Below are 42991 nucleotides of genomic sequence, written 5' to 3' on the forward strand. Positions count from 1 at the left end.
CTCGGGGATTCAATCCCCGTGTCGGAGGGTTACCGCCCGAGGGCAAAGGCGGCGAAAAAGTTCGTAAAAGACCGTTTTCTGGCCTTTTTCCGACCTTTTTGCCCGCCGGTATGGATTCTGCCCAGCGCTGTCGCAGAAGCTCGCAGTACTGTTTCACGGTATGGAGAATGATTCCATTTCCACTCAGGACCCGCCCGCCCATGCTACCCGGGCAGGTTCGCCTAGGCCGACTAGGCCGTCTGTGCCGTCTTTGCCGTCTGGGCCGTCTGGTCCGGCAGGCCTCTCGCCGCATTTCACCTCCGACCCACAACGTCTCTCCGGGTTACTGGAATTCCTCTCCGAAGCCCCCACTCCCCAAGAATTACTGCGTTTCCTCGTTCATGTCCCCGTCCTCGCACCAGGACCGAGGGCAGGTGCCATGGGAATGATCTCTGGTGAAGCCGAACTGGTCGAATTGGCCAGTTACGGCTTGACCAAACACCACGGCTTTGTCGAGCGACGTTCGGTGTGGCACCAAGTGCCACCATTTGTGGATTTTCACGATGTGTTGCCGGTACGACGCTCCGCCAACGACATGCGCCAGGCCGTGGCAAAGGCGGGAATCACCATTGAACCAGAAGGGTGGGTCAACAGCGTGTTGATCCAGCCGGTCCACGGTTTCCGTGGTGCGCCCATCGGCGCACTGGTCATGCTTTTCGAACAAGCAGTGACCGAACCCTTAGAGCCCCTAGTCAGTCCAAAAGACTTCCATTCCGCATTAGTCCTCGCCTTCAAATCCGAACCCTTCCGTCAAGCGCTGGAGGAATCGGATCCGCGCCTAAACGGTGACACTCCGTTGATGACCGACCGCGAAATCACCTGCCTGCGGCTAGCAGCCCGGGGATACACCAACAAAGAAATTGCCGGCCAACTCAAACTTTCGCTCAGCACCATAAAAACCACGATGGCCCGCTGTTACGACAAACTCGACGTCACCAAGCGCACCAAAGCCGTCGAAGCCGCCCAAGCACTCGGGCTGCTCTAACCCCCACTACCGGTCAACCGCCACCGGCCAACCACCAGCGCTGGTCACCCCCGGTTAGAACCTGACTGCCAAACTGCCCGAAAACCCCTGAATAGGGAGCCGCTGTGGTTAGTTTTCGGCCAGGTTATGGCCAACCCCACCCGCACGGTGTCTGCTGGTTTCTACCCTGCAAACACCACCACCACACTCCGACTACCCGGGGTGTGGTGAGCCGTGGACGTGTTGAGTGGGACTAGTGCGGCGTGGGAGACAGCGCTGGGTGGGGGCGCGAGTGGTCTCGTGAGGGGTCTCTTGGGTGGCGCTGACTGCGTGGGGTTTAGGCGATGAGTTGTAGTTCGCGCTTGAGCGTGTCGGCACTTTGGAAGGTGAAGCCCACGAGGGATATGTGTCGCCAGCTGACCAGACCGTCAGGGCCGATGATGAAAATGCTTCTGCGCACCGCCATGCCCATAAGCCCGACGCCGTAGGCGGCGACGACGTCACCTTTTTCGTCGGCGAGGAGGGGGAAGCCGAGGTTCTTGGTGCGCGCAAAACGTTCGTGGCTGTTCTGGTTCTGCCGGGAGATTCCCCAAATTTCTGCACCCAAATCCCGAAAGCTCGCCAACTCGTCCTGGTAACTACACAGTTGGGCGGTGCACCCGGGGGAGTTATCTGCCGGGTAGAAGGCGAGGACCACAGGGTGTCCGCGACGCTCACTCAAAGTGAAATGACGGGTGGTGGCTTCGCCGTCTTCGACGACGATGCCCGGGAGGGTGAAGTCGGGGGCCAGTTCGCCTACGTCGGGGGATGTCACGCAGTGGACGCTACTGGGTAAAACCGAGAAAATCTGGGAAGGCTCCCATAATCAGTGGGTAGCCCACGAAAGCGACGGCGTCGATCAGCGCGTGGGCGATGATCAGTGGTGCGAGCCTCTTGGTTTTCATAAACCACAGGGCAAAGACCACCCCCATGGCGATGTTGCCAAAAAACGGCCCGATGCCCTGGTAGAGGTGGTAAAAACCGCGCAGTAGCGCTTGGATGGCCACAATCGCCCACGGGGCAACACCCAGTTGCCCCAGCCGGTGGGTCATATACCCCACGGCGATGACTTCTTCGAGTATCCCGGCTTTGAGTGCGGCGAGCAGTAGAACGGGGATGGTCCACCAGTAGTCAGATAGGGCGCTTGGCACAATCTGCACGGTGATGCCCTGGTTGACCCCCACGATGTAGAGGGCGAGGCCGGGTATTCCAATGAGCGCGGCAAGGCCCACACCCCACGCACTATCTCTTGTGGGCTTGGTCGCATCCAAGCCGATAGCGCCCAGTCGCGGCCTGGTGTGCGACCAGACCAGGTAGAACACCAAGGCGACGGGGACTAGCCCACTGATAATGCCCAGTAGTTGGTAGATGACGTCAAAGATCTGTTCATCAGCTAACGAGCGGTTGAGTGTCGCGGTTTGCTGGGAGAGTTCCCGTTCATCGGCCAGGCGTCTCCAGAAACTCACCGTCGCATACAGTGCGCTCATCCCCAGGCTTAGCCCCAGAACGATGAGAATCTCGGCGCGAATGCGCCGGGGGTTAAGCGGTGTGGGACCCATTGCGGGGAATTTCACAGGACGGCGTGGAGCCAGGGAGGCGGTGTCGAAAACGCGCCACTAATCGGTAGCCCATATCGGCCACAACCGAAACCGGCCACGTATCCAGCAGGTGGCCCAGAAAACGCCACCCCCACTGCCGCTGGCCGCGAAGCAGGCCAGAAAACGCGGCAGCACCCGCCATGTGGCGGGTGGGGGTAATGAGCCACACATAGTCGCGAATATCGGTGGCGCTTAAGCCCAGTTCCTCAGTGTCGGCCTCAGCGGACGTGGTGACCCGGGGGAAGGTCTGGAGGGTGCGCTGGAGGCGACCCACCCAGAGGGCGCAAAAGGCACAGTCGCCGTCATAGACCAGGAGCGCATTGCTTAGTCCTCGTGTGGTCATGACCCCATGGTAGGTCGCCAAGCTGGAGGATATGTGGAGCGGGGCAGGGGCCTGGTTGGCGATAGCCTAGGAGGGATGAAGGTCGCACGTTTCGCCACAGACGGCGGTGAGCCCCAGTTCGGCATTGTTGATGACGAAGAACTGGTGGTCCTCGCCGGTGATCCGCTGTACCACGGGCTGGATACCACCGGTCAGCGCATTGCACTCGAATCGGTGCGACTGCTTGCCCCCGTCATCCCCCGCTCCAAAGTGATCTGTGTGGGCATGAACTATGCCGCGCACGCCCAAGAAATGGGCCACGAGGGCCCCGATAATCCGCTGGTGTTCCTCAAACCCAATACCGCCGTGGTGGGCCCAGGCGACCCCATCATTTTGCCTCCCGTGCACGGGCGCATCGTGCACGAAGGGGAACTGGCCGTCGTCATTGGCTCCGTGGCCAAACGGGTGAAACCCGAAGACTGGGAAAGCGTGGTCTTTGGCTACACCATCGCCAACGACGTATCCGCCAGGGACGTCATGTTCGCTGACGGTCAGTGGGCGAGGGCCAAAGGCTATGACACGTTTTGTCCTTTGGGGCCGTGGATCGAAACAGAGCTCGACCCGTCGAACCTGGACATCCACACCTCTGTCGATGGCGAAACCAGGCGGGCTGGCAATACGAAGGATCTGATCTATTCGATTCCCGAAATCATCGCCTTCTGCTCTGACGTGTGGACGCTGCTACCCGGTGATGTGATTTGTACGGGCACCCCTCCAGGCTTAGGGGGCTTTGTGAACGGCCAGCGCGTCGACATCACCATTGAAGGAATTGGCACCCTGTCGAATCCGGCAAAGAACCGTGATGATCGAACCGACGACTAACACCCTCGATCCAGAGAGTATCGACCGGTCCAGGCGGCGCATTCGCACCGTATTAATGTCCGGTCAAGTCCTCGCTGGGCTCGGAATGGGATCCACACTCTCCGTGGGAGCCATTTTGGCGACCGAACTCTCTGGCTCACCGGGGTGGTCCGGAATGGCCGCCACACTGGCCACACTCGGTGCGGCACTGGGTGCACTTCCCCTGGCGAACCTCGCAGCCCGTCACGGTCGCTCCTGGTCGCTTGCGACCGGAGCGTGGATTGCCGCTGTGGGGGCACTGCTGGCTGTGCTGTCGACCATTACCGGGGTGTTTGCTGTGCTCTTGGTTGCCCTGGTGCTGATCGGTGTGGGAACGGCTGTGAACCTGCAGGCACGCTTTGCCGCCACCGATGTCTCCACCGACGCCCACCGGGCGACTGATTTATCCCTGGTGGTGTGGGCGACCACAGTGGGCGCTGTGTCAGGGCCAAACCTCATCGGCCCAGGTGACGCTTTTGGCATCTGGTTGGGCTTGCCCTCCCTGGCGGGACCCTTCGTGTTGACCATGTTGGCCCAACTCTCCGCCGGAGTGCTCTACCGGGTCGGTCTTCGACCAGAGCCACTCGCATTGGCCAAACAGATTTCCGCCGAAGCAGCAGCCCACTCATCAATTGATGCTGTCGGTGCCGACCGCCCGGGCGATCGCCGCAGCGCGTTTATCGCCATCGCGCTCAGTCACGCCACCATGGTGGCGGTGATGGCGATGACGCCGGTGCACCTGGTCGACCACGGGGCAAGCCTCGTGATTGTGGGGTTCACCATTTCGTTGCACATTGCCGGAATGTATGCGCTCGCTCCCGTATTTGGCATCTTGGCCGACCGTTGGGGTCGAAAACAGACCATCCTGTCCGGCCAAGCGATGCTGGCGCTCAGTTTGCTGGCCACCGGCTTTGGCTCTGAATCCGAAGCGTGGGTCATTGTGGGGCTGATTTTGCTGGGCACCGGGTGGTCTGCTGCCACTGTTGCCGGATCAGCCCTGTTGACCGAATCGACCCCGGTGGCCCGGCGCACCAGAGTCCAAGGGCTCTCCGACGTGGTGATGAGTGCTGCGGGTGCCACCGGTGGCGCACTCTCCGGTGTGGTGTTAGTCCTCATCGGCTACAACGGGTTGTCGTTAGTGTCATTGGTGTTAGTGGCCACGGTCACACTGCGGGTGGTCCTCACCCGCCATTCGGGTGAAAGGACGTCTTCGTGAGCGAGTCAACAACTGAGGTGTCCACCACGGAGGCAACCGGTGGGGATATTCGGGTCCGGTTTTGTCCGTCCCCGACAGGCACCCCCCACGTGGGGTTGATTCGCACCGCGCTGTTTAACTGGGCGTATGCGCGCCACCACGGTGGCGCGTGTGTGTTCCGCATTGAAGACACTGATCAGGCGCGGGACAGTGAAGACAGCTACCACCAGTTGCTTGATGCGATGGGCTGGTTGGGTCTGAACTGGGATGAAGGCGTCGAAGTGGGCGGACCGCACGGACCCTACCGGCAGTCTGAACGCGGGGATATTTACCGCGACATCATTAACCGCCTCCTCGAGGCGGGACACCTCTATGAAAGTTTTGTCACCCCGGAAGAAATGGCGGCCAAAAACGTCGCCCAGGGCCGCGGTGAAAAGCAAGGCTATGACAACCACGAGCGCACCCTCACTGATGCTGAGCGCCAAGCCTTCATCGACGACGGTCGATCGCCGGCACTGCGGCTAAAGGTGCCAGATGGGGCGCTTGATTTTGTGGACTTGGTGCGCGGTCCGGTGAGTTTCCCCGCCGGCTCCACCACAGATTTTGTGCTGGTTCGCCCCAATGGCGCACCGCTGTATACGTTTGTGAACCCCGTCGATGATGCCCTGATGGGCATCACCCACGTGTTGCGCGGGGAAGATTTGCTCTCCTCCACACCCCGCCAAATTGCCCTCTATCACGCACTGATCGACATCGGTGTGGCCAGTGAGATTCCCCGTTTTGGTCACCTCCCCTACGTGATGGGCGAAAACAACAAGAAACTCTCCAAGCGTGACCCCGAATCAAACCTTTTCCTCCACCGCGAGCGGGGCTTCATCCCCGAAGGGCTCCTGAACTATTTGGCACTACTCGGCTGGTCGATTGCCCCCGATCGTGACGTGTTCACGCGGGAAGAAATGATTGCCGCATTCGATGTGGCAGATGTGAACCCCAATCCGGCGCGCTTTGATCAGAAAAAAGCCGAATCTATTAACGGCGACCACTTGCGCATGCTGGCGCCGGAGGATTTCTTAGCCAGATGCCTGCCCTACCTCCAAGACTCAGGGCTTATTGGTGCTGAGCCCACCGCTTCGCAACGCGAGGTCCTCACAGCCCTCCTGCCCCACGTGCAACCCCGGGTGGGGTTACTCGGGGAGGTCCCGGGCATGGTGGGCTTCGCCCTCACCGACGATGAGGGTCTAGAAATCACCGATGAGGGACGAAAGACCCTGCGCGAAGGCGCAGGCGATGTCCTCGACGCTTCGGTGTCGGCATTAGAAGGCCTCGAGTCGTGGACCACCGAGGCCCTGGAGGAAACGCTGCGTGAAGCCTTAGTCGAAGGGATGGAGCTTTCACCCCGACACGCGTTCACCCCGCTTCGGGTCGCAATCTCAGGGCGCAGGGTCAGCCCGCCACTGTTTGAGTCGATGGAAATCCTGGGAAAGGATTCGAGCCTCGCGAGGCTTCGCTCGCTCCGCCAGAGCCTCTAGAGGTGTACTAGGGTAGAAAGCCGGCGCCAGCCTGGTGGGGTGTGGTGTAATTGGCAACACGGCTGATTCTGGTTCAGTTGTTCTTGGTTCGAGTCCAGGCACCCCAGCCACATTCTTGTTAACGTTCTCAGTCGCCGCAGCGCGCCCCAAGCGCAGGCCTAGTAACCGCGGGCGAGTTGTGCCACGGCGCTGATGAGGTGGGTTTCTGGATTCCGGATTGCTTCTTCTGTGGACGGTGCAGAATCGACCAATCGGGAAATACTCCAACCCTTTAAGACCGTGTCATCTGAGGTGCCGACAATGAGTGCCCCACGGGTGTGGGTGGAAGACGACAGAGCATAGATATGCCCCACCACTTTGCCTCGAAGGCTCGTGTGGTCAAACTTTCCCTCCCCGGTAATCACCAGGTCAGCACTCTTCAGGGCTTCTGTAACACCAATCAGGTCAGCGACAAAAGCAGCGCCATCTTGGATCGTCGCACCCAAAAACGTCATCAAGCCCCAGGCGGTTGCACCTGCCGCGCCAGAGCCCGGAGTGAGATGTGTTGAGTGTTGCGGGCTGTGGGCGACGAGGCGGGAAAAAGCCTCCTCGAGTCCCCGAACATCATCCGGGGTCGCGCCTTTTTGGGGGCCAAACACTGACGGGGCGTCGAACATCACTGCCGTGGTGTCACTGATCAGAGTGATTCCTCTCACGGGCGGCTGGTGGAGGCCGCTGGTATCGACCCCAGTCACACCGATTGCCCCCGTGGGGTGAGCGTCGCTCCTGGAGAGTGTGGCCCCTAAGGCTTCCAGTGCCCCTAAGCCGGCATCGGTTGTGGCAGAGCCTCCCAATCCGATCATCACACCCGTTGCACCGCGGCTCATCGCGATGGCGATGAGTTCCCCCAGACCTCTTGTGGTGGCGACGAGGGGATCTGGCGCACTCATCAGGGGCAGCCCCGATGTTTGGGCCAGCTCAAGTACGGCGGTCTGGTCGGGCAGCATCAACCAGGACGCCTCGACGGGGGAGCCTTCTGGTCCGGTGACGCTGTCGTGGTGCCAAGTGGCCTGTGGGGTTGCATAGGCGATGGCGTCCAATGTCCCCTCGCCGCCGTCGGCCATCGGCAAGACACTCAAGTGGTCACTGGGGCGAACCGTTCGCCACCCTGTGGCGATGGCTTCAGCGACTTTGATTGCCGAGCGGGAGCCCTTAAAAGAATCGGGGGCGATCACCACGTTGGCCACGACTTCAGGTTACTGGCTCCGCGCCAGCTGCTTCGGTGGCAGGGTTTGTGTGCTGGCGTTTTCGTGCGATAATCGACTGTCTACGGCGCGGCCCCATCGTATAGCGGCCTAGTACGCCGCCCTCTCACGGCGGTAACGCGGGTTCGAATCCCGCTGGGGTCACCACGTCTCGATTCGGCACTTCGGTGCAGGCCCCCTCGGGCACGGGGTTAGGCTGGGGTCGTTCTTAGGGGAGTATCCCGACACTGCCGGTCGTCAACTCGGATGAGGTTCATCATCCCGGCCGGTAGCAGATGGTGACATCTGGGGAGAGACGTTCGAACACCGTATTGTCCGATGGAACAAAGGTGTGAGTGTGGAACTGTCTATCCCGTTGTGGTTCGAAGTGGGCTCGCTGATCGTGTTGAGCCTGATTTTGCTTCTCGATTTGTTGCGTGTGGTGTGGAAGCCCCACGTCCCCTCCACAAAGGAGTCGGCCCTGTGGGTCGGTTTTTATGTGGCGTTGGCGTTGGTGTTTGCCGGGGCAATGTTCGTCTTCTCGGGCGAAAAATACGGCTCAGAGTTCTTGGCCGGTTGGGTCACCGAATACAGCCTGTCGGTGGACAACCTGTTTGTGTTTGTGCTGATCATGGCGTCGTTTTCTGTGCCCAAGCGCTACCAGCAGGAAGTGTTGATGGTGGGAATTTTGTTGGCCATCGTCTTTCGGGGCATTTTTATCCTGCTGGGTGCGGCCCTCATTGCCAGCTTCAGTTGGATTTTCTACGTCTTCGGAGCCTTCTTGCTCGTGATCGCTATCCAACAACTCGCCAGTGGCCGCGAAGATGACGTGCAGAGGGAAAATGCGGTCATCCGTTTCCTTCGCACCCGCATCGACATGACCAACACCTACGACGGGATGAAATTTCGCATCATCGAAGACGGGAAAAAGCGTTGGACGCCGATTCTCGTCGTCCTCATCGCCATCGGCACCGCCGATGTCGTCTTCGCCGTGGATTCCATTCCCGCCATTTACGGCATCACCGAGAGTCCCTTCATTGTGTTCACCGCCAACGTGTTCGCCCTGATGGGGCTTCGGCAGTTGTATTTCCTCCTCGGTGACCTCATCGACAAATTGGCCTACCTGCACATCGGTATCGCCTTCATCCTCGGCTTCATCGGAGTGAAGTTGGTCTTCCACGCACTACACACCAACGAACTGCCCTTCATCAACGGTGGCCAACACGTCGACTGGGTGCCCGTGATCGGCACCTGGGAATCACTCATCGTCATCGTTGTGGCGATGACGATCGCCGTCGTGGCGAGCCTGATGAAACTGAAAAAAGACCGCGACAGCGGTGCAGTGACCCCGTCCGAGTCAGAAGACGTTGACCAGGCTCGGTCCAACCACTAGGCGCTAAACTGGTCGATACACCGCGTGGTCACGCGGCCACCCCGGTAGTGACAGACAGTGACGAGTCAGTGGACACAGTGTCACTAAAGCGTCGGTTACTGGCCCTGGGGACGAGAGGAAAAGGGAGGGATCATGGCGGCAGATACGCAATCACGCCCCGCTGCATCGACCTTGGCCGAAAAGGTGTGGGCTGACCACCTTGTCACAAAAGGCGAAAACGGCGAGCCTGACCTTCTCTACGTTGACCTCCACCTCGTGCACGAAGTGACCAGTCCGCAGGCTTTTGATGGTCTGCGTCAATCGGGGCGACCCGTGCGTCGACCAGACCTCACCATTGCCACTGAAGACCACAACACCCCCACCATCGACATCGATAAGCCCATCGCTGAGCCCAACTCGAGGCAACAGGTCGCGGCCCTTCGCACCAACGCCGAAGAGTTCGGTATTCGCCTGCACTCTTTGGGTGACGCCGAACAGGGCATCGTGCACGTCGTCGGGCCACAACTGGGCCTCACCATGCCGGGGATCACCGTCGTGTGTGGTGATTCACACACGTCCACCCACGGTGCTTTCGGAGCGATGGCGTTTGGTATTGGCACCAGCGAAGTCGAACACGTGTTGGCCACCCAAACACTGCCGCTGGCGCCGTTTAAGACCATGGCGGTCACCGTGGAAGGTTCCCTTCGCCCCGGTGTGACCGCGAAAGACATCATTTTGGCCGTCATTGCCCAAATCGGCACCCAGGGTGCCCAGGGCTATGTCATCGAATACCGCGGCAGTGCCATCCGGTCACTGTCGATGGATGGCCGGATGACCATTTGCAACATGTCCATTGAGGCCGGCGCCCGGGCGGGGATGGTCGCCCCCGACGAGACCACTTTCGCGTATTTGAAGAATCGCCCCCACGCCCCTCAAGGTGACGACTGGGACGCGGCGGTGGAGTATTGGAAAACTCTGCGCACCGACGATGACGCCGTATTCGATGCGGAAGTATTCCTCGACGCCAACACGTTGGAGCCTTTTGTGACCTGGGGGACAAACCCCGGTCAAGGTGTTCCCCTTAATGAGTCGGTGCCGGAACCCTCTTCTTTCACCCACGAGGTCGACCGTCACGCGGCTGAGCGCGCACTGGATTACATGGAGCTTGAACCGGGAACCCGGATGAAAGATATTCCCGTCGATGTGGTCTTCATGGGCTCCTGCACAAACTCACGCCTGGATGACCTTCGCGCTTTCGCCTCCATCATCAAAGGTCAGAAAAAAGCGGACGGTGTGCGCGTCATGGTCGTCCCGGGTTCTGCCAGGGTCCGGCTCGAAGCCGAAGCGGAAGGCCTCCACAAAGTCATTGAAGAGTTTGGCGCCGAATGGCGCTTCGCGGGCTGCTCGATGTGTTTGGGGATGAACCCCGACCAGTTGCAACCCGGTGAGCGTGCCGCGAGCACGTCCAACCGAAACTTTGAAGGCCGTCAAGGTCGCGGTGCGAGAACCCACCTGGTCTCCCCGCTGGTGGCAGCCGCCACAGCGATTCGAGGAACACTGTCTAGTCCCTCCGACCTGGGAATCGACATTCCCTCCTATTCGATTGCCGAGGTGGTCGCCTAATGGACACAGTCAGCCTGGTCGAAGGAGTGGGCGCCCCCCTTCGACGCTCCACCGTGGATACCGACCAAATCATTCCCGCAAAGTTTCTCAAGCGCATCACCAAAACCGGCTACGACGACGCGCTGTTTTATGAGTGGCGTCAGGACCCAGAGTTCATCTTGAACACCCCGCCCTACGACAACGCTCGAGTGTTAGTCGCAGGACCCGATTTTGGTACCGGCTCATCCAGAGAGCACGCCGTGTGGGCACTGCGTGATTTTGGTTTTGCCGCCGTGATCTCTTCGCGCTTTGGCGACATCTTCCGAGGAAACGCCGGAAAACAGGGTCTTGTGGTCGCCACCGTGCCCCAAGACATTGTGGAAGCCATTTGGGCCGAACTTGAGGCACACCCGGGGCTGGAGGTAGCCGTGGATGTGGCCAGCCGTGAGGTACGGTGTGGAGCGATAACGGCACCGTTTGAAATCGACGACTACACCCGTTGGCGACTGATGGAAGGACTTGATGACATTGGGCTTAGCCTCCGTCACGAAGACGCCATCGAACACTTTGAAACGACGAGAGCGTCGTGGCGTCCACGGACGCTCCCCGCTCTGGGGGGTTAAGTGAACCCGGTGTCGGCCACTCCGACAGCGAGTCCGGCGGTGGTGACACCAGAAGAGGCCGATGTGGTCGCCGTTCACGGCGGCAAACCCCTCATCGGTGAAGTGGGCGTGCGCGGGGCGAAAAACCTTGTCACCAAAGCCATGGTTGCGGCACTACTCGCCGATGAACCCAGTGTCCTCTCCAACGTTCCGGTCATTCGCGACGTCGCCGTGGTGCGGGGACTCTTGGAAGCCCACGCCGTGAGCGTCACCGACACTGCGCCGGGTGAACTGACCCTCGACCCCAGAGGGGTCAAGTCGGCGCATTTTGCCGAAATTGATGCCCACGCGGGCTCCAGTCGTATCCCGATCTTGTTTTGTGGACCACTTCTTCACCAACTGGGTGAAGCGTTCGTGCCCGACCTGGGCGGCTGTCACATCGGTGATCGCCCCATCAATTTCCACCTCGATGCGCTTCGTGCATTCGGTGCGGAAGTAGAAAAGTCACCCGAAGGTATCGCCCTTCGGGCACCCAAGCGCCTCACCGGGGCGAAAGTAGAACTGCCCTACCCCAGTGTGGGAGCCACCGAACAGGTGCTGCTCACCGCGGTGCGGGCGAAAGGCGTCACCGAACTGATCAACGCCGCAGTCGAGCCAGAAATTATGGACCTGATTCAGGTGCTGCAAAAAATGGGCGCCATTATTTCTGTCGAAACCAACCGAACCATCCTCATCGAGGGTGTGGATTCCCTAGGGCCCTACCAGCACAAAGCAATCTTCGATCGAAACGAGGCAGCCAGTTGGGCTGCCGCCGCGTTGGCCACTAAGGGTCGCATTTTTGTGCGCGGTGCCGAACAGCTCGATCTGATGACCTTTTTGAACGTGTATCGCAAAGTCGGTGGTGAGTTCACCGTGGGTACTGAAGGCATCGAGTTTCGACACCCCGGGGGTGAGCTTCACCCCGTGGTGATCGAAACCGACGTGCACCCGGGTTTTATGACCGACTGGCAGCAGCCCATGGTGGTCGCGCTCACCCAAGCACAGGGCCAATCCATCGTGCATGAAACCGTCTACGAGAAGCGCTTTGGGTTCACCGACGCACTCGTCGAGATGGGTGCGGACATTGAGGTCTACAAAGAAGGAATCGCCAGTATCACCCGGCGGGTCCCCCGCCGCCCGCTCGAGCAGGCGGCGGTCATCACCGGCCCCACGCCGCTCCACGGGGCAAATGTGCGGGTGCCAGACCTGCGCGGAGGTTTTAGTCACATCATTGCCGCGGTCACCGCGCAGGGCGAATCGGTGGTCAGTAACGTGGGGATTATTTCCCGCGGCTACGAGCACCTGTGGGAAAAGCTCGAAGGGCTGGGAGCGTCGTTCGAGCTGAGAGGCTGAGCCGGTGGCGTCAACACGCGGGCCCGGCTTTTGGTGGCGACTGATTGAAGCGCTCATCCTTCCCGTTTTCAAAGCTTTTGTGACGCTGAAGCTCACGAAGGACTCGGCGCTCCCTCGGACGGGGCCCTTCATTGTGGCGCCCAATCACCACAGCGAAATTGACCCCATCGTGATGGGGGTCGCGGTGTGGCGACTGGGTCGCACACCGCGGTTTTTAGCCAAAGCCTCGCTGTTTAACATTCCCGTTGCTGGGTTTTTGCTTCGAGCAACGGGGCAAATCCCCGTAGAACGAGGGGCCAGTTCCACCGGCGGGGCACTGCGTGCGGCCAACCAACTGATCAGTGAGGACCAGGGCCTGATTGTCTACCCCGAGGGGACGCTGACCAGGCAACCCGATTTGTGGCCGATGAAGGGAAAAACGGGGGCGATTCGGATGGCCCTCGAATCGGGAATACCGCTTTATCCGGCTGCCCACTGGGGCACCCAAGACTTGATGGCCCGCTACGGAAAATCGATTTCTGTCATTCCGCGACCCCGAATCACCGTGGTGGTCGGGGAGGAGATGAACCTGGAGGCTTTCCAGGGTCGGCCGATCACCAGGGAGCTACTCGATGAGGCGACGGACGCTCTCATGCACGCCATCCAAGATCTGGTGGCCTCGCTTCGCGGCGAGACCCCACCCAAGACGATCTATGAACCCCAGGGGATCGAGCCCGGGAGGAATCGATGAGTGACATCGCGGTAGTGGGTGCGGGGTCGTGGGGGACCACGTTTGCCAAAATTCTTGTCGACGCAGGAGGTGACGTCACCCTCTGGGCGCGCCGAAGCGAAGTCGCCCGCGAGATTCGAGAAACCAGTCGAAACACCGACTACCTTCGGGGCATCAACTTGCCCTCGTCGCTCACGGCCACCACGGACCTCGAAGAGGCCATTAGCCCCGCTCACACGGTGTATTTGGCGGTGCCGAGCCAAAGCCTGCGAGTAAACCTCGAAGCGATTACACCGCTTCTCGCCCCCAATACTCGTCTGGTGAGCCTGATGAAGGGCGTGGAATCGGGAACCGGGCTTCGCATGTCCGAGGTCATCGCTGAGGTGACGGCAGTGGCTCCAGAGGCCATTGCGGTGATCAGTGGACCAAACCTCGCCCTCGAGATTGCGCGGGAACAACCCACCGCCGCGGTGGCCTCCTCACTCGATGCCGATACGGCGGCGGCGGTGGCCAAACAGGCCACGACGCCGTATTTTCGGATGTTCGTCAACTACGACGTCCTGGGCACCGAATTTGGCGGCGTGCTCAAAAACCTGATCGCGGTGGCGGTCGGCATCGCCGACGGTGTCGGCTACGGGGAAAACACGAAAGCCTCAATCATCACTCGAGGGTTGGCAGAAATCAGCGCATTTGCCGCCGCCTTTGGCGCAGAGCCCCACACGATGTCGGGCCTGGCGGGCCTCGGCGACCTCATCGCCACCTGCGAATCACCGCTGTCGAGAAATAACACCGCCGGGCGACTACTCGGCCAAGGCTACGCCTTAGATGACGTGGTGCGCCGGATGAACCAAACCGCCGAAGGCCTCCAAGCGGTGACACCGGTATTAGATCTCGCTGCCTCGAGAGGGGTATCGATGCCCATTGTGATGCAGGTTCAACAGGTCCTCCGCGGTGAGCTCGACCCCGCAGAGCTCGCCCCACACCTCGCCACCGACTCTGACGAGCCACAGGGAGAATAAGACGCGTGCTCGCCTCCTACGCTGACGGTTCGGTCATTGCTGAGCGCTTTGGCAGCGGCCCGGTAGACGTCATTGCCCTGCACGGGTGGGGTCGAAACGCCAGCGACTTCCAAGGCGTCTTGGAGGGCTATTCGGCGGCGGCCGTGCAGTTGCCGGGCTTTGGTGTGGTCGATCCACCGCCCACTACCTGGCGACCGGCCGATTACGCCCGCTGGCTTTTGCCCGCCCTCGACGAAGAAAATCCCCCCATCCTGCTGGGTCACTCTTTTGGTGGGCGTATCGCGGTGAGATTGGCCGCTGCCTACCCCAGCCGTGTGCGGGCACTGGTGCTCACCGGGGTGCCGATGACGAAACTGCACCCGCCGAGTGGCCCCGACCCGCGCTACGCGCTTATTCGTTTCTTACGGGGCCTGGGCCTTGTGCGCGAATCCCAACTGGAACAGGCCAGGCGACGCTTCGGCTCCGCCGACTACCGCCAGGCTGCCGGTGTCATGCGCGACATCCTTGTCCACACGGTGGGGGAGGACTACCTGGACGACGCCGCACGCCTGGAGATGCCCGTCGAGCTGGTCTGGGGCGAATTCGATAAACCCGCCCCGCTCGACGTCGCCAAAAAGACTGTGGAAGTGTTACCCCACGGCGCGCTCAGCGTGGTGTCGAACTCCGAGCATCTGCTCGATGAGACACTGGTGGTAGCCCTTCGCGCGGCGATTGAACGCCGGCTGAACAACGAGGAGATGTGACCCGGTGATCGGCTTTGAGCTTCTCGTCGCGCTCACGGCGTTAACCCTGGGGGCGTCGCTGGTGATCGGCCAGCTGCGCTGGTTGCGCGTGGCGCAGCGTGTCCAATATCTTCCCGGCGAAGTCAGCCGCATTGAACGCCTGTGGTTACTGCGACGTCCCATGAGCGTGGTGTGGTGGGCATTAGCCATCGGTCTCGCCTTAGCCGGTTATGTCGCTGCCCCGTGGGGTTTTGGGGTGGCCGCCTGGTTGGTCGTACTCGCACCACTAGTCGCAGCACTCTCCCCGTGGCGGATGCCGGTGATGGGCGAAACGAAACCGGTGGCGTGGACCGGGCGACTGATCCGAGTGGCCATCGTCAACGCGGTGTTGCTTTTCGCGCTCGCGGCAGTATCGGCCTGGTTTTTAGGTCCAGCCGGTGCGCTGGTTCCCGTCATCCTCCAAGCCCTCATCACTGACCTTTCGTTGGTGCTGTTGTGGCCAGTGGAGCGGTTGGTGCAAAAACCGTATTTGACCAGTGCGCAAGAAACACTTCGGAGGGTCGACCCACAGATCGTGGCCATTACCGGCTCGTACGGCAAAACCTCCACCAAAGGCTACGCCGCACAAATTCTCGCCAGCCGCTACGACGTGGTGGCCTCACCGGCGAGCTTTAACAACCTGATGGGGCTGTCGCGGTCCATCAACGACAAACTTGCCCCCGGCACGGAAGTGTTTGTCGCCGAAATGGGGATGAACGCGGAAGGCCGCATTCGGGAGCTCTCGAAATGGTTCCCGCCCTACATTGGTGCGATCACCGTGATCGGTGAGGCCCACTATGAGCGACTGGGCTCACACCACGCCATCCTGCGTGCCAAATCAGAAATTACCGAAAATGCGTCCGTCGTCGTCCTGCCCGTCGACCAACCAGAACTTGTCGCCCTGGCAGAAACCTGCCGGGCGAGGGGAACCCTGGTGGTGACCGTCAGCGCTCAAGGGTTAGAAGCCGACGTCAGTCTTGACGCTGAAGCGGGCACCGTGACGTATGGGCCGGAGGCCACACCCGTGCCCACGGAGATTCCCCTACTCGCCCACGGCATCAACATTGCCGTCGCACTGGGAATCGCGTGGGCCCTGGATGTCCCCTCCGATAAAGCCCTCGCGTCGCTTGGCGACCTTCCCGTCGCCGCACACCGCGCAGAAGTCGCCACCACAGAATCCGGTGTGGCCATTATTGACGACACCTACAACTCCAACCCACCCGGAGCGGCCCGGGCCATCGAGGGAGCGAAAGAGCTCGCCGCGGAGCGTGGCGGGAAGCTTTTTGTGGTCACCCCCGGGATGGTGGAACTGGGTGGCCTACAGGCCACGCGCAACCGCGAACTGGGTGAAGCAATCACCGCCGCCGGCGGTGTCTGCTACGCCGTGGGTCTCACCAACCGCCGAGCACTCGTTGCCGGTGCGGGGGCTGACACGAAAGTGTTTCTCACCCGAGATGACGCCGTCGGTGCGGTGCTCCACGAGGCAAAGCCTGAGGACGTTATTCTCTACGAGAACGATCTGCCCGACCACTACCCCTAAACGTCCCGGTCGGCACTGTGGAGGTCAGGCTCGATGAGTGCGAACAACACCTGGGCGGTTATCTTTGGTGGCCCCAGTCCCGAACACGAAATTTCGATCCTGACCGGGCTGCAAGCAGAACGTGTCCTGAGAAGCGCCGGACACACCATTCATCCCGTCTACGTCGCCCCTAACGGTCAATGGCTTCTCGTTCCCGACAACACCGAAGCGAAGGACTACCTGGAAGGGTCGCCTTCCGGTTCGAAAGAACTCGATGTCCGCCCTGGCGGACAACCAGGCCTCTACCTGAAAAAAGGCATGGGGTCGAAAAAAGTCGATGTCGATGCCGCACTGCTGTGTTTCCACGGTGGGGGCGGCGAAGGCGGCGGCGGAGCGTTTCTCTGTGAACTGCTCGGCATCCCGCACACGGGCTCCAGCTTGTATGCGGGCGCGGTGGGAATGGACAAACTCGCCTTCGCGGGCCTGCTCACCAATGCGGGTATCCCGAGCCTGTCCCGTCAGCACCTCTCCCGTGAGACGGCGCCGGAGTTCGCCGGCCCCTACATCGTCAAACCCCGGTTTGGCGGCTCCTCCATCGGCATCGAAATCGTGGAGGACATCGACACGGCGCGGGCTCTGGCCGATTCCAGTCCGCACCTGAAAAACGGCGCGGTGATTGAGCCCTACCGGGCCGACATCGTCGATCTGAACATTTCTTTTCGCACCTACCCCACCCTCGAATTGACTGCGCTTGAGCGTCCGCTTCGAGGCGATCAAGACGCAGAATCTTCTGGAGCTGGTGGTGTCTACAGCTACCAGGAGAAATACCTTCAAGGTGAAGGCGGTGCGGGGCTTACCCACGCACCGCGGGAGTTCCCCGCTCAAGTACCCGACGTGGTCGCCTCCCGCGCCGTCGAATTAGCAACAGCTGTTGCGGAAGTGACCAGGCTCACGGGTATTGTTCGCGTGGACCTGTTGTGGGATCCAGCCGATGACAGTGTCTATGTCAACGAGGTGAACACCATCCCGGGTGCGCTCTCGCTGTATTTGTGGTCGCCCACCAGACCACCCGCTGAAGTGCTTACCGATGCTCTCCGAGAAGCCGTGGAGCGGCGTATTCGTTGGCCACAGGCAGGCTTCTCGCAGGGCATCGCCCTGAAAGCGGCCGGCGGGATCGCCGGCAAGCTCGTCGGGATGGGTTCCTAGACCGCCAACGCTTGGCCACGCGCCCATATGTAATGGGTGTCGCCAGGGGATGGGTGTCGCCGGTGACAGCGCTACTCGCTGAAGACATCCTCGGCACCCAGGCACGCGCCCACCGGGGCGGACTGGCTCGCCACCGCACCGCTCAAGTCTTGGAGCGCTTCGGTGCCAGAGACCCGATCGGAGTCGACAATGACTTCCGTTGCGGGGTCAAGGCCGTAGCTGATGAACACAAAACGGGGTTGGTCGCGCTCATCGATCAACCAATCCACGCCGTCGACCGTGGCACACGGCAGTGTGGAGGGGCCTGGCCGTGGCAGACCGCAGCGCACAATCACCGCTGTCGGGTCGCCGTAGGCGGCTGTCGATTGGGCGTCCACACTTCGCCGCTCGAGTTCACCGATGGAGTCGGGCAGGCGCACCATCATGTTGGCGCATTCGACGGCATTGGCTTCGGGTGCGGGTTGTAGCCGCACTGTGGGGGCGCACGCCGAAAGGGTCATCATCGCCACGGCGGCGACAGTCAACACGGTGCGCCCTCTGCCCATCACACTCAGGCTACCGTGGGGGTGTGGCAGAGCACTCGGAAAAAACCCTGACCGTGGCCGACCTGGGCGAGCGCGGCACACTCGCCAGGATTTTGCCCCTGCTGCCAAGCGCCAGCGGGATGAGTGTGGGACCGGGGGACGATTCCGCGGTGGTCGGTTTGAACGCACCGGAAGTGGTGACCACCTGCGACATGATGGTGGAGGGTCCCGATTTTCGCCGCGACTGGTCCCAGCCGGAAGACATTGGCTACAAGGCCATGTCGAGCAATCTTGCCGACATTTCCGCTATGGGCGCCACACCACTGGGTGTCATCATTGGACTCGCCGCCCCGCCGGACACGCCAGTATCTGACCTGGTCGGTATCGCCCGGGGGGTCGCCAAAGGCCTGGCCGATATGGCCCCCGAAGCGGGGGTGTTGGGTGGGGATCTCTCCACCTCGCCGCAGCTCACCCTGTCAGTCACTGTCCTCGGTCAACTCTTTGGGCTTCACCCGGTCCTTCGATCGGGCGCCCAGCCCGGCGACATTGTGGCGGTGACGGGTGAGCCTGGTGTGTCCGAGCACGGTTTTCGAATTCTGAACGAGCACACCACACAGGCTGGGGGCGCACTCGACCCGTCAGTGTTGGCGGAGCTTCGACGCCAACCAGAAGTGCTCCACCACCTCGCCCCACGCATTGATTTGACTCACGGGCCGGCCGCTGCGCAGGCCCAGGCCACCGCCATGATGGATGTCAGCGACGGGTTAGTACTCGATGCGACCCGTATGGCAGAGGCCAGCAATGTGGCCATCGACTTTGACAGTGATGCGGTCGTCGATGACGCCTGGCTCATGGGGGGTGAAGATCACGGCCTATTGGCCACCTTCCCGCCGGAGGTGACCCTGCCGGAGGGTTTTCACCCCGTCGGTGTGGTGCGTGACTATGAGCCATCAGCAGACGAGGTGGGCACTGGAGTTGTCAGTACCGGCGGTGTCAGCACTGGCGGGTCACCAACTCCTCGGGTGACGGTGTCTGGTGTGGCACCAGATATTGAGCGTGGTGGTTGGGATCCTTACCGAGACAGTGTGAAAACTCGGGTATCGCCGTAAGTTTTGGTGGTCACGGGTGTCAGCCACTCTGGCCAGTGGGGCTCTGTGGTGCGCGCCGAGCGCTCCACCACAATTGTTGCCTCCGGGTGTACCAGTGGCCCGAGGGTATTGAGGATCTCGGTGATTTCTTCGGAGGGCTGTTCGTAGGGTGGGTCGATGAAGACCAGGTCGATGCTGGCATCGCCCGGGAGTGTGGACAGGGCGGCGCTCACACTCTGGCAGCGCACATCACTACTGACCGGGCGGGTGAGGGCTTTTTCTAACCGCTGAGCGTTGGTGCGAATGGCTGTGCAGGCTGCCCGGTGCGAATCCACCGCAGTAAGCGTGTGTGCCCCGCGGCTTAAGGCTTCAAGCCCCAGTGCGCCAGAGCCGGCAAACAGGTCCAGCACTGTAAGGCCGGTGAAATCGATGCGACTGGCTAGGGCGGAAAACAGTGCCTCTCGCACCCGGTCACTGGTGGGCCTAGTGGGCCCTTGGGGGATATCCAGTGGCAACGATCCGGCTTCACCGGCGATGATGCGCGCCATGTGAACACGCTACCGGGTGGTGTGGTGGGGGCGGGTAGCCTCGGAGTGTGGCGATTACCCGGGAGAGCGCATTAGCCCAGGTGTTGGGCGATCGCACCCAGCGCGCCCTCAAAAAAGCTTTTGGTTACACCACGGTGGGTCAACTGCTCGAGCATTACCCCAGGCGTTATGCCACCAGGGGGGAGCTGACCTCCTTGCAGGGCATTGCGCTGGGGGAGCCGGTGAGCCTGGTCGCCGAAGTGGTCTCCGTCACCGACCGGCCGATGCGGAACAAAAAAGGTTCCCTGCTGGAAGTGGTCATTACCGACGGCACCGGTGTGGTGACGTTGACCTTTTTCAACCAGGCGTGGCGGGCTCGCGACCTACGACCAGGGGCGAGAGGCATTTTTGCCGGAAAAGTCAGTAGTTTTCGTGGCGGCAAACAACTGGCACACCCCGACTATGAACTCTTTGAAGATGCGCCGCCCACCGAGGAAAGCTCGAAAGCGTGGGCACAAACCCCAATCCCCATCTACCCGGCCACGTCAACATTGGCCAGTTGGCAGATCCAGAAAGCTATTTCGACCGTATTGGATGCGCTCGAAGGGGTGGAAGACCCTGTTCCCGATGAGCTGACATCACGCCACACGTTGGTGGACTTGAGCGTTGCTCTCGAGCACATTCACCGGCCTGAATCGGAGAGCCAGTGGCAACAAGCCAGGGACACCTTGCGCTTTCACGAAGCGTTGGTGTTGCAGCTGGCGCTGTTACAACAGCGGGCTGTTGCCGAAGCGAAGGGCACGATTATTCGCGAACCCGGTGAGTTGGGTCGGCGTTTTCGAGACGGTTTGCCGTTTTCGTTGACTGATGACCAGCAGGCGGTGGCGACCGAGATTGCCTCCGATTTGGCTTCCGGGGTTCCCATGCACCGGCTCATTCAAGGTGAAGTCGGCTCTGGAAAGACGGTCGTCGCACTGGGCGCGATTGTTCAGGTCGCCGAAGATGGTGGCCAGTCGGCACTGCTCGCCCCCACGGAAGTTCTCGCCAGTCAACATTTTCGCTCCATCGTGAACACCCTGGGTCCAGACCTCGCCAGCGAACTGGCCCCCACCCTGCTCACCGGGGGGATGGGTGCTAAGGAGCGCAAAAAAGCGGAGTTGATGATCGCCTCAGGGCAGTCGCGCATTGTGGTGGGCACCCACGCACTGCTGAGCGATTCGACCCAGTTTCATGACCTCGGTTTAGTGGTCGTCGATGAGCAACACCGTTTCGGGGTCACCCAGCGCGATGTGTTGCGCCATAAAGGCTCAAACCCCCACGTGTTGGTGCTCACCGCCACACCGATTCCTCGCACAGTGGCGATGACCGTCTTCGGGGATGTCGACATTTCCACCATTCGGGGGGTGCCTGCCGGTCGGCAACCGGTGACCACCCACGTGGTGGCGCTGGCAGAAAACCCTGCCTGGTTTTCCAGGGTGTGGCAGCGAGCGGATGAAGAAATCGAGGCCGGACACCGAGTGTTTGTGGTGGCCCCGGCAATCGACCAGACCGGGGTGACAGAAGGGGTTGATGACGGCGTTCATGATGGTGCCGGCTATCCCGACCAGGTGGCGGGTATCGAGGATGGCCAGGCCGACGGGGAGCCAGCCCGGCCGCTGACGGCAGTGCTGGAGCTCGCGGCGACCCTGAAAGAGCATGAACTCTTGGGTAAAAGAAGCATTGGTGTTGTTCACGGCCGACTGGATAGTAGGGAAAAAGAGGACGTGATGTCCGCCTTTCACTCCGGTGACCTCGATCTGCTGGTCGCCACCACAGTGATTGAGGTCGGTGTCGACGTTCCCCAGGCGACCATGATGATCGTGATGGACGCCGACCGGTTTGGCATCAGCCAACTGCACCAACTGCGCGGGCGTATTGGTCGAGGGGGCCTGCCCGGGGTGTGTTTACTGGTCACCCACCAGCCGGCCGAGTCGATGGCGAGGCAGCGACTGGATGCGGTGGCCTCCACCACGGACGGTTTCGAATTGGCGCGCATTGATATGGAGCTCCGCCGCGAAGGTGACGTGTTGGGGGCCAACCAGTCGGGGGGTCGCTCCGGGTTGAAACTGGTGCGCGTCAGTGTCGACGGCGAGTTGATCGAATCGGCGAGAGCCGATGCGAAAGCTCTTTTGGCGGCCTCCCCCGATGTGACCGAGTATCCCGGGTTGCGCAAAGCTCTCACCGACCGGTTACAAGAAATCGATGCCGACTATTTGGATCGTAGCTAGTGGCGTAACACGGCGTTAATACCCTTTCGCTACTCTTAATCTGTGACCTCGATCGCCGTTGTTCCCGGTTCCTTTGACCCTGTCACCCTGGGTCACATCGACGTGATTGGCCGTGCTTCGGGCCTTTTTGATCAATTACACGTCGTTGTGGTGCACAACCCCGACAAAAAAGCCCTTCTGCCGATCGCCCAACGGGTCGCTCTCATCGAAAAAGCACTCGGTCACGCCGGCATCACCGGGGTCACGGTCACCTCCTGGAGTGTGGGATTACTGGTGGACTACTGCGTCGAAGTGGGAGCCAAAGTGTTGGTCAAAGGCGTGCGCTCACCCGCCGATGTGTCCTACGAGACCCCGATGGCGATCGTGAACCGAAACTTGGCCGAAATCGAAACGGTGTTTTTGATGCCCGACCCGGCCCACGGCCACGTCTCCAGCTCCCTGGTGCGCCAAGTCGCCCGCCTGGGTGGCGACATTTCCCCCTACGTGCCACAGGTCGTCAAAGACTTCATCGACAGTAACGGCCTTCCCGACTAGCGTCCCCACCGCGGGTCACCCGGGAGCCGGTGGGCGTGGAGGAAACCCCTCCGGTCGCACCGGGTAGACTCTCGCCCTGTGGCACAACACTCTGTATTTCGCCTGCCCGTCCACGATTTGATGGGAAAACCCGGGTCGATGCGCGAGCTCGACCTTCGGGTCAACACCCCGGAAAAATGGGGTGAAGCCGTCGCCCAAGTCCCCGAAGGCGCCGAGCTGGAAGCCTCCGGCCAGCTCGAGAGTGTTCACGAGGGGATTCTCGCCTCCGGCGAGATTCACACTCGCGCCGAGGCGCAGTGTGTGCGCTGTTTAGACCCGATCGGAGTCGATATCGACACCGAATTCACCGAACTATTCGCGTATTCCGGCCAGGAAGGCTACGATAGCGAAGTGGTCGATGAGACCATCGACTTGGGCGTTGTCGTTCGCGACCAGGTAGTTCTGCAGCTACCGTTCCAGCCGATGTGTTCGCCTGACTGCCCCGGACTAGACCCGGAAACGGGAGAAAAGCGTCCAGAGGGCTGGCAGGAGAGCACCGAGGAGCGAATTGATCCTCGCTGGGACGCCCTGCGAGAACTGATGGAACACGACCCCACACCCAACGAGAATGGCACCTCGAGAGAGTAAAGAAGGCAGATCATGGCGGTACCCAAGCGGAGAAAATCTCGCGCCAACACCCACGCACGGCGCTCGCAGTGGAAGACCCAAATTCCCACGCTGGTCAAAGTGGTGGAAAACGGGCGCACCGTGTATCGCCTTCCCCACCGCGCGCACGTCGTGGAAGACTCCAATGGCACCCCGCTGTTCATGGAGTACAAGGGTCGCCGCGTCTCCGACGCGTAAGGACACGGTGGGCCGACGATGAGCCCTCCCGATTGGGACGTTCTGCGCCGGGCACTGGGCGTGAGCGTCTCGGACGAGGTCCTGCGCCACGCGCTCACCCACTCCAGTTACGCCTACGAAAACGGCGGCGAAGACAACGAACGCCTCGAATTTTTGGGAGACGCGGTGCTCGGCCAGTCGGTCACCGCACTGCTCTACCAGCACTACCCCGAACTGCCCGAAGGGGAACTGGCGAAACGCCGCGCGGCGGTGGTCTCCACTCAGGCGCTCGCCAGGGTCGCCACCGACATCGGGCTCGGACATTTTTTGTTACTGGGCCGCGGTGAGGAGCGCACCGACGGCCGAAGTAAACCCTCACTGCTGGCCGACGCGCTGGAGGCCGTCATCGGTGCGGTGTTTATCGACGCGGGCCACCACGCAGCCGATGACGTCGTCGTGGGATTACTGGGCGAGACGATGAAGGATCCGCGGACCTTTGACGACAGCGCGGATCCCAAAACCGCGCTGCAGGAATTGGCCGCCTCCCGGGCGCTCGCACCGCCGCGCTACGTGTTGAGCGAAGACGGCCCCGACCATCAAAAAACCTTCAGCGCTGACGTGTTTATCGACCACCCGCAACACTCCCCGGGACCCGTCGGTCGGGGTGTGGGAAGCAGTAAGAAGTTGGCCGAAATTGACGCCGCCCGCAATGCTCTGGGTGCACTCCGGGGCGCCTAAATGCCCGAACTACCCGAAGTCGAGGTGGTGCGCCGGGGAATAGAGCCCTACTCCACCGGTTGGCTCGTCGAGAGGGTCCAGGTGTTCGACCCACGGGCGCTGAAGAGACACGAGGGGCCGGCAGAGGACTTCATCCACCGCCTCACCGGCCGTGTTCTGGGCGGCGCGGTGCGTCGGGGAAAGTTTCTGTGGTTACCGCTCTCGGCGCCCGCGGACGAAAGCCCAGCAGGCGATGAAGCCCTGGTGTGTCATCTGGGGATGTCCGGTCAGGTGCTCTTAGGCGAGCACCCGGAACAATTTGGTCCGCTCCTGCGCGTCGCACTGGAGCTTCGCGGCCCCGCGGGGGAGGCCATCACCTGGGGTTTTGTCGACCAGCGGCTATTTGGTTCGCTCGCGATCGACCGACTGGTCGAGGCGTCGGATGCCCGGAGGCGACCGCCACAGCCTGGGGTCCCCGCGGGCTGTGGCGGGACAGATTCCCGGCTGCCCGCCTCGGTGTGGCACATCGGCAGAGATTTACTGGACCCCGCCGTGGATGATGCCGTTCTTGCTCGCGCGATACGAGGCAAGTCGTCTGGCATCAAACGCGTACTGCTCGATCAGCGTCTCACCAGTGGCGTGGGAAACATTTACGCCGATGAGGCGCTGTATCGAGCCCGCCTGCACTACGACTACCCGGCATCCAGGTTGAGCCACGCGAGAGCAATGGAGCTATTGGGGCATGTGCGACAGGTGTTTCACGATGCGCTCGCCGAAGGCGGCACGAGTTTTGATTGGCAGTACGTAAACGTCAACGGCCAAAGCGGGTATTTTTCCCAGTCGCTCTCGGCTTACGGCCAAGACGGCACGTCGTGTGGCCGCTGTGGTCGCACGATCGTGCGTGAGCCGTTTATGAATCGCTCCTCGTTTCGGTGTCCCAGATGCCAGCCGACGCCGCGTAAACGGGTAGGTTAGCGTGAAGAATTACCGGGTAATCGCCCGGGTGATCCCCACAGCGGAGGAGCGGCGGTGCACCTAAAGTCCCTCACCGTCAAGGGCTTTAAGTCGTTCGCTGAACCGACCACCCTGCAGTTCGAGCCCGGCGTCACCTGCGTGGTGGGGCCCAACGGTTCCGGAAAATCCAACGTGGTCGACGCCTTGGCGTGGGTAATGGGTGAGCAGGGGGCAAAGAGCCTCCGCGGTGGCTCCATGGAAGACGTCATTTTCGCGGGCACCCAAACCAGGGGTCCACTGGGTCGCGCCGAAGTGAGCCTCACCATCGATAACTCCGACGGTCTGCTGCCGATTGACTATTCCGAGGTCACCATTTCTCGCACCCTGTTTCGAAACGGTGCCAGCGAATACGCCATCAACCGGGAATCGGCCAGGCTCTTAGACGTTCAGGAGCTCCTGTCCGACACGGGGCTCGGCCGAGAAATGCACGTCATCGTGGGCCAAGGCCAGCTCGACCGTGTCCTCTACGCCTCCGCCGATGACCGCCGGCGCTTCATCGAAGAAGCCGCCGGAATCACCAAACACCGCCGGCGGAAAGAAAAAACGGTCCGCAAATTGGAGGCGATGGACGCAAACCTCACCCGCCTCCAAGACCTCGTCAACGAAATCCGGCGGCAGCTAAAACCCCTGGGTCGGCAAGCAGACGTGGCGAGGCAGGCCCAGAACATCCAATCGGCGGTGCGGGATGCGAAAGCGCGCCTGCTGGCCGACGAGGTCGCCACGCTGCAGCGGGAACTCGCCGACTATCAGGCCAGTGAGGGCGCGAGTGCGAGCGAGCGCGCCCTGGTTCAGACCGAACTCGACCGGGTCGTTGACGACACTAAAGCCCTCGAGGCGACCCGCGCCAGCACAGGCGTGGCCGAAGCCAGAACAGTGGACAGTTCGCTTCGACAGGTCGCTGAGCGCATCGACTCCCTGCACGCTCTCGCCGGGGAGCGGGTGAGCCTCCTCGCTGAACAATCGGAGGCCAGCGACATTGGCCCCGGCGTGAGCGACGAGGAACGCGCGGAGGCGGTGGCTCACGTCGAAGCCGCGCGCGAAGCTCTCGCCGCCCGGGAAGTGGAACTGGGTGATAAGGCTGCGCTCACTGCCAGTGCCCGAGCCGCCCTGGACTCGTATGACACTCAGTTGCAGGAATCCCGCGCGGCCAGAGAGGCCTGGTTGCGAAAACACCAGGAGCGACAGGAAGCCCTCGCGGTCGCCCACTCGCGTCTCGACAACGCCACCGCCGATCTCGCCGTCGCGAAAGAGGCAGTGGTGCGAGCCGATGAGCGCATCGCCGAGTTGGAGCGCCAGTGGCACGAGGCTCAGGTCGACACCGACGATTCGGGTGAATCGTCGACAGACAGCGCCGAGGGTGCACTGCAGGACGCCTGGCAGCGCGAGGGCGAAGCCGAAGAGCACCGGGATACTCTGCGGCGCGAACTGCATCGACTGGAGCGAGAAAAAGATGCCCTCGCGGCCACCGTTCAGACTCTGAGCTTGGCCCTCGAGAGTGGTCAGGGGGGCGCGGGTGAACAGCCAGAGGGTGTTCGTGGTCGAGTCGCAGAACTCATCAGCATCAACCCGGGTTTTGAAAAAGCCATCGCCCGCGCCCTGGGGGCACTCGCCGATGCCCTGGTCGTCTCCACCCGGCAGGGTGCTCTCGATCTCACCCGCGGGGTCAGCGGCCGTGACGATGCGAGACTGTCGCTGGTGGTCGATGAACTACCCGCCCACGCGGAGGATTTCGCGTTGGAAGGCTTGGTGGCAGCCACCGAGGTGGCGAGCGGTCCCGCAGGTCTCATGCGGGTCCTCCACCGGGTATTTATCGCCGAAGACCTCGAGGAAGTCACCACGCACTGGGTGGGCCACCCGGAGCTCCCGGCCGATGTGGTGATCGTCACGAAAGAAGGCGACCTGTTTTCGGGAACGCGTGTTCAAGCAGGAAGCGGCGCGCAGCAAAGCGCCGTGGAATTGACCGCAGAGCGCGACCAAGCGAATCAGGAGCTCCAGAGCGTCTCGACCGAAGTAGAGCGGGCGGCCAGTCGACTGGAGCAGGCCCAACAGGACGCACAGGAGGCGGCGGCTGAGGCGAAACGCGCGCTCGCCGAGGTTCGAGAATCCGAAGCGAGCAGGGCTCAACGAAGCGAAGCGCTGTCTCGTTTGGCCGCCACGCTCGATTCGGCCCGCGCTGAGCGAGAGCGGGCTCAAGACCGAGTCGACCAGTCGGAGGCGGCGCGGTCGCGCGCCGCGGAGGCACTAGAACACGCCGGTCACGACGAGGGTGATGAACCGGAACCGGTGGTGACACTCGATGAGTCCGCCCGCGAGGCGTTGGTCGAGGCGCTCGAGGGGGCCCGCGCGGGCGAAGTGGACGCCCGGGTCGCCGTGGAAGCCGCCCGGTCCCAGGTCGGCTATCAAGAATCTCACGTGAGCGCCCTCGAGGAGCGACAGCGGGCCTGGCACGAACAGCGTGCACGGGAGCAGCAGCGCGCGGTCGCCCGGCGTGAGCTCCAGCGTCGCTCGACCAGTGTCGCCGCAATCACTCCCGCTCTGGTGCGCGTCGCGCGGGCCAGTGTGGAGGAATCGTCTCGCACGGTGGCCGAGCGAGAAGCAGCCAGAGCATCCAGCGATGAAAAAGCAGCTGCCCTTCGCGCGCGAGAGGCGCAATTACGCGAGCGCCTCACCGCACTGACCGACAGCGTCCACTCGGTGGAAATGCACATCTATGAGCGAAACCTGCAGCTTGGACAATTGACTCACAAAGCGAGCGATGAGCTGGGCCTGAGCCTCGACGTGTTGATGGGCGAATACGGCCCCGATCAGCCCATCCCGTTAGACGACCCAGAAGATGCTGATGCCTCGTCGCCGGAGGCTGGCGAGAACGACGCCCGCGAGCGGGAAGTGGGTGATGGGGAAGGGAGCGATGGTGAGCATCAGCAGGCCCGCTCGACAACGCCCTTCGACCGAGCCGAACAGCAGCAGCGCCTGGCGAAAGCTCAGAAGCAGTTGGATGCGCTCGGGCGGGTTAACCCGCTGGCGCTGGAAGAATTTGATGCCCTGGAGAAGCGCCACCAGTATTTGGTGGAACAGCTGGAGGATGTGAGCGCGTCGAAGCGCGACCTGTTGGCGATTGTCGACGACATCGACGACACGATGCGCGATGTGTTCATGGCGGCTTTTGCCGACACGCAAAAGGCTTTTGACGACGTCTTCCCGGTGCTGTTTCCCGGCGGTCAGGGGGCATTGAGCCTTACCGACCCCGACGCTCCGCTCACCACCGGTGTCGACGTGTCGGTTCGTCCTCGAGGCAAAAACATCGAGAAGTTGTCGCTGCTGTCTGGCGGGGAGCGCTCGCTGGCTGCTGTGGCCCTGCTGATCGCCATTTTTATCGCCCGACCAAGCCCCTTCTACATCCTCGATGAAATCGAGGCGGCGCTCGACGATGCGAACCTGGGGCGTCTGCTCGACGTGATGGGCACCCTGCGACAAGATTCGCAGTTGATCATCATCACCCACCAGAAGCGCACCATGGAAATCGCCGACGCCCTCTATGGGGTGTCGATGCGAGATGACGGGGTGAGTGCCGTCGTGGGTCAGCGGGTGCGAGACGAAGCACTCAGTGCTTCCTAAGCCTTCACCCACATGTGGCTCACCGGTCACGCCCCGGCCACGGTAGTGTGTGGCGTGTGGGACGCAAGCAGGCCTTTGGCTGGACACTCATTGCCGCAGCAGCGGTGATCAGCGCCTCCATCTTCACCCAGGCGATCATTGCCGGTTCTGAGACTCCGGTGAGCTCGTCGACGGACACACCCGTTGTGCCGCTCGCGCCAGAAGAGGGCGAATAGCGCCGGTGGCGTCGTGGTCACTGGGCCGCGCCCTTCGCGGGTTGTGGCAGAAAGACACCCTCGATGAGTCGACGTGGGAAGAGCTCGAAGACGCCCTGCTGATGGCCGATGCCGGTGTGGACGACACCGAGACACTGATCGGCGAAGTGCGCAGCGAAGCCGAACGCATTGGGCTTTCTCGCCCGAGTGACGTGAAAGCGTTGTTGGCGGAGCGCGTGGAAGCCCACTTGGCCGAATACGACCCGACCCTGACCCTGACGGAGCGTCCCGCGGTGGTGCTCATTGTGGGAGTAAACGGTGTGGGTAAAACCACGACCATCGGCAAGTTCGCCCACTATTTGCGAAGCGCCGGCCGCAGCGTGCTGATCGGCGCGGCCGATACCTTTCGCGCGGCCGCTGTCGATCAGCTGGGCCACTGGGCCACCAGGGCCGATGCGACGATTGTGACCCCCGAAAAAGACGGTCAAGACCCCGCCTCTGTGGCGTACCAGGCGGTCTTGCGCGCCCAAGAAGAACACATCGACGTGGTCCTGATCGACACGGCCGGTCGCCTGCACACCAAATCAGACCTGATGGATGAGTTGGGAAAAGTGCGCCGTGTCGTGGAAAAACTTCAACCCGTTTCCGAAGTGTTACTGGTGCTGGATGCCACCACAGGTCAAAACGGCCTGTCCCAGGCGGAGCTGTTCTTGGAACACGCCGGGGTGACCGGCCTGGTGCTGACAAAACTGGACGGCTCGGCCCGAGGGGGTTTCGTGCTCGCCGTGCAACGGCGCACCGGATTGCCCGTAAAGCTCATCGGTGACGGTGAGGGCCTGGACAACCTGCGGGGCTTCTCGGCCAAAGCCTTCGCCACCGCGCTCATCGACTAACCCTCGGTGGGGTGCTGGCGTGCGTAGGCAGCGCGCAAGGCTTGGTAATGAGCGGCGTTAGTGCGAATGGCCTCAGTTTCTTCGCTGCTCAATTCGCGGCGGACCTTGGCGGGTAGGCCCGCCACGAGGCTGCCAGGGGGAATGACGTGACCTTCTAAGACCACTGCTCCTGCCGCCACCAGTGAACCGGTGCCAATGACGGCACCGTTTAGCACTGTGGCGCCCATACCGATCAGGCAATCGTCTTCGATGGTGCAGCCGTGCAGGGTGGCGTTGTGGCCCACGCTGACGCCGTCACCGACAGTGACCGGGTAGCCGGGGTCGGCGTGGACGGCGACGCCGTCTTGAATGTTCGATCCCCGCCCGAGGGTGATGTTTTCGGTGTCCCCGCGCAGTACAGCGTGGAAGAGCACGCACGCGTCGGCACCGATGGTGACCCGTCCGATGAGGTCCGCGCTCGCGGCGACATAGGCCGAGTCGTCGACCTGGGGGGTGTGGTCGTCAAAGGAATATCGCATTTTCCCAGAATACGACTCGGCTAGGCTTTAGCCACCATGGCATTTGGTTCCCTCTCCGATCGGCTGACCGAGACCTTCCGTTCGCTGCGCTCAAAAGGTCGGTTGTCCTCGAGCGATATCGACAAAACGGTCCGCGAAATACGTCGCGCTTTGCTCGATTCCGACGTCGCCCTCGAGGTCGTGAAATCGTTCACCCAGGCGGTGCGCGAGCGCGCCCTCGGTGATGACGTCAATAAGGCGCTAAACCCCGCCCAACAGGTCGTCAGCATTGTGATGGAGGAGTTGGAAGCCATCCTCGGGGGGACCGGCCGGGGGCTGACTTTCTCAAAAACACCCCCCACGGTGATCATGTTGGCGGGTTTGCAGGGTGCCGGTAAAACGACTTTGGCGGGAAAACTCGCCAAATACCTGAAATCCGAAGGTCACACCCCGGTCTTGGTCGCCTGTGACCTGCAACGCCCCGGTGCGGTCGACCAGCTGCAAATAGTGGGTGGCCAGGTCGAGGTTCCCGTGTTCGCCCCCGAGCCCGGCAGTGGGGTCGGCGACCCGGTAAAGGTGGCGAAAGATTCCCTTCGTTTCGCCACCGACAAACTCCACGACGTCGTCATTGTCGACACGGCGGGTCGAACCGGTGTCGACGAGGACATGATGGCGCAGGCCAGGGCAATTCGCGACGCGGTCACACCCGATGAGGTCCTCTTTGTCTTAGACGCCATGATCGGTCAAGACGCCGTGCACACGGCCAGGGCATTTGGTGACGGTGTCGATTTCACCGGTGTGGTGCTGACCAAACTCGACGGTGATCAAAAAGGTGGTGCGGCCCTCAGCGTGAAGGGCATCACCGAGCGCGACATTCTTTTTGCCTCTACCGGGGAAAAACTCGACGACTTCGAAGTCTTCCACCCCGACCGGATGGCCAAGCGCATCCTCGACCTGGGTGACGTGATGACCCTCATCGAACAGGCTCAAAAAGCCTTCGATGAGGAATCCAGGGCGGAAATGGAACAAAAGTTCCTCACCGACACCTTCACCCTGGATGACTTTCTGGACCAGCTTCAACAGGTCAAGAAGATGGGCTCCCTGCAGTCGATGATGGGCATGTTGCCGGGTGCCCGGGGCATGAAAGATCAGTTGGACAGTGTCGACGAGAGCGATATTGCCCGCAATGAAGCAATCATTCGGTCGATGACCCCCATCGAGCGACGAAGCCCCAAGCTCTTAAACGCGTCCCGCCGTAAACGCATCGCCATGGGCTCCGGGGTGAGCGTGACCGAGGTGAACCAGTTGATGGCGCGGTTCGAACAGGCCCAGAAAATGATGAAGACCGTCGCCAAAGGCGGTGTTCCGCAAATGCCGGGAATGGGTCCGGTGGGGGCGGGTGCAGGCTCGGGAAAATCGAAACGTAAAGGCAAAACCAAGAAACCCAAAGCCCGCTCCGGCAACCCGGCGACCCGGGCTCAGCAGCTCCAAGGCGGCAAACCCCCCGAAGCGCCGGGCTCCAGTTTCGGCCTGCCCAGCTAGTGTTGAGGCCCGCGGTCACGCGGTGCCGGCGAATCTGACAGAATAGGACGCTGGTAACACCACCGTCCGACCCTCTATCTGGCGGTAGTGCCCGACCACCGCTTTCTCGCAATCAGACCCCACCTGGTGTTGCGAGCCTGGCACCAATACCCATCACGACTGGAGAAACGTGGCTGTCAAGATTCGACTGAAGCGCCTGGGAAAAATCCACGCGCCGTATTACCGCATTGTTGTGGCCGATTCGCGCAAGAAGCGCGACGGCCGAGTCATTGAAGAAATCGGGAAATACCACCCGACCGAGAACCCTTCGCTGATCGAGGTCACCTCAGAGCGAGCCCAGTACTGGTTGAGTGTCGGCGCACAGCCCACCCCGCAGGTCTTGGCTATTTTGAAGCTCACCGGCGACTGGGGCACCTTTAAGGGTGAAAAGGACGCCAAGAACACCGTCCAGACTCGAGAGCCCAAGCCCGAGTTCAACCCGGACACGAAGAAAAAGCCCGTCTTGAAGCCCAAAGCCAAAGCGGAGCCCGCGAAGGCAGAAGCATCGGCTGAGGCTCCCGCTGAGGCAGTAGCCGATGCGCCCGCTGAAGCGACTCCTGAGGTCGCGCCGGAGGCGGCCGTTCCGGCTGACGCGGCGCCCGCTGAAGAGGCTCCCGCGGCACCTGCCGAAGAGACCCCTGCTGAGGAAACCCCTGCTGAGGAAGCGTCCACTGAAGCTCCCTCCGAAGAGGCACCTGCCGAAGAGGCTGCGGCCACAGAGGGTGACGACGCCAAAGCTAAAGCCGAGAAGGCTGAGTAGAGCATGTTAGACCGTGCGTTGACCCACCTCGTCAAGGAAATTGTGGAACACCCCGACGAGGTGTCGGTCACGCCGGTCGAAGGACCTCGCGGTGATGTCCTGGAAATCCGGGTCCACCCGGACGACCTCGGTCGAGTAATCGGTCGCGCCGGCCGAACCGCAAAAGCACTCCGCGCGGTCATTGGGGCGCTTGCTAAGGGTGGCCGGGTTCGTGTGGACGTGGTCGATCAGGACTCCTGATGTCTAGTCGGAAGGGTGGCCTTCCGGCTCCAAAGCCCCAGCGCGTGGAGTTGCGGGTCGCACGTCTACTCAAAGCTCACGGCCTCAAAGGCGGGCTGAAGCTGGAGCTGTACACCGACGACCCGGAAGGGCGCTTTCGCCCCGGCGCAGAAGTCAGCGTGCAGGTTCCGACCGACTCAGCGTGGTTTGGTCAGAAACTGACGGTCTCGCAGCTGCGCTTCTACAACGCCCAGCCGGTGGTGTTTTTTGACGGAGTGGACGACCGCACTGTCGCCGAGACTCTGGTTCGGGCGATTTTGTGGGTCGAACAGGACCACGATGCCCCCTCCACCGAATCCGATGCCTGGTTTGACCACCAGCTTGTCGGCCTGGAAGTACGACGCGATGGGGCCCGTGTGGGCGACATTGTGCGCGTCGATCACCTTCCAGCCCAAGACTTGCTCGTGGTGGGGGGACCGGAAGTGCAAGAAGAAATCCTGTTGCCCTTTGTCCGAGCCTTTGTTCCCGAGGTCAACACCGATGAGGGCTTTATTTCGGTGACCCCACCGGGGGGAATCTTTGACGGCGAGAGTATTGACGCGAGTGGCGACGAGGACGATTCGACGGGCGGGGGTGAGGCCCGTGCGCATTGACATCATCACCATTTTTCCCGACTACTTTTCGCCACTCCAGCTCTCGCTGATGGGTAAAGCCCAAGAGTCGGGGCTGATCAGCATCGGTATTCACGACCTGCGGGACTTTACTCACGACCGCCATCGCAGCGTGGATGACACCCCCTACGGGGGTGGCGCCGGAATGGTGATGAGCCCGGAGCCCTGGGGGGCAGCGATTGATTCGGTCCTCACCGAGCAGTCGACGCTCATCGTTCCCACCCCCGCCGGGGGCCTCTTTGGTCAACCGGTGGCGGCGCAACTTGCCCAGGTGCCCCATCTTGTCTTTGCCTGTGGTCGCTACGAGGGGATCGACCAGAGAGTGGTCGAGTACTACCGCTCCCGCATCGAGGTGCGTGAGCTCAGCATCGGCGACTATGTGTTGGCCGGCGGTGAAGTGGCCACCCTGGCCATGACGGAAGCGACGGTCCGACTGATTCCTGGAGTGTTGGGAAATCCTGATTCCCTGGTCGAAGAAAGCCACCAGTTGCCGGGAGTGGAATACCCCAGCTACACCAAACCGCCCAGCTGGCGGGGCATGGATGTTCCAGAGGTATTACTCAGTGGCCACCACGAACAGATTGAGCGCTGGCGGGCGGAGCAGTCTCAGGAGCGAACAACACACAATCGCCCGGATTTACTCCCCGACGCCTAGCGACCCGTGCGGCGGGGACACCTCTCTGCGCGCGGGATGCTCGGTGAGAACGAGAGGACCTGCTGGGGTAATCGCCACGGTGTGTTCACTGTGGGCGGCGCGGGAACCATCGGCGCTTCGAAGGGTCCAACCATCAGGGTCCACGACGAGTTCGTCGGTGCTGTGCATGAACCACGGCTCGATGGCAAACACCATTCCCGGTTTGAGTAGCGGGCCACTGCCCGGCTCACCGTCGTTGGGGATGGAGGGCTCTTCGTGCATTGTTCGGCCCACACCGTGGCCACCAAAGTCCGTGTTGACGGAGTAACCGTACTCGCTCGCCACTCTCCCGATTGCGGCCTGAATGTCACCCAGGCGCGCTCCAGGCCTGGCCTGGTCTATTCCGGCCAGGAGGGCTTCTTCGGTGGCGGCGATGAGGGTGTGATCTTCTGGTTGTCCGTGGCCGACGACGGTACTTCTGGCGGAATCGGCGACCCACCCGCCGAGCTCCACGGCGAAATCGACCGAGAGCAGGTCGCCCTCTCGCAGGGTGTAATCCCGGGGTAGTCCGTGCAGGGCGGCATCATTCACGGACGTGCAGAGAACCTTTCCAAACGGCCGGGCACCAAACGAGGGGTGGTAGTCGATGTAACAGCTGGTGGCTCCGGCTGAGTCGATGCGCTCGTGGGCGAGCGCATCGAGTTCGAGCAGGTTGACCCCCGGTGTGGCGGCGTCGAGCAGTTCCTGGAGGACGTCGGCGACAAAGGTCCCCGATGGGCGCATGGCCTCGATGTCGGCCAGGCGATGCCTGCTAATCCGCGCCAATTATTTAATCGGAACGTTGGTGCGAAGGTAATCGCCGATCACACGGCGCGCTTCTTCGATGACTGTGGTGTCACCGTCTGGGTCGCGCCGGAAGGCTTCGGTCATGAGGGCCTGGCCCATGGCCACGGCGATTTCGATGTGGAAAATCATGTCCTTGGTCACGGAAATGGAGTGCGCTTCGGCGACGAGAGAGGCGAGTGCTTTCGCGATGAGGGAGTTGTTGGATTCTTCGTCACTCAAGAAGCGGTGGGTAATGATTTCGCCGAAGCGCAGGTGCAAGAAACTGGGCTCGGTCCGACACAGGCGGACAAAAGCGTCCAGGGTGAGATCCCACGACGACCACGGCTCATCGGGTGTGAGGTCACTGCCCTCGCGTACCGCATCGAGGTAGAGGTGGAGGTTTCTGGTCGCCAGTTGGCGCAGCAGGGCATCGACATTGGGAAAGTAGCGGTAGAGCACTCCCACTGAGGACCCGCTGCGGTAGGCGACGGCGGTGGTGGTGACGGCGTCAATTCCGCCCTCATCGATAAGTTTCGCGGCGGCATCCAGCAGTGCCTCCATCCGGTCGGCGCTGCGTTTTTGAACGGGAACGTTGCGCAGTGACATTCCCGTGTCGACCTCGATGCTCACCTCACACCACCTTTCTTTCGCCTCAATGGGCATTGACCCGTGATTCGACGAAGAGTATCAGGTGTGGCACACTGTGGTGTCGGAACATCTGGTTTCTGCCACGGGGGAGAGCGCCAGAGGTCCGCATTTGACGCGGGAAAGAATCACTTTCCCCCTTACGCTGGCAACCCGTGGTGCCTGGAGAGAGAACAAGCATGCAAACCCTAGACGCGGTCGACGCGCAATCCCTCAAATCCGACATTCCGGACATTCGTCCCGGAGACACCGTCCGAGTCGATGTGAACATTGTGGAAGGGAACCGCTCGCGGGTCCAGGCATTCCAGGGTCTCGTCATCAGTCGCTCCGGCCACGGCCTCACCGAGACCGTCACGGTGCGCAAGGTGAGCTTCCAGGTCGGTGTGGAGCGGACATTCCCGCTGCATTCGCCGATCATCGACGGTATTGAGATCCTCTCGCGCGGTGAAGTGCGTCGGGCAAAGCTTTACTACGTCCGCAGCCTGCGCGGCAAAAAGGCGCGCATCCGCGAAAAGCGCGAGTCTTAACGCGAGAGTAACCGCGACCCCAACAGGGTCCTTTCTGAGGCTCCGGGGGGTGTGACAGTGGCACAAAAAGCACCACGGGGCCTGCTCTCACGCCTCGGGCGCTACCTGTTCATCATTGTTCGGGACCTGCTCATCATCGTGCTCGCCGCACTGGTGGTGTCGTTTCTGATCAAAACCTTTCTCATCCGCTCGTTTTCCATCCCGACTTCCTCAATGGAGGAGACCCTCCAGGTCGACGATCGGGTCATTGTCAGTCAGCTCACCCCGGGTGTCTTCGAGGTGAACCACGGCGACGTCGTGGTTTTTGTGGACCCGGGCGGTTGGTTACCCAGCGGCTTGGCCACCGAAGATGACCCGTTGACGACGCTGTTTAACTGGATTGGCCCTCGATTGGGACTGCCGGATGAATCCGGCGACGAACATTTGATTAAGCGCGTCATTGGTCTCCCCGGTGACACCGTGGTCTGTTGTGACGCGCTGGGCGCGCTCAGTGTCAACGGCGTCCCCCTGGAGGAGCCCTACCTCTCACTGCCCGACGGTGTCGAGGATGTCAGCGGCTCGAGTTTTTCGGTCGTGGTCCCGGATGACGCCCTCTGGGTGATGGGCGATAACCGCTACAACTCTGCGGATTCGAGGGCCAACCTGTCGAAACCGGGTGGGGGTTTTGTGCCGGTCGATCACGTGGTGGGTCGAGCGATTGTGGTGAGTTGGCCGGCGGAGAACTGGGCCTGGTTGGGTAATTTCCCCTCCGCGTTCCAGGGCATACCCGACAACCCCATCCGCGGATGAGCACTCCACACCTCGAGGTCGAACACTCCCTCGTGGAGCGAGGGGCCCAGTATGTGATCGGTGTCGACGAGGTGGGTCGCGGCGCCATCGCGGGACCCGTGTGGGTGAGCGCGGGGGTGTGGAATCCCGGTTGCGGGCCCATCCCGGAGGGGCTCAGAGATTCGAAACTGATCCCGGAGCGCCGCCGTGTCGATATCGCCCAGCGCGCGACACAGTGGCTGCTGGCCTCAGGGTCTGGCAGAAGGGAAGCCTCAGTGATTGATTCCGGGGGCATCATGGCGGCCCTGGGTGGTGCGGGGGCCGACGCCGTCGTCCAGGCGTGGCGCAGCGTGGGTGAGCCGGCGGCGACCGTGGTCCTACTCGATGGCAACCAGGACTGGTTGTCTGCACACCTCCCTCCGGGCCTGGCAGTGGTCACTCTCGCTAAGGCTGATCTGAGTGCAGCGGCCGTCTCGGCTGCCTCAGTGATCGCGAAAGTCTCCCGCGATCAGGTGATGATCGAGGCGGATGAGCAGTATCCGGGGTATGGCTTTGCCGGACATAAGGGTTATGGCTCCGCTGCCCACCGCGAGGCGATTGTGCGGCTGGGACCGTGCCCGCTGCACCGAGTGACCTGGATTTCATCCCTGAAAGACCAGAGCTCATCGGGACTAGACTGAAGCGCCGATGGATGAAGAATTTGACGACTTTGATCGGGAAGCGGAACTCGCGCTCTACCGCGAGTATCGAGACGTGGTCAATCAGTTTCAATTCGTGGTCGAAACCGAGCGGCGCTTTTACCTCGCCAACGATGTGACCCAGAGCGTCCAAGAGCGCGGTGGAGATTTCTTCTTCGAATTGGTGCTCAACGACGTGTGGGTGTGGGATATCTACCGCGCGGATCGTTTTGTGAAATCGGTGAAGGTCTTGACCTTTAAGGACGTCAACGTCGAAGAGCTCGGAAATAAAGAGCTGAAGTTGCCCACCGACCTCGCCTTAGACGAATAGTCCACACGCCCGCGCGACCACTGTGTACTCCACGCGGTGGTCAACTACTGATCGAGCGCACCGCCGGGTAGTCCACCCTGGGCGCCATGGCCACACTCCCGCTCGGTGATTACCCGCAGCAGGGCTCCGCTCCCGAGCCCCCCGCGCCCGAGACCGCACTGTCGGATGGGGGTGGGGATCAGTGGCGCGAGCGAGACTTCCAAGCACGACTCTGGCTCTCGCTGTGTGTTCCCCCCGGAGATCCGCTGGTGGGTGGGCTGGTGGCCACCCTCGGTGCGGTGCGGGTCCAACAGCTTGTGCGCAGCCCCGCACGCAGGGGGCTCTCTGGTCGACTGGCCGGGCAGGTGAGAGCGCTGCAGCAGCGCACTTTGGTGCTCCCCACAGAAGCGACACTCCAGCGTGCACACGACGCGATCGCCCGCTCCAGCCTCCAGGTTCTCACCCCCGCCGATCGCCAATGGCCGCCGGGTCTTGGCGATTTAGGGGCGAGGGCGCCTCTGCTGCTGTGTGTGAGGGGGGTCGCTTCGGCGCTTCACCGGGTGGGTCGACAGGTGGCGATCGTGGGCACGAGGACACCCAGCCTGGTGGCGCTCAGCGCCGCCCGCGAGATTGCCTGGCATCAAATCACTGCCGGGCGCACCATCGTCTCCGGCGGGGCCAAAGGGATCGACGCCGTGGGCCACCTGGTGTCGCTGGAGTCGGGGGTGGCGACGGTCGCTGTTCTCGCTCAGTCGCCCGATCGGCCCTATCCGGTCGAGCACCGTGGTCTCTTTGACGACATTGCCCAGTGCGGTGCAGTGGTGTCGGAAGTTCTCCCCGGTGTGAGCCATGGCGCTTCCGGTTTTCTCGCGAGAAATCGGTTGATTGCGGCACTCGCGAGCCTCACCATCGTGGTCGAGGCGCCGATTCGCTCCGGGGCGATCAGCACCGCAGCCCACGCGGCGCACCTCGACCGGGCGGTAATGGCCGTAGTCTACGAACAACACGAAGCAGACTCAGGTTCTTCTCGACTGGGTGTGCAGAATAGAGGGCAACGTGTTTTTCCAGTGGATAATCGCGGCGCTGAGCGGGTCCTCGAGCAGTGGGCAGGGGAAGCAATACATTGGCCGGCTCTCATTCGTGAGAAAGATTAAGGTAACGCCGTGAAGAGCCCCCTCAGTCAGCATCCAGACCCCGGCCTGTCTGTGCTCCACATCAGTGACACCCATCTTCTGGGTCACGACCGCCTGCTCTGGGGGTCAATTGACACCGCGGCGCGGCTTACAGCCCTGCTCGAGCGGGTGGTCGCCAGTGGAGAGCGACCGGCGGCGCTGGTTTTCACCGGTGACCTGGCAGACATCGGCGAAGTGGAGGCCTATCGCGACCTGCGAGATGGCGTTCAACCCTTTGCCGACGCGCTGGGCGCGAAGGTGATTTGGGTGATGGGAAACCACGATGAGCGCCAACCCTTCGCCACCACCCTGCTCGATGAGGACAGTACGACAGAAGCGCTCGACCGGGTGTATGACATCGACGGGCTGCGAATTATTGCCCTCGACACGTCGGTACCCGGATTTCACCACGGCGAATTGAGCACTGCCCAGCACGACTGGCTCAAGGACATCCTGGCAACCCCCGCGGCCCAGGGGACGCTCCTGGCCATGCACCATCCCCCCATTCCCACGCCAATCGACATGATGGGTGTGATCGAACTAGACGACCAGGCCAGTCTGTGGCAGAGCATTGCCGGCAGCGATGTGCGCGGTATTCTCGCCGGCCACCTGCACTACTCCACCTTCGCCGCCTACCAGGGGATCCCCGTATCAGTCGCCGCGGCGATGTGTTACAACATCGACATGGTTGGCCCCGCCGACACACTCTTGAGCGGTGTAGACGCCGGTCACAGTGCGTCTCTCGTGTCGGTCTATCCCGAGCAACTGGTCTTTTCCTCCCTCGTCGCCGGAGACCTGCCGGTGGTGTTCGCCCAAGCCAAAGCGCGCCTGGACGAGTTTCGCGAGTGGAGCCCCGAGCGGCGTCGAGCCGTCTTCTCGGATAAACTCTCGGAGTTCAACCAGGGCGAACAGGCCGCCCAATCGGGCTCCTAGCCACCACTCTCGGGTGTCATTCGCTCCGGTGTGTCGCCCGGGTCCCGCCCCCAGGCTCGAAACACTAGAGGGTATGAGCCTGACTGCGGCGATTCGCGCCTACCTCGAAGCGAGAGCGGGCAGCGGCGAGCTCTCCGAGCATTCACTGCGCGGCTACCAGCAAGACCTCGAGTCATTTCGTGATTACGCGAAAAGGCACGACGCGCTGGCATTGACCCAGGTCGACTCTGAACTGTGTCGATCGTGGTTGTGGGAGCAGGCGACTGGGGGTCTTGCGCCGAGGACACTGCGCAGAAGAGTCTCCAGCCTGAGAGGCTGGAGTCGCTGGGCGCACCGAGAAGGCCTTCTGGGGGCTGATGTCGCGGCCAGCATTCACCAGCCCACTGCGCCCAAACGGCTGCCTCGGGTGCTGAGCGAACACCAGCTGGGCGAGATTTTCCAGGTGTTGGAACACCGCGCGTCAACCGGTGACCCGGTGGGACTTCGCGACCGGGCCATTGTGGAACTGCTGTATTCCTCGGCGCTTCGGGTGGGGGAGTTATGCGGTGTGGAAATGGACGCCGTGGATTTCTCCGAGCGCACCCTCCGGGTGGTCGGTAAGGGAAATCGTGAACGAGTCGTCCCGATGGGCGGCCCCGCCCACAGGGCGTTAACCGACTACCTCGAGCGGGGCCGAGGTGCACTGTTGGCACAAAAAACCTCGAAGAGGGTCTTTCTCAACTCACGCGGTGGGCCCCTGGGCCCGCGTACGGTGTACCAACTCATCGCGGCGCTTCTCGAGCCGTATCCGGGAAACGGCCCGAGTGGTCCACACACTCTGCGCCATTCCGCAGCGACCCACCTGCTCGATCACGGTGCGGACCTGCGCAGCGTTCAAGAATATTTGGGGCACCAATCCTTGGCCACCACCGAGTTGTACACACACGTGTCCATCGAGCGGCTGCGCAGCGCTTTTGACCAAGCCCACCCCCGGGCATAGCGGCCATGGGTACCTTCTGATCACACCCGGGGTGAGTGGTGCTCCGGTGTCGCCGATGCGCTGTGTGGAAACGGTAGAAGCCGCGCCCGGCGCAGTATTCCCAGCTCCCGGGCCGGAGAGCGATAGGCACCCTCCACGCGCAATCCCACGTGGAGGCACCCTCCCGGGCAGTGACCGGCTGCGACCCGGCCGATATGGTGGCCGGCGCGCACCCGAGAGCCCACCTCCACATCCATTACCACCGGAACCATGCTGACCAGCTGCCCCGTCGAGGTGCGGATGGTCACCACCCCACGGTCGACCACGTCACCGGAGAAGTGGACTGAACCCGAGACGGGAGCGATAACCGCTGTGCCTGCCGGGGCGCGCAGGTCGAGCCCCCGGTGGCCTGGCCCCCACTGACTCTCCGGGGCTTCGAAGTCCCTCACGACCGCGGGTTCGTGGCTAACCGGCCACTGCCACTCTGCGGGAGGGGGGCTGATGAACGAGGCGAGCAGCAGTGCGGTGAGGGCGTGGGCAATCATGCTCGCATTTTGCGTCACCCACGCTGGCTCACACCCGCCAGGGGCCCCCGGTGGGGAATACACCCCGGCGACGAGGGGTGTGGAGAGTGCTCCGTGCTGTCCCACCGGTGGGCCACGGCGGGCATGGGGGCCGAAGGTCGCTGGTGTGAGACGCGTAAAACGCGCTATGATCGACTCAGCAGCCGATTCGTCGGCTGACTTCGCGTGTCGATCAGAAGATCTGACCCTCGGTCCTCGGCCACTTCGTGTTGTCGGGGGAAGGTCGGGCTCCGGCACCAGGGTGTGTTCCGCCGGAGCACGCAGAAACCGAGAACATGAAGGAGTACGGCCATGGCCGTCATTACTATCCGCCAGCTGCTCGACAGCGGCGTCCACTTTGGTCACCAGACGAGGCGCTGGAATCCCAAAGTAAAGCGATTTATCCTCACCGAGCGCAGCGGTATTCACGTCATCGACCTGCAACAGTCGTTGAACTACATCGACAAGGCCTACGACTTTGTCAAAGACACGGTCGCCCACGGTGGCACGGTGTTGTTTGTGGGAACGAAGAAGCAGGCCCAGGAAGCCATTTCTGAGCAGGCGACTCGCGTCGGTCAGCCGTTTGTGAACGAGCGCTGGTTGGGTGGTCTGCTCACCAACTTCCAGACCGTGTCAAAGCGTTTGGGTCGTATGAAAGAACTCGAAGAGGTCAACTACGACGACACCACCCAGGGCTTCACGAAAAAAGAACTCCTGATGAAAAAGCGCGAGTTGACCAAACTCCACAAATCACTGGGTGGTATTCGAAACCTCCAGAAAACCCCCAGCGCGATGTGGGTTGTCGACCCGATTCGTGAGCACTTGGCAATCGACGAAGCCCGCAAGCTAGGAATTCCGGTTATCGGCATTCTCGACACCAATGCTGACCCCGATGACTTCGCCTACCCGATTCCCGGAAACGACGACGCCATTCGCTCGGTCGCGCTGTTGACCAAAGTGATTGCCGACGCCGTCGCAGAGGGCCTCATCGAGCGCCACCAGAAGCCCGAACAGGAAGGCAACGTCTCGGCGGTCGAGCCGTTGGCTGAATGGGAGCGGGAACTG

General features: G+C 61.9%; 45 protein-coding genes, 2 tRNA genes and 1 pseudogene. 38 read left to right on the plus strand and 10 right to left on the minus strand.

Annotation, left to right across the window (positions count from 1 at the left end; translation table 11 throughout):
• Positions 1 to 241 precede the first annotated feature (241 nt).
• The gene (locus RI518_RS04905) at positions 242 to 1024 is read left to right on the plus strand and encodes a LuxR C-terminal-related transcriptional regulator (protein ID WP_310689522.1); all 783 of its coding nucleotides are present in this window, start codon (positions 242 to 244) and stop codon (positions 1022 to 1024) included.
• A gap of 316 nt (positions 1025 to 1340) precedes the next feature.
• Here the strand turns inward: RI518_RS04905 and RI518_RS04910 are convergent, their stop codons facing one another.
• The 3 genes from RI518_RS04910 to RI518_RS04920 are packed head-to-tail and all read right to left on the minus strand — an operon-like array spanning position 1341 to position 2983.
• Positions 1341 to 1817 (minus strand): peroxiredoxin, encoded by a 477-nt coding sequence (locus tag RI518_RS04910; RefSeq protein ID WP_310689523.1) that lies wholly within the window; start codon positions 1815 to 1817, stop codon positions 1341 to 1343.
• Between the two features lie 10 nt (positions 1818 to 1827).
• On the minus strand, positions 1828 to 2601 hold the full coding sequence (locus tag RI518_RS04915; protein WP_310689524.1) for a CPBP family intramembrane glutamic endopeptidase: 774 nt from the start codon (positions 2599 to 2601) through the stop codon (positions 1828 to 1830).
• On the minus strand, positions 2582 to 2983 hold the full coding sequence (locus RI518_RS04920) for a DCC1-like thiol-disulfide oxidoreductase family protein (protein WP_310689525.1): 402 nt from the start codon (positions 2981 to 2983) through the stop codon (positions 2582 to 2584). The genes RI518_RS04915 and RI518_RS04920 overlap by 20 nt, the downstream gene beginning before the upstream one ends.
• A gap of 75 nt (positions 2984 to 3058) precedes the next feature.
• Here RI518_RS04920 and RI518_RS04925 point away from each other — a divergent pair, with 75 nt between their 5' ends.
• From RI518_RS04925 to RI518_RS04940, 4 genes are all read left to right on the plus strand, one after another.
• Complete coding sequence (locus tag RI518_RS04925) at positions 3059 to 3844, plus strand: fumarylacetoacetate hydrolase family protein (protein WP_310672254.1); 786 nt, start codon at positions 3059 to 3061, stop codon at positions 3842 to 3844.
• A complete protein-coding gene (locus RI518_RS04930; RefSeq protein WP_310689545.1) occupies positions 3825 to 5078 on the plus strand; it encodes an MFS transporter in 1254 nt (417 codons plus the stop codon). The genes RI518_RS04925 and RI518_RS04930 overlap by 20 nt, the downstream gene beginning before the upstream one ends.
• A complete protein-coding gene (gltX, locus tag RI518_RS04935; RefSeq protein WP_310672252.1) occupies positions 5075 to 6586 on the plus strand; it encodes a glutamate--tRNA ligase in 1512 nt (503 codons plus the stop codon). The genes RI518_RS04930 and gltX overlap by 4 nt, the downstream gene beginning before the upstream one ends.
• A gap of 35 nt (positions 6587 to 6621) precedes the next feature.
• Positions 6622 to 6696: transfer RNA gene (locus RI518_RS04940), tRNA-Gln, on the plus strand.
• Positions 6697 to 6744: 48 nt separating this feature from the next.
• Here RI518_RS04940 and RI518_RS04945 read toward each other — a convergent pair.
• On the minus strand, positions 6745 to 7812 hold the full coding sequence (locus tag RI518_RS04945; protein ID WP_310689526.1) for a glycerate kinase: 1068 nt from the start codon (positions 7810 to 7812) through the stop codon (positions 6745 to 6747).
• Positions 7813 to 7901: 89 nt separating this feature from the next.
• Between RI518_RS04945 and RI518_RS04950 the strand changes: the two genes are divergently transcribed.
• The 10 genes from RI518_RS04950 (at position 7902) to RI518_RS04995 (ending at position 17991) form a co-directional block, all read left to right on the plus strand.
• Positions 7902 to 7977: transfer RNA gene (locus tag RI518_RS04950), tRNA-Glu, on the plus strand.
• A gap of 190 nt (positions 7978 to 8167) precedes the next feature.
• Positions 8168 to 9202 (plus strand): TerC family protein, encoded by a 1035-nt coding sequence (locus RI518_RS04955; RefSeq protein ID WP_310689527.1) that lies wholly within the window; start codon positions 8168 to 8170, stop codon positions 9200 to 9202.
• 132 nt (positions 9203 to 9334) lie between these two features.
• Positions 9335 to 10804, plus strand: a complete 1470-nt coding sequence (leuC, locus tag RI518_RS04960) for a 3-isopropylmalate dehydratase large subunit (protein ID WP_310689528.1) — start codon at positions 9335 to 9337, stop codon at positions 10802 to 10804.
• Entirely contained in the window at positions 10804 to 11406 is a 603-nt protein-coding gene (leuD, locus tag RI518_RS04965; RefSeq protein ID WP_310689529.1) for a 3-isopropylmalate dehydratase small subunit, read from the plus strand. Before leuC ends, leuD begins: the two co-directional genes overlap by 1 nt.
• Positions 11407 to 11445: 39 nt before the next feature.
• Positions 11446 to 12777, plus strand: a complete 1332-nt coding sequence (gene murA, locus RI518_RS04970) for a UDP-N-acetylglucosamine 1-carboxyvinyltransferase (RefSeq protein ID WP_397428146.1) — start codon at positions 11446 to 11448, stop codon at positions 12775 to 12777.
• 4 nt (positions 12778 to 12781) lie between these two features.
• Positions 12782 to 13507, plus strand: coding sequence for a lysophospholipid acyltransferase family protein (locus RI518_RS04975; protein WP_310672247.1), 726 nt, complete (start codon positions 12782 to 12784; stop codon positions 13505 to 13507).
• On the plus strand, positions 13504 to 14505 hold the full coding sequence (locus RI518_RS04980) for an NAD(P)H-dependent glycerol-3-phosphate dehydrogenase (protein WP_310672246.1): 1002 nt from the start codon (positions 13504 to 13506) through the stop codon (positions 14503 to 14505). Before RI518_RS04975 ends, RI518_RS04980 begins: the two co-directional genes overlap by 4 nt.
• A gap of 5 nt (positions 14506 to 14510) precedes the next feature.
• On the plus strand, positions 14511 to 15248 hold the full coding sequence (locus RI518_RS04985; protein ID WP_310689530.1) for an alpha/beta hydrolase: 738 nt from the start codon (positions 14511 to 14513) through the stop codon (positions 15246 to 15248).
• Between the two features lie 4 nt (positions 15249 to 15252).
• Entirely contained in the window at positions 15253 to 16806 is a 1554-nt protein-coding gene (locus RI518_RS04990) for a UDP-N-acetylmuramoyl-tripeptide--D-alanyl-D-alanine ligase (RefSeq protein WP_310689531.1), read from the plus strand.
• A gap of 33 nt (positions 16807 to 16839) precedes the next feature.
• The gene (locus RI518_RS04995; protein WP_310689532.1) at positions 16840 to 17991 is read left to right on the plus strand and encodes a hypothetical protein; all 1152 of its coding nucleotides are present in this window, start codon (positions 16840 to 16842) and stop codon (positions 17989 to 17991) included.
• 71 nt (positions 17992 to 18062) lie between these two features.
• Here RI518_RS04995 and RI518_RS05000 read toward each other — a convergent pair whose 3' ends face one another.
• Positions 18063 to 18536 carry a DUF3515 domain-containing protein gene (locus RI518_RS05000; RefSeq protein ID WP_310689533.1) on the minus strand — a complete coding sequence of 158 codons (474 nt, stop codon included), beginning with the start codon at positions 18534 to 18536 and terminating at the stop codon, positions 18063 to 18065.
• A 23-nt stretch (positions 18537 to 18559) separates the two neighbouring features.
• On the opposite strand from RI518_RS05000, the gene thiL reads away from it, so the two are divergent.
• Entirely contained in the window at positions 18560 to 19624 is a 1065-nt protein-coding gene (gene thiL, locus RI518_RS05005) for a thiamine-phosphate kinase (protein ID WP_310689534.1), read from the plus strand.
• Here the strand turns inward: thiL and rsmD are convergent.
• A complete protein-coding gene (gene rsmD / locus RI518_RS05010) occupies positions 19588 to 20151 on the minus strand; it encodes a 16S rRNA (guanine(966)-N(2))-methyltransferase RsmD (protein ID WP_310689535.1) in 564 nt (187 codons plus the stop codon). The genes thiL and rsmD overlap by 37 nt on opposite strands.
• A gap of 47 nt (positions 20152 to 20198) precedes the next feature.
• On the opposite strand from rsmD, the gene RI518_RS05015 reads away from it, so the two are divergent.
• From RI518_RS05015 to ftsY, 9 genes are all read left to right on the plus strand, one after another.
• Entirely contained in the window at positions 20199 to 22397 is a 2199-nt protein-coding gene (locus RI518_RS05015) for an ATP-dependent DNA helicase RecG (protein ID WP_310689536.1), read from the plus strand.
• Between the two features lie 42 nt (positions 22398 to 22439).
• Positions 22440 to 22931, plus strand: a complete 492-nt coding sequence (gene coaD, locus RI518_RS05020; RefSeq protein ID WP_310671486.1) for a pantetheine-phosphate adenylyltransferase — start codon at positions 22440 to 22442, stop codon at positions 22929 to 22931.
• Positions 22932 to 23009: 78 nt separating this feature from the next.
• The gene (locus RI518_RS05025; protein WP_310671487.1) at positions 23010 to 23558 is read left to right on the plus strand and encodes a DUF177 domain-containing protein; all 549 of its coding nucleotides are present in this window, start codon (positions 23010 to 23012) and stop codon (positions 23556 to 23558) included.
• Positions 23559 to 23570: 12 nt separating this feature from the next.
• The gene (gene rpmF, locus RI518_RS05030; RefSeq protein ID WP_310671488.1) at positions 23571 to 23774 is read left to right on the plus strand and encodes a 50S ribosomal protein L32; all 204 of its coding nucleotides are present in this window, start codon (positions 23571 to 23573) and stop codon (positions 23772 to 23774) included.
• A gap of 18 nt (positions 23775 to 23792) precedes the next feature.
• On the plus strand, positions 23793 to 24491 hold the full coding sequence (gene rnc, locus RI518_RS05035; protein WP_310671489.1) for a ribonuclease III: 699 nt from the start codon (positions 23793 to 23795) through the stop codon (positions 24489 to 24491).
• Entirely contained in the window at positions 24492 to 25445 is a 954-nt protein-coding gene (mutM, locus tag RI518_RS05040) for a bifunctional DNA-formamidopyrimidine glycosylase/DNA-(apurinic or apyrimidinic site) lyase (RefSeq protein ID WP_310689537.1), read from the plus strand. It abuts the gene before it with no gap.
• Between the two features lie 54 nt (positions 25446 to 25499).
• Positions 25500 to 29099 (plus strand): chromosome segregation protein SMC, encoded by a 3600-nt coding sequence (smc, locus tag RI518_RS05045; protein WP_310689538.1) that lies wholly within the window; start codon positions 25500 to 25502, stop codon positions 29097 to 29099.
• Between the two features lie 56 nt (positions 29100 to 29155).
• Positions 29156 to 29314: a hypothetical protein gene (locus tag RI518_RS05050; protein WP_310671493.1), complete on the plus strand. Its 159-nt coding sequence runs from the start codon at positions 29156 to 29158 to the stop codon at positions 29312 to 29314.
• Positions 29311 to 30186 carry a signal recognition particle-docking protein FtsY gene (gene ftsY / locus RI518_RS05055; protein ID WP_397428126.1) on the plus strand — a complete coding sequence of 292 codons (876 nt, stop codon included), beginning with the start codon at positions 29311 to 29313 and terminating at the stop codon, positions 30184 to 30186. Before RI518_RS05050 ends, ftsY begins: the two co-directional genes overlap by 4 nt.
• On the opposite strand, the gene RI518_RS05060 is transcribed toward ftsY, so the two are convergent.
• Entirely contained in the window at positions 30183 to 30704 is a 522-nt protein-coding gene (locus RI518_RS05060; protein WP_310689539.1) for a gamma carbonic anhydrase family protein, read from the minus strand. The genes ftsY and RI518_RS05060 overlap by 4 nt on opposite strands.
• A gap of 36 nt (positions 30705 to 30740) precedes the next feature.
• Here RI518_RS05060 and ffh point away from each other — a divergent pair, with 36 nt between their 5' ends.
• From ffh to trmD, 5 genes and pseudogenes are all read left to right on the plus strand, one after another.
• Positions 30741 to 32225 (plus strand): signal recognition particle protein, encoded by a 1485-nt coding sequence (gene ffh, locus RI518_RS05065; RefSeq protein ID WP_310671496.1) that lies wholly within the window; start codon positions 30741 to 30743, stop codon positions 32223 to 32225.
• Positions 32226 to 32394: 169 nt separating this feature from the next.
• Positions 32395 to 32781, plus strand: a pseudogene (rpsP, locus tag RI518_RS05070) (30S ribosomal protein S16); the annotation flags it as partial.
• A gap of 246 nt (positions 32782 to 33027) precedes the next feature.
• Positions 33028 to 33264: an RNA-binding protein gene (locus RI518_RS05075; protein WP_310671498.1), complete on the plus strand. Its 237-nt coding sequence runs from the start codon at positions 33028 to 33030 to the stop codon at positions 33262 to 33264.
• Positions 33264 to 33896 (plus strand): ribosome maturation factor RimM, encoded by a 633-nt coding sequence (gene rimM, locus RI518_RS05080; protein WP_310671499.1) that lies wholly within the window; start codon positions 33264 to 33266, stop codon positions 33894 to 33896. Before RI518_RS05075 ends, rimM begins: the two co-directional genes overlap by 1 nt.
• Entirely contained in the window at positions 33886 to 34569 is a 684-nt protein-coding gene (trmD, locus tag RI518_RS05085; RefSeq protein ID WP_310671500.1) for a tRNA (guanosine(37)-N1)-methyltransferase TrmD, read from the plus strand. The genes rimM and trmD overlap by 11 nt, the downstream gene beginning before the upstream one ends.
• Here trmD and map read toward each other — a convergent pair.
• Both map and RI518_RS05095 read right to left on the minus strand, forming a co-directional pair.
• Positions 34552 to 35373 (minus strand): type I methionyl aminopeptidase, encoded by an 822-nt coding sequence (gene map / locus RI518_RS05090; RefSeq protein ID WP_310671501.1) that lies wholly within the window; start codon positions 35371 to 35373, stop codon positions 34552 to 34554. The genes trmD and map overlap by 18 nt on opposite strands.
• Positions 35374 to 36003 (minus strand): TetR/AcrR family transcriptional regulator, encoded by a 630-nt coding sequence (locus RI518_RS05095; RefSeq protein ID WP_310671502.1) that lies wholly within the window; start codon positions 36001 to 36003, stop codon positions 35374 to 35376. It abuts the gene before it with no gap.
• A gap of 194 nt (positions 36004 to 36197) precedes the next feature.
• Between RI518_RS05095 and rplS the strand changes: the two genes are divergently transcribed.
• The 7 genes from rplS to RI518_RS05130 all read left to right on the plus strand — a co-directional run bounded on the left by rplS (position 36198) and on the right by RI518_RS05130 (position 41384).
• Positions 36198 to 36545: a 50S ribosomal protein L19 gene (gene rplS / locus RI518_RS05100; RefSeq protein WP_310671503.1), complete on the plus strand. Its 348-nt coding sequence runs from the start codon at positions 36198 to 36200 to the stop codon at positions 36543 to 36545.
• Positions 36546 to 36602: 57 nt separating this feature from the next.
• Positions 36603 to 37334, plus strand: a complete 732-nt coding sequence (lepB, locus tag RI518_RS05105) for a signal peptidase I (RefSeq protein ID WP_310671504.1) — start codon at positions 36603 to 36605, stop codon at positions 37332 to 37334.
• Positions 37331 to 37993 carry a ribonuclease HII gene (locus RI518_RS05110; protein ID WP_310671505.1) on the plus strand — a complete coding sequence of 221 codons (663 nt, stop codon included), beginning with the start codon at positions 37331 to 37333 and terminating at the stop codon, positions 37991 to 37993. The genes lepB and RI518_RS05110 overlap by 4 nt, the downstream gene beginning before the upstream one ends.
• A 7-nt stretch (positions 37994 to 38000) precedes the next feature.
• Entirely contained in the window at positions 38001 to 38321 is a 321-nt protein-coding gene (locus RI518_RS05115) for a DUF2469 family protein (RefSeq protein ID WP_310671506.1), read from the plus strand.
• Positions 38322 to 38407: 86 nt separating this feature from the next.
• A complete protein-coding gene (locus RI518_RS05120; protein WP_310689540.1) occupies positions 38408 to 39454 on the plus strand; it encodes a DNA-processing protein DprA in 1047 nt (348 codons plus the stop codon).
• 9 nt (positions 39455 to 39463) lie between these two features.
• Positions 39464 to 40405, plus strand: a complete 942-nt coding sequence (locus RI518_RS05125; RefSeq protein WP_310689541.1) for a phosphodiesterase — start codon at positions 39464 to 39466, stop codon at positions 40403 to 40405.
• A 73-nt stretch (positions 40406 to 40478) separates the two neighbouring features.
• Positions 40479 to 41384, plus strand: coding sequence for a tyrosine recombinase XerC (locus RI518_RS05130; protein WP_310689542.1), 906 nt, complete (start codon positions 40479 to 40481; stop codon positions 41382 to 41384).
• Between the two features lie 20 nt (positions 41385 to 41404).
• On the opposite strand, the gene RI518_RS05135 is transcribed toward RI518_RS05130, so the two are convergent.
• On the minus strand, positions 41405 to 41926 hold the full coding sequence (locus tag RI518_RS05135) for a peptidoglycan DD-metalloendopeptidase family protein (RefSeq protein WP_310689543.1): 522 nt from the start codon (positions 41924 to 41926) through the stop codon (positions 41405 to 41407).
• A gap of 312 nt (positions 41927 to 42238) precedes the next feature.
• Between RI518_RS05135 and rpsB the strand changes: the two genes are divergently transcribed.
• Positions 42239 to 42991 (plus strand): 30S ribosomal protein S2 (gene rpsB / locus RI518_RS05140; protein WP_310689544.1); only part of this gene is annotated, 753 nt, incomplete at its 3' end.

Origin of the sequence: Pontimonas sp., from assembly GCF_031581085.1 — a bacterium.
Lineage (GTDB): Bacteria > Actinomycetota > Actinomycetes > Actinomycetales > Microbacteriaceae > Pontimonas.

What these genes read in the sequence shown, in the direction of transcription:
- RI518_RS04915 (WP_310689524.1), bottom strand. Translation starts at nt 2,601, where the DNA reads ATGGGTCCCACACCGCTTAACCCCCGGCGCATTCGCGCCGAGATTCTC.
- RI518_RS04920 (WP_310689525.1), bottom strand. Translation starts at nt 2,983, where the DNA reads ATGACCACACGAGGACTAAGCAATGCGCTCCTGGTCTATGACGGCGAC.
- RI518_RS04925 (WP_310672254.1), top strand. Translation starts at nt 3,059, where the DNA reads ATGAAGGTCGCACGTTTCGCCACAGACGGCGGTGAGCCCCAGTTCGGC.
- RI518_RS04930 (WP_310689545.1), top strand. Translation starts at nt 3,825, where the DNA reads ATGATCGAACCGACGACTAACACCCTCGATCCAGAGAGTATCGACCGG.
- leuC (WP_310689528.1), top strand. Translation starts at nt 9,335, where the DNA reads ATGGCGGCAGATACGCAATCACGCCCCGCTGCATCGACCTTGGCCGAA.
- leuD (WP_310689529.1), top strand. Translation starts at nt 10,804, where the DNA reads ATGGACACAGTCAGCCTGGTCGAAGGAGTGGGCGCCCCCCTTCGACGC.
- RI518_RS04980 (WP_310672246.1), top strand. Translation starts at nt 13,504, where the DNA reads ATGAGTGACATCGCGGTAGTGGGTGCGGGGTCGTGGGGGACCACGTTT.
- RI518_RS04995 (WP_310689532.1), top strand. Translation starts at nt 16,840, where the DNA reads ATGAGTGCGAACAACACCTGGGCGGTTATCTTTGGTGGCCCCAGTCCC.
- RI518_RS05000 (WP_310689533.1), bottom strand. Translation starts at nt 18,536, where the DNA reads ATGGGCAGAGGGCGCACCGTGTTGACTGTCGCCGCCGTGGCGATGATG.
- rsmD (WP_310689535.1), bottom strand. Translation starts at nt 20,151, where the DNA reads ATGGCGCGCATCATCGCCGGTGAAGCCGGATCGTTGCCACTGGATATC.
- rpmF (WP_310671488.1), top strand. Translation starts at nt 23,571, where the DNA reads ATGGCGGTACCCAAGCGGAGAAAATCTCGCGCCAACACCCACGCACGG.
- rnc (WP_310671489.1), top strand. Translation starts at nt 23,793, where the DNA reads ATGAGCCCTCCCGATTGGGACGTTCTGCGCCGGGCACTGGGCGTGAGC.
- mutM (WP_310689537.1), top strand. Translation starts at nt 24,492, where the DNA reads ATGCCCGAACTACCCGAAGTCGAGGTGGTGCGCCGGGGAATAGAGCCC.
- RI518_RS05060 (WP_310689539.1), bottom strand. Translation starts at nt 30,704, where the DNA reads ATGCGATATTCCTTTGACGACCACACCCCCCAGGTCGACGACTCGGCC.
- ffh (WP_310671496.1), top strand. Translation starts at nt 30,741, where the DNA reads ATGGCATTTGGTTCCCTCTCCGATCGGCTGACCGAGACCTTCCGTTCG.
- RI518_RS05075 (WP_310671498.1), top strand. Translation starts at nt 33,028, where the DNA reads ATGTTAGACCGTGCGTTGACCCACCTCGTCAAGGAAATTGTGGAACAC.
- rimM (WP_310671499.1), top strand. Translation starts at nt 33,264, where the DNA reads ATGTCTAGTCGGAAGGGTGGCCTTCCGGCTCCAAAGCCCCAGCGCGTG.
- rplS (WP_310671503.1), top strand. Translation starts at nt 36,198, where the DNA reads ATGCAAACCCTAGACGCGGTCGACGCGCAATCCCTCAAATCCGACATT.
- RI518_RS05110 (WP_310671505.1), top strand. Translation starts at nt 37,331, where the DNA reads ATGAGCACTCCACACCTCGAGGTCGAACACTCCCTCGTGGAGCGAGGG.
- RI518_RS05115 (WP_310671506.1), top strand. Translation starts at nt 38,001, where the DNA reads ATGGATGAAGAATTTGACGACTTTGATCGGGAAGCGGAACTCGCGCTC.
- RI518_RS05120 (WP_310689540.1), top strand. Translation starts at nt 38,408, where the DNA reads ATGGCCACACTCCCGCTCGGTGATTACCCGCAGCAGGGCTCCGCTCCC.
- RI518_RS05130 (WP_310689542.1), top strand. Translation starts at nt 40,479, where the DNA reads ATGAGCCTGACTGCGGCGATTCGCGCCTACCTCGAAGCGAGAGCGGGC.